The 57,671-nt window shown below is 39.1% G+C and carries 46 protein-coding genes (1 of these 46 running past the window's edge); 17 read left to right on the plus strand and 29 right to left on the minus strand.

Translation table 11 applies throughout. From position 1 onward, the window contains the following. Positions 1–370: 370 nt before the first annotated feature. The 6 genes from H5090_RS13750 to H5090_RS13775 form a co-directional block, all read right to left on the minus strand. Positions 371–808 carry an OsmC family protein gene (locus tag H5090_RS13750; protein ID WP_024593544.1) on the minus strand — a complete coding sequence of 146 codons (438 nt, stop codon included), beginning with the start codon at positions 806–808 and terminating at the stop codon, positions 371–373. Between the two features lie 124 nt (positions 809–932). Further along, the gene (locus H5090_RS13755; protein ID WP_182695980.1) at positions 933–1,073 is read right to left on the minus strand and encodes a DUF2256 domain-containing protein; all 141 of its coding nucleotides are present in this window, start codon (positions 1,071–1,073) and stop codon (positions 933–935) included. A 2-nt stretch (positions 1,074–1,075) separates the two neighbouring features. Continuing rightward, positions 1,076–2,605 (minus strand): cryptochrome/deoxyribodipyrimidine photo-lyase family protein, encoded by a 1,530-nt coding sequence (locus H5090_RS13760; protein ID WP_182695981.1) that lies wholly within the window; start codon positions 2,603–2,605, stop codon positions 1,076–1,078. A gap of 445 nt (positions 2,606–3,050) precedes the next feature. Next, on the minus strand, positions 3,051–4,043 hold the full coding sequence (locus H5090_RS13765; protein WP_024598256.1) for a carbohydrate kinase: 993 nt from the start codon (positions 4,041–4,043) through the stop codon (positions 3,051–3,053). Positions 4,044–4,106: 63 nt separating this feature from the next. Next, on the minus strand, positions 4,107–6,695 hold the full coding sequence (locus H5090_RS13770) for a TonB-dependent receptor (protein ID WP_182695982.1): 2,589 nt from the start codon (positions 6,693–6,695) through the stop codon (positions 4,107–4,109). Between the two features lie 234 nt (positions 6,696–6,929). After that, the gene (locus H5090_RS13775) at positions 6,930–8,147 is read right to left on the minus strand and encodes an ROK family transcriptional regulator (protein ID WP_100218334.1); all 1,218 of its coding nucleotides are present in this window, start codon (positions 8,145–8,147) and stop codon (positions 6,930–6,932) included. A gap of 226 nt (positions 8,148–8,373) precedes the next feature. Here H5090_RS13775 and fucP point away from each other — a divergent pair, with 226 nt between their 5' ends. From fucP to H5090_RS13810, 7 genes are all read left to right on the plus strand, one after another. Continuing rightward, entirely contained in the window at positions 8,374–9,681 is a 1,308-nt protein-coding gene (gene fucP, locus H5090_RS13780; RefSeq protein ID WP_029753314.1) for an L-fucose:H+ symporter permease, read from the plus strand. 131 nt (positions 9,682–9,812) lie between these two features. Then, the gene (locus H5090_RS13785; protein ID WP_182695983.1) at positions 9,813–10,421 is read left to right on the plus strand and encodes a flavin reductase family protein; all 609 of its coding nucleotides are present in this window, start codon (positions 9,813–9,815) and stop codon (positions 10,419–10,421) included. A gap of 43 nt (positions 10,422–10,464) precedes the next feature. Continuing rightward, positions 10,465–12,396, plus strand: coding sequence for a S9 family peptidase (locus H5090_RS13790; RefSeq protein WP_182695984.1), 1,932 nt, complete (start codon positions 10,465–10,467; stop codon positions 12,394–12,396). Positions 12,397–12,472: 76 nt separating this feature from the next. After that, entirely contained in the window at positions 12,473–14,128 is a 1,656-nt protein-coding gene (locus H5090_RS13795) for a YHYH protein (RefSeq protein ID WP_182696016.1), read from the plus strand. A gap of 9 nt (positions 14,129–14,137) precedes the next feature. Further along, positions 14,138–14,668 (plus strand): hypothetical protein, encoded by a 531-nt coding sequence (locus tag H5090_RS13800; protein WP_182695985.1) that lies wholly within the window; start codon positions 14,138–14,140, stop codon positions 14,666–14,668. Beyond that, the gene (locus H5090_RS13805; protein ID WP_182695986.1) at positions 14,668–16,113 is read left to right on the plus strand and encodes an ATP-binding protein; all 1,446 of its coding nucleotides are present in this window, start codon (positions 14,668–14,670) and stop codon (positions 16,111–16,113) included. The genes H5090_RS13800 and H5090_RS13805 overlap by 1 nt, the downstream gene beginning before the upstream one ends. A gap of 38 nt (positions 16,114–16,151) precedes the next feature. After that, complete coding sequence (locus H5090_RS13810; protein WP_182695987.1) at positions 16,152–16,826, plus strand: response regulator; 675 nt, start codon at positions 16,152–16,154, stop codon at positions 16,824–16,826. 24 nt (positions 16,827–16,850) lie between these two features. Here the strand turns inward: H5090_RS13810 and H5090_RS13815 are convergent, their stop codons facing one another. Beyond that, the gene (locus H5090_RS13815; protein WP_182196864.1) at positions 16,851–17,708 is read right to left on the minus strand and encodes a PA4780 family RIO1-like protein kinase; all 858 of its coding nucleotides are present in this window, start codon (positions 17,706–17,708) and stop codon (positions 16,851–16,853) included. Positions 17,709–18,010: 302 nt separating this feature from the next. On the opposite strand from H5090_RS13815, the gene H5090_RS13820 reads away from it, so the two are divergent. Continuing rightward, complete coding sequence (locus H5090_RS13820; RefSeq protein ID WP_007581281.1) at positions 18,011–18,286, plus strand: EF-hand domain-containing protein; 276 nt, start codon at positions 18,011–18,013, stop codon at positions 18,284–18,286. Between the two features lie 12 nt (positions 18,287–18,298). Then, positions 18,299–18,754, plus strand: coding sequence for a hypothetical protein (locus tag H5090_RS13825; RefSeq protein WP_024604676.1), 456 nt, complete (start codon positions 18,299–18,301; stop codon positions 18,752–18,754). A gap of 88 nt (positions 18,755–18,842) precedes the next feature. On the opposite strand, the gene H5090_RS13830 is transcribed toward H5090_RS13825, so the two are convergent. The 5 genes from H5090_RS13830 to H5090_RS13850 form a co-directional block, all read right to left on the minus strand. Continuing rightward, a complete protein-coding gene (locus tag H5090_RS13830; RefSeq protein WP_182695988.1) occupies positions 18,843–20,222 on the minus strand; it encodes a VCBS repeat-containing protein in 1,380 nt (459 codons plus the stop codon). Positions 20,223–20,722: 500 nt separating this feature from the next. Further along, a complete protein-coding gene (locus tag H5090_RS13835) occupies positions 20,723–22,663 on the minus strand; it encodes an EAL domain-containing protein (protein ID WP_182695989.1) in 1,941 nt (646 codons plus the stop codon). A gap of 259 nt (positions 22,664–22,922) precedes the next feature. Then, positions 22,923–23,768, minus strand: a complete 846-nt coding sequence (gene yghU / locus H5090_RS13840) for a glutathione-dependent disulfide-bond oxidoreductase (RefSeq protein WP_024597039.1) — start codon at positions 23,766–23,768, stop codon at positions 22,923–22,925. A gap of 87 nt (positions 23,769–23,855) precedes the next feature. Continuing rightward, a complete protein-coding gene (locus tag H5090_RS13845) occupies positions 23,856–24,437 on the minus strand; it encodes a rhomboid family intramembrane serine protease (protein WP_182692844.1) in 582 nt (193 codons plus the stop codon). A 116-nt stretch (positions 24,438–24,553) separates the two neighbouring features. After that, positions 24,554–25,237 carry a type 1 glutamine amidotransferase domain-containing protein gene (locus H5090_RS13850; RefSeq protein WP_182695990.1) on the minus strand — a complete coding sequence of 228 codons (684 nt, stop codon included), beginning with the start codon at positions 25,235–25,237 and terminating at the stop codon, positions 24,554–24,556. Positions 25,238–25,394: 157 nt separating this feature from the next. On the opposite strand from H5090_RS13850, the gene H5090_RS13855 reads away from it, so the two are divergent. Beyond that, positions 25,395–26,318, plus strand: coding sequence for a LysR family transcriptional regulator (locus H5090_RS13855; protein ID WP_024597041.1), 924 nt, complete (start codon positions 25,395–25,397; stop codon positions 26,316–26,318). A gap of 19 nt (positions 26,319–26,337) precedes the next feature. Here the strand turns inward: H5090_RS13855 and H5090_RS13860 are convergent, their stop codons facing one another. The 5 genes from H5090_RS13860 to H5090_RS13880 all read right to left on the minus strand — a co-directional run bounded on the left by H5090_RS13860 (position 26,338) and on the right by H5090_RS13880 (position 32,500). Continuing rightward, the gene (locus H5090_RS13860) at positions 26,338–27,072 is read right to left on the minus strand and encodes a dienelactone hydrolase family protein (RefSeq protein ID WP_024597042.1); all 735 of its coding nucleotides are present in this window, start codon (positions 27,070–27,072) and stop codon (positions 26,338–26,340) included. A 511-nt stretch (positions 27,073–27,583) separates the two neighbouring features. After that, a complete protein-coding gene (locus H5090_RS13865) occupies positions 27,584–28,909 on the minus strand; it encodes a glycerophosphodiester phosphodiesterase family protein (RefSeq protein ID WP_182695991.1) in 1,326 nt (441 codons plus the stop codon). Positions 28,910–28,979: 70 nt separating this feature from the next. Next, positions 28,980–29,831 carry a carboxylate/amino acid/amine transporter gene (locus H5090_RS13870; RefSeq protein ID WP_024597044.1) on the minus strand — a complete coding sequence of 284 codons (852 nt, stop codon included), beginning with the start codon at positions 29,829–29,831 and terminating at the stop codon, positions 28,980–28,982. A gap of 114 nt (positions 29,832–29,945) precedes the next feature. Further along, positions 29,946–32,081 carry a M3 family metallopeptidase gene (locus H5090_RS13875; RefSeq protein WP_182695992.1) on the minus strand — a complete coding sequence of 712 codons (2,136 nt, stop codon included), beginning with the start codon at positions 32,079–32,081 and terminating at the stop codon, positions 29,946–29,948. Positions 32,082–32,293: 212 nt separating this feature from the next. Then, a complete protein-coding gene (locus tag H5090_RS13880; protein ID WP_002958182.1) occupies positions 32,294–32,500 on the minus strand; it encodes a hypothetical protein in 207 nt (68 codons plus the stop codon). A 196-nt stretch (positions 32,501–32,696) separates the two neighbouring features. Here H5090_RS13880 and H5090_RS13885 point away from each other — a divergent pair, with 196 nt between their 5' ends. The 6 genes from H5090_RS13885 to yegD all read left to right on the plus strand — a co-directional run bounded on the left by H5090_RS13885 (position 32,697) and on the right by yegD (position 39,673). Next, positions 32,697–33,557, plus strand: a complete 861-nt coding sequence (locus H5090_RS13885; RefSeq protein WP_002958183.1) for a mechanosensitive ion channel family protein — start codon at positions 32,697–32,699, stop codon at positions 33,555–33,557. A 414-nt stretch (positions 33,558–33,971) separates the two neighbouring features. Further along, positions 33,972–36,233 (plus strand): TonB-dependent receptor, encoded by a 2,262-nt coding sequence (locus H5090_RS13890; RefSeq protein WP_182695993.1) that lies wholly within the window; start codon positions 33,972–33,974, stop codon positions 36,231–36,233. A gap of 105 nt (positions 36,234–36,338) precedes the next feature. Further along, positions 36,339–36,638 carry a hypothetical protein gene (locus H5090_RS13895; RefSeq protein ID WP_002958185.1) on the plus strand — a complete coding sequence of 100 codons (300 nt, stop codon included), beginning with the start codon at positions 36,339–36,341 and terminating at the stop codon, positions 36,636–36,638. A 75-nt stretch (positions 36,639–36,713) separates the two neighbouring features. After that, complete coding sequence (locus H5090_RS13900; protein WP_182695994.1) at positions 36,714–37,370, plus strand: HAD family phosphatase; 657 nt, start codon at positions 36,714–36,716, stop codon at positions 37,368–37,370. 33 nt (positions 37,371–37,403) lie between these two features. Further along, the gene (locus H5090_RS13905) at positions 37,404–38,246 is read left to right on the plus strand and encodes a DNA ligase (protein WP_182695995.1); all 843 of its coding nucleotides are present in this window, start codon (positions 37,404–37,406) and stop codon (positions 38,244–38,246) included. A 62-nt stretch (positions 38,247–38,308) separates the two neighbouring features. After that, positions 38,309–39,673, plus strand: coding sequence for a molecular chaperone (yegD, locus tag H5090_RS13910; protein ID WP_182695996.1), 1,365 nt, complete (start codon positions 38,309–38,311; stop codon positions 39,671–39,673). Between the two features lie 19 nt (positions 39,674–39,692). Here the strand turns inward: yegD and H5090_RS13915 are convergent, their stop codons facing one another. The 3 genes from H5090_RS13915 to H5090_RS13925 are packed head-to-tail and all read right to left on the minus strand — an operon-like array spanning position 39,693 to position 42,036. Further along, positions 39,693–40,157, minus strand: coding sequence for a methylglyoxal synthase (locus tag H5090_RS13915; protein WP_002958191.1), 465 nt, complete (start codon positions 40,155–40,157; stop codon positions 39,693–39,695). Between the two features lie 38 nt (positions 40,158–40,195). Continuing rightward, positions 40,196–40,840, minus strand: coding sequence for a LysE family translocator (locus H5090_RS13920; protein WP_182695997.1), 645 nt, complete (start codon positions 40,838–40,840; stop codon positions 40,196–40,198). Further along, a complete protein-coding gene (locus H5090_RS13925; protein ID WP_182693549.1) occupies positions 40,837–42,036 on the minus strand; it encodes a multidrug effflux MFS transporter in 1,200 nt (399 codons plus the stop codon). Before H5090_RS13925 ends, H5090_RS13920 begins: the two co-directional genes overlap by 4 nt. A 183-nt stretch (positions 42,037–42,219) precedes the next feature. On the opposite strand from H5090_RS13925, the gene H5090_RS13930 reads away from it, so the two are divergent. Beyond that, a complete protein-coding gene (locus H5090_RS13930; RefSeq protein ID WP_024595671.1) occupies positions 42,220–42,693 on the plus strand; it encodes a hotdog fold domain-containing protein in 474 nt (157 codons plus the stop codon). Positions 42,694–42,714: 21 nt separating this feature from the next. Here the strand turns inward: H5090_RS13930 and H5090_RS13935 are convergent, their stop codons facing one another. From H5090_RS13935 to bcsB, 9 genes are all read right to left on the minus strand, one after another. Further along, positions 42,715–43,197 carry a polymer-forming cytoskeletal protein gene (locus tag H5090_RS13935; protein WP_002958196.1) on the minus strand — a complete coding sequence of 161 codons (483 nt, stop codon included), beginning with the start codon at positions 43,195–43,197 and terminating at the stop codon, positions 42,715–42,717. Beyond that, positions 43,187–44,350: a M23 family metallopeptidase gene (locus H5090_RS13940; protein WP_182695998.1), complete on the minus strand. Its 1,164-nt coding sequence runs from the start codon at positions 44,348–44,350 to the stop codon at positions 43,187–43,189. Before H5090_RS13940 ends, H5090_RS13935 begins: the two co-directional genes overlap by 11 nt. 143 nt (positions 44,351–44,493) lie before the next feature. Then, positions 44,494–45,807, minus strand: a complete 1,314-nt coding sequence (gene fahA, locus H5090_RS13945) for a fumarylacetoacetase (protein WP_182695999.1) — start codon at positions 45,805–45,807, stop codon at positions 44,494–44,496. A 136-nt stretch (positions 45,808–45,943) separates the two neighbouring features. Further along, entirely contained in the window at positions 45,944–46,990 is a 1,047-nt protein-coding gene (hppD, locus tag H5090_RS13950; protein ID WP_002958202.1) for a 4-hydroxyphenylpyruvate dioxygenase, read from the minus strand. A 318-nt stretch (positions 46,991–47,308) separates the two neighbouring features. After that, on the minus strand, positions 47,309–50,038 hold the full coding sequence (locus H5090_RS13955; RefSeq protein WP_182696000.1) for a metallophosphoesterase: 2,730 nt from the start codon (positions 50,036–50,038) through the stop codon (positions 47,309–47,311). 147 nt (positions 50,039–50,185) lie between these two features. Further along, a complete protein-coding gene (locus H5090_RS13960) occupies positions 50,186–51,679 on the minus strand; it encodes a peptide MFS transporter (protein ID WP_182696001.1) in 1,494 nt (497 codons plus the stop codon). A gap of 247 nt (positions 51,680–51,926) precedes the next feature. After that, entirely contained in the window at positions 51,927–55,745 is a 3,819-nt protein-coding gene (locus H5090_RS13965) for a cellulose synthase subunit BcsC-related outer membrane protein (protein ID WP_182696002.1), read from the minus strand. Continuing rightward, positions 55,736–56,866 (minus strand): cellulose synthase complex periplasmic endoglucanase BcsZ, encoded by a 1,131-nt coding sequence (bcsZ, locus tag H5090_RS13970; protein WP_182692900.1) that lies wholly within the window; start codon positions 56,864–56,866, stop codon positions 55,736–55,738. The genes H5090_RS13965 and bcsZ overlap by 10 nt, the downstream gene beginning before the upstream one ends. Further along, positions 56,866–57,671, minus strand: partial view of a cellulose biosynthesis cyclic di-GMP-binding regulatory protein BcsB gene (gene bcsB, locus H5090_RS13975; RefSeq protein ID WP_182696003.1) — the 3' end only. It continues 1,441 nt past the right edge of the window; only the last 806 of its 2,247 coding nucleotides appear in the window; the start codon falls outside the window, past its right edge; its stop codon occupies positions 56,866–56,868. The genes bcsZ and bcsB overlap by 1 nt, the downstream gene beginning before the upstream one ends.

Raw genomic sequence — 57,671 nt, forward strand, 5'->3', positions numbered from 1 at the left:
GGGCTCGATAACTGCTCCTGCGTTATTCTACTGGCTTACATCCATGTAAGAATAAGTAAAAACCGAGCAAAGCTTCCGCGTCCTGCTCACGCCCCTTACCTACATCCATGTAGGCAACAAAGAGTCAATCGTCCCTAGAAAGAACCCAAAGGGCAGCGCATGTTTGGCATCTATGCTGCGTTATCACCTATTAATGGGGAATAACCACACAACATAGGCTCTGCCTAGCCTAAATACCAAGCACACTGCTGTAAATTCAACCACCAAAGAACAACACGCCCTAGAGATACTTCTTTATAATAAAAAAGCCAAGTAAATATTTACTTGGCTTGTTTAGTAAGGGACTGTCTAAATAGTTAAGTCTAAATATTTAAAATGCTGATTGAAGTGTCGCATCTAGTGATATTTCGGTATTTAAGAGTTTTGAAATAGGGCAGCTCTTTTTGGTTTGCTCACATAAAGCTTGAAACTGCTCGTTTTGAATATCATCAATACGCGCTTTTACCTCAAGGGCAATATGCGTCACCGAAAAACCATCATCTACTTCATCAAGGCTTACAGTGGCTTTAGTATCAATTTTATCTGCGGTAAAGCCTGCATCACCTAATGCAAGTGAAAGCGCCATACTAAAACATGCACTGTGCGCTGCACCTACTAATTCTTCAGGGTTTGAGCCCGCCTCATCTTCAAAGCGGGTATTAAAACCATAAGGTTGTTTATTAAGCGCGCCACTTTGAGTTGATATGCTACCTTTGCCTGTTTTAATGTCGCCAGACCATGTTGAACTTGCCGTTTTTTTAATCGTCATCATCTTCTCCTTGCTAGAGTGTAAGCTTTTCAGGTTATCTAAGCGTTATTTACAAAATAAACTTATATAAAGCCTTAAAAGCACTAATTACTGATGATGTTGCAAAATAGGCGCCAGTTAATTGTTACCCCTGTTTATTTCGCTTACAGCGCTCTGAACAGTAAATAACGTTATCCCAGTCGCGCTGCCATTTTTTACGCCACGTAAAAGGTTTACTACAAATAGGACACATTTTTTGAGGTAAGTTTAGTTTTTTGTGCGCCATGCTTACTTAGCCTTACTGTTATTTTTAGTATCCGTTTTACTTTTTGTTCGAGTAACTTTTTGAGTACCCCCAACGTGCTTTTTAAGAATTTTCCCTATGGCACGTTTAACATCGGCTCGCTCACGGTATTGCCATAAGCGTTCGCGTGCTTCTTTTGAGGCCGCTGTTAAATCAAGCATGGGTTCAGGGTAATCCTCCCCTAACTTAAAGTCGTTAAAGAGTGCTTCCATTGGAGTTTGCTCCCAAGGCTGATGTAAATATTCAATAGGGAGTTTTTCAAGCTCGGGGCACCACTTTTTAATAAACGAACCTGTTGGATCTTGATCTTCTGATTGCTTAATTGGGTTGTAGTGCCTAATGGTATTAATACCTGTGACCGAGGCTTGCATTTGAATTTGCGGATAATGAATCCCTGGCTCAAAATCTAAAAAGTAATTAGCGAGCGGAAAGCTTGCTTGCTGCCAACTTATATTTAAATGATGCGTTACAAAGCTTACAAGCATGGCGCGCATTCTAAAGTTTATATAACCGGTGGCTTTTAAGCAGCGCATGCAAGCGTCAATAATTGGAATACCTGTTTGACCTTGCGCCCAGCGTTCAATATCGTTTTTCACACGTTCATCATCACGATACGGAAATACGTGATAACCCGGATTAAGAGCTAAAAACTCCATAGAGCACTCGCTTTCAAACTTTTGCATAAAGTGGCAGTGCCAATGCAAGCGCGATACAAACGCTGCTAGTGGGCGTTTCCAACCTCTTTTGTCAGGGTGTTTTGAATGATATTCATCAATGGTCATTTGATACACTTGCCTAAGGCTAATGTTCCCCCATGCTAGATAGGGCGAAAGCCGAGAGCAGTGGGTTTGGCTTAAACTTGGGCTCGATATTCCCTTTTGATAACCTTTACCGCGCTCGGCAAAAAAACTCTGCATTACAATTCGCGCATGCAGTGGGCCACCTTGTTGAAAGCTGTCGTGATCTTGAGTGTAAGCGCTTGGCAGCTCAGGCGCTTGATAGTTATTAAGGGTAATTGTTTTTATACTCTTCCAATTAGGAACAGCAATAGGTGCTTGCATTGTTTGCTGCCAGCGTTCGTTCCAATTATTACGATTTTTTTTGCCGCGAATTACCGCGCCTGTTTGCGACTCTTGCCAATTAATGTGGTTATGCTGGCACCATGCTTTTATTGCCTTATCGCGCTCAAAGGTGTTGTTTAAGCCTATTTCTTGATGGCTAAAAATATTAACTATTTCAAACTGCGTCTTTATTGACTCAAGTAAATCGTTCATATTTAAATTAAATATATAAACACAGGCGTTAAAACGCGCTAGCTGATTATTTAACTCAACTATCGATTGATACACAAAGCGCCAGTGCCGCTCATTGTAGTGTGCATCTTCGAGCAGTAATGGCTCAAAGTTATAAAATAACAGGGTCGGTAAGCCATTACTAAATGCATTTTTTAATGGTTGATGATCGCTAAGACGTAAATCACGTTTAAACCACACGATGTTTATTTTTTCTTTCATACTGGCAATATTAAAACCGTGGCATTATAAATAATAGGACAAAACCAATACGTATTAAATGTAAAAGAAGACTAGTGTAAAAACGATTTTGATATAGGCAACTCATGTTAAGGTGATACTAAAATGAGTCGCCAATAAAAGAAGTATTATAAATAGGGAGAATTACCGTGATACTTAAGCAATTTTGGCACTTGCAGTCATGTGAGAGTACACCTATTAAAGCTTCACCAATTGCAACTACTTCCATTATCTTTTCCTAAAACTTGCGGGGGTATCGCTTTGTATGACGATACCCTCAGTTAGGGTAAAATTAAAAACGCTTACCAATAGTAAAGCTAAAGACACGAGATATGACAACGCGCGCATTAAATATAATTGATTGATCTGCTACCGTTTCGCCTGAGTGAAACTTCCCTCTGATAAGTTTCCTGAGTTATTTAGGTTTTTAACATCGACACGAAGATTTAAGGGTACTCGCCGAGATATCATGGTATGTAGGTAGGGCATCAAAGGCTCCAAACGTTGCTACTGTTTTGGCTCCGCATTTAGTAGCAAAGTCGATAGCCTTTGAAACGTTAGTAAAGTTATTTGCCCAGTCAGTAAATTCTGTTTTATTACTCACTAGCGAAGATATTTGATATAAAAAACCACCTACAAACGCATCGCCTGCAGCTGTGGTATCCACAACATATGCCTTAGGGCAAGGATAAGTACCACTAAATGAGCTAGATGAAAAAGTAATAGGCTCGCCACCATCGGTCATTAAAACTAAAGCTACGCCACTATCTACCCAACTTCTAATAGTGGTATCAATATGCTCTATTCCATAAAGCGAGATCAGCTCATCTTTACTCGCTTTAATAACATCAACTGTTTTAGCAACATCCTCAATAACAGATTTAGCTGTGAGTGGTTCATCCCAGAAGGCTGAACGAAAGTTAATGTCAAAGCATGTAACCGAGCCTGATTCTTTAAAGTGTTTTAGCGCATGTAAGGTTGTATTTAATACTAAAGGTTTTGCAAAAGAGCCTGAACAAAAACTCACAATTTTAGGTGTTGAAAATAAAGAGGGCTCTAAATCGGTTATTTGTAAATCGTAATGTGCAGCATCTTTATCGTAAAATTCAAATGTACGTTCACCGTTTTCATCCAACGATACGAACGCGAGTGCCGTCTTCCCTTTTTTTGAAAAGCCAACATAAGATGTGTTTACATTATACATTTTGAGTGCATTTATTAAAAAGCGACCAAATTTATCATTGCCTACTTTACCAAGCAAATAACTTGAACCACCAAGCTTTGCTACGGCTACAGCAACATTAGCGGGTGCGCCTCCGGCAAACTGTGTGAAGTCTAGTTCGCTATTTGATGCCTTATTGTGCATGCAGTCATGTGAGAGTATATCTATTAAAGCTTCACCAATTGCAACTACTTCCATTATATTTTCCTAAAAATTGCGAGGGTATCGCTTTGCATGACGATACCCTAGATTAGAGTAAAATTAAAAACGCTTACCAATAGTAAGGCTAAAGGTACGAGGTAAGACAACGCGCGCATTAAATGTAGTTGCTTGACCTGCTACCGTTTCACCTGCGCGAGGATCCCCCTCTGATAAGCCTTCTGAGTTATTTAGGTTTTTAACATCGGCACGAAGGTAATAACCGTCTTCGTTTTCAAGGGATAAACCAAGGTTTAACATGCCATACATAGGCAGTTCTGCTGTGTTGGCGTCGTCGGCATAACGTTTACCGCTCCAAGAGTAGCTACCATGAATAGCTGCCATACCCCACGAAAAATCTTCAAACTGATAGCTACTAGTTAATTGGCCAAAGTGCTTAGGCACACGTACAGGTAAGTTGCCGTTTATATCAATAGAGGCAGAGCTTCCATTAGCATCTAAGTATTGCGCCGCTGGTGTGTTTACAAATTCGGGTGATTGGTACGTTGCAGATACACCAATGCGCCAGTCTTGGGTGATTTGCAGGTTAAATTCGGCTTCTACACCTAAGGTTTCTGTGTTTCTAAAGGCTTGACGTTGCACTACTTGACCATTTTCAACAGTAGGTACATTAAAGAATAAATCATCCGCAGCGGCGAAGTAACCGGTTACAAATGCTGCGACATCACCTTCGTTATATTTAATGCCCACTTCGGCCATTACCGTTGAAGCTGGTTGTGTTTCGCGTCTCTCAGAGTTATTAAATTGATTAATTTCCTCTTGACTAGTTAGGTTGGTAATCGCCATGTATTTATCTACATCAGGCATACGAAAACCATCTGCATATCGAGTGAATACCGCTAAGTCGTCGTTAAATTTGTAGTTAGCTGCAACTGTCCATGCCATTTCGTTGTATTCAACATCAAAGTTTCGGTAAGTCCCATCACCAAAGGGCAGGGTAATATTCCCATTGACGGTATCAGTATCGCTGGCAAAACTGTCAATTGTGTAATTAGCTTGGTTTTGCGCTTCCCCATCTGCTTTGAGGGTTTCGTACCTTAGGCCCAGATTAAACGACACATCTTCAAGCTCGTATTCAAAGTCAGCAAAGGGCGCAAGGGTATTTTCACTATAAACAATATCGGCAAAACCATGTGATCCAGCCTGAATACCTTTGTAAGTACCGCTGGCAATGTCAAGACCTTGTGCATCTGTAAATACAACATCTAAGCGCTGCGGCAGGGGCTCTACTGATTGCAGTGTATTAATTCGATAGTCGGTAACATGGCCATTAATATTAGAGAAGAATAAGCCAAAATTAGCATAAAGAGTCCCTTCGCCTACATCATCAAAGGTGTAGTTGAATCTGGTTTCGTTTTGAAAGTTATCGCCTTCAAAACGTCTATGCCAAAAGCCTGCGTTTATTCCGTATCCATTGGTGTTGTAGGTATTTACGTTGCTTGAATCAGCCAATACAAAGCCGTTTCCTGCATCGCGTATATCGTAACTTAGGTTACCATCAACCATGGCACCTGCAAGGACATCAGTATTTGCAGCATATATAGCTTGTGCTTTACTAGCTAACGATTCGGCGTTACCTACGTTAATGATGCCGGTAAAGGTTGTTAGCATATCGGTATAACGCATTTGATTTGAAAAGACTAAGTTTTCGTTGATTTCAATTTCGGTTGTATTGCCAAAGTAGGTCACATTAGCGTAGTTACCATCTGCAATATCCAAATCAATGTCGCCGCTTGGGGTGTTATTAAGAGTTAATAAACGCGCACCTGCTGAGTTACCGGTGGTGCCATCTCTGATATCCATCCCGCCTGGGATTGTTTTAGCATTGGTGGTTGAGCCTATTAATGGCTGAGGAATAAAAAAGAATGATCTATCGTTTTGTTTATTAAACTCAAAGCGGGTAAAGCCGCTGCCATCTTTAAAAAAGTGCTTAATATTACCATTAAGCTCACCACCTTGGTTAGCTGTATACCCCGGATCGCGTGCGGAGTCATCCTTGCGATACCAAGCGCCAACAGCATAGGTTGTCTGATCGTCTATTGATCCGCTAACCCAACCTTGTCCACCTAGGCGGTTGTTGCTGTTGGTTTCAAAAAACACATCACCTTGGGTATCATCGGAGCCTTCACGAGAAATAAAATTAATAAACCCAGCTGGCGCGCTACCAACAAAAATTGACGAGGCACCACCACGAATAGCTTCAACGCTGCCAACAAAATTAGACAAACGGGTAAAGCGATCATTTTGAGTAAATAAAATATCTTGATTATAAAACACGGTCATACCATCACGAAGTAGTGCTGTAAACTCTGTTTGCGTTGATAACGGAAAGCCTCGTGGGGCTACGTTGTTACCGGTTTCTCCACCGGTGTCTTCGGCATGAAAACCAGGAATACTTCGCACTAATTCAGCAACACTGTGCGGAGCCAATTGCTCTAACTTTGCTTCGTTAAAGGTAGTTATTGCATTAGTTGATTCGATTTTCTCTTTTGGCCGAGATGTTCCCGTTACAATGATGCGCTCAAACCCTAAATCACTTTTTGCTACTTGTTGCTCTTGTGACAAGACGCTAGGGGATATGGATAGACCTACAGCGACTGCAATTAGAGTCATTTTTGCTGATACTTTCATTTTTCTGTTCTCTCTTTGTTGTGTGTGTATACAAATTTGCGGTTTTATTAATCAAACATGTCAGTGTTATCAAATTTGTAAATAGAATGTAGAGAACTTAAAATAATAAATCAACTATTATTACTTATTATTTTTTGTACAGCTTTTTGATTGTTTAAGTGAATTTTTTACCTCTGATAAAAAATAAATAAGCAGCCAACGTTACCGATGGCTGCTTTTTAACTTTAAAGTATATTAGTGGTGTGAAAGGCTTGCGTGATCTTGAGAAAAGTTGATAAGTAACGGAAGGTTAGCGCAGCCTACTGATTGAGCCTTGGCGCCAATAGAGCCACTTTGTACTTCACAGCGATTAATACCGCGATGATCAGCCTGGCTCAATTTTAACTTTGTTGCCAAAACTATTTTTTCTCTGACATTGATAGGAATGGCGCCATCAATGACAATTGCCTCAAAATCAAAAATAGCTAAAGAACACAATGCCGCGTAGGCGAGGCCATCTGCAACTTGGTCTATCCACTTATCGAGTACGGGGCCTAAGTCTCCCCAATACTCTTTTGAACTCCATAGTATGTCAGTATTGTAGCCATCACCTTTGAGCATTTTTTCGAGAATATACAGTGATGATTGCATAATAAGTTGTTGGGAGGTTAGTTGTCCTTCACTATTAAGCATAGGCCTAGGTAATGAACCTATAGCGCCGGCATTACCTTTTTTACCAGTAAATAAGGTTTCGTTTATAACAACTCCACCACCAATAAAAGTACCAATAAAAATATATAAAAAATCGCTAAAACGAGCAGGATTACCAAAGCTTAATTCAGCTGAACAAGCAGCGGTATCATCATTACATACATACACGGGAAGATGTACAATTTGATTTATTTTTTCTTTAAAATCAAAAGACTTCCATTCATTCAATACTGTTTTTGGAGCGCCGGCTTCTTCTGTCCAGTTCCAAATTTCGTAAGGGGTTGCAACACCCACACCTAAGATACGCTTGGCTAATTCGTCACTTAAGCTCATTTTAAGTACGCTGATCCCTTTCTCTAAAAAGGTTAGCAAGCTCTGTACTGTGGGGTAAGCGCAGTTTTCGTGCAAAGTTGCGCGTATATTTCCTACTAAGTCAATCAAGGTTAAATCAAAACTGCGACGACCTACTTTTAAGCCAATTCCAAATGCACCATCTGGATTTAACGCAAATGGGATGGTTGGTTGGCCAACCTTACCACGCTGAGGGTCTTTCCGTATTAATAACGATTCGGCTTCTAAACTATTGATAATTACTGTGACGGCCTGTGCTGAAAGCCCTGTTTTTTGTGCAATTTCAGCTTTTGGAGCACTACCGTGTTGGCGAATTAATGACATAATTCGGCGTTCATTATGAGCACGCAGGCCAGATTGGCTTCGGCCTTCTTGTAAAGAGAGTCGAGGGTTTTTAGATTTGATAATTATTCCTACCTAGTTGTTATTATCTTGAATAACCTGATTAATTGTACACCGAGTGTGTGTAATTGGCGACTATATTAGCTTTATTGCCGGGTTCATTTCTTATTATTAAATTTACGACAGAGTATAAATAAGTCACAGGAGGTTAATAAATAACTATAGTTGATTTATTGACGGAATGATATTTAACTGGTTAAATGCTTTACTTAACATTAACAACTGAGACACGGCAATGACCACACACACACACACACAAACACCTCTTGTCTCCAAGGAGATGGTGGTTCCCTTTATTTTACTTGTTCTGTGCTTTGCTGCATGGGGAGCTGCGGCAAACATGACTGATCCGCTAGTAAAAGTGTTTAGTAAAATTTTTACTATGTCGTCAGTGCAGTCTGCATTGGTACAATTTAGCTACTATGGAGCTTACTTTTGCCTAGCTATTCCGGCGGCATATATCAATAAACGCTTTTCGTATAAAACAGGTGTGTTAACCGGTTTAGGGATGGCTGCAATCGGAGCATTTTTGTTTTATCCCGCCAGCCAAGCAATGACTTATGGTTTTTTTTTAGTGGCTTTGTTTGTGTTAGCTGGAGGCTTATCTATTTTAGAGACATCAGCAAACCCTTATGTAATGGGAATGGGCACCCAACAAGGTGCAACTCGCAGGTTGAATTTGGCGCAATCATTTAACCCTGTCGGTACTAACATTGGTGTTTTTTTAGCCGCTACCCTTATTTTACCAAAGCTCAATACCGCAACCTCTGGTGAGCGCACAAATATGAATAGTGAGCAATTAACTAGCATTATAAGCGCAGAACTTGATGCAGTTATGGTGCCTTATGTTGGTATGGCTTGTGTGTTGGTTTTTATTTGGTTGGCAATTGCGTTTACTAAAACACCTAATTTTTGTAAGCAAAAAAAAGTCTCTAAGCATGTAGAATTTAGTGCAACGTTTAAGCGCTTGTTTAAAAATACCCATTACCGCTTTGGTGTTATCGCCCAGTTTTTTAATGTTGCGGCGCAAACTTGTGTATGGACATTTACCATCCAGTACGTAATGGAGGCACTCGATACAAATGAAGTTACTGGGGGAAGTATTTTACAATACAGTATGATCACCTTTTTAGTTTCTCGATTTGTAATGACCTGGCTTATGGGATTTATTCGTCCTGCCAAACTGTTAATGGCAACCTCTATTATTGCAATGCTGCTGTGTTTTTATATGGTGAAAATGCCAAATATAAGTGGCGTATGGGCGCTGGTAAGTATATCGGCTTGCTTGTCGTTAATGTTTCCAACTATTTACGCGATTTCACTACATGGGTTAGGCGATGATGCAAAACTAGGTGCTGCTGGTTTAGTAATGGCTATTTTAGGTGGAGCGATAGTTCCTGTATTCCAAGCTGTGTTTATTGATACATACAGTGTCGCGTTTTCTTATGTTGTGCCTGCGGGGTGTTTTATTATTGTTGCAGCTTATGCTGCATTTGATTTAAAAACAAAAGTCAGAGTATTCAATAATGTAGCGCCTTGCTAAATGGATTGAAAACCGAGCCTGAAGGCTCGGTTTTACTTTTTAACTTTTCTCATTTGTAAATCTTCTTTAACCCCAACCTTCATCGGATTAAGATATTAGGCATGTTGATATTCTTATTTAGTTGAAAAAATATGTTTTTAGATCTCACCGAAAATACCAACCAAAATGTTTACTCTTACTTAGTAGGCGGTATCAGCCCACGGCCTATCGCATGGATAAGTACATTAAATAGCGAAGGTAGTGCAAATATTGCGCCTTATTCATTTTTTACTGTGGCTAGTTGCAAGCCAGCTGTTTTAAGTGTTACGCAAGTAAACCCTAGTGATAAAACGAATAAAGATACGCTTAGTAATCTAATGGCAACTAAAGAATGTGTGGTTAATATTGTCAGCCAAGAGCTAGTTGAAAAAATGAACCAAAGTTGTGCAAATTATCCTAGTGATATAAGCGAGTTTGATGCAGCTAACATTGCCCAAGCTCCAAGTAAGTTAGTTAACGCGCCAAGCGTTGCCGATTCAAAAGTACGGTTTGAATGTAAGTTACGCGAAGTTATTAGTATTTCAAATGAGCCTGGCGGTGGAAAAATGATGTTGCTGGATGTAGTGGGTATTTGTATAGACGATGAAGTGATGTGTGGTGGCTATATTGACCCTGAATTATTAAATGCAGTGGGCAAAATGGGCGGCGATTACTTTAGTACAACCAAAGATAAGTTTTTGCTTAAAAGGCCACAGTTGTGAAATAATCGTTTACTTAGGAGTACAATAATAAAAGGATTTACGAATGTTTAAGTTCATTTTCACTTTGTTAATTGCTTTGCAAAGTTTTGGCTCTTTTGCCACACAAGATAAAAAACTACCTATAGAGGTTTTTGCAGGCTTAAAAGATTTTAGCCAAGTGAAGCTATCTCCCAATGGTAAGAACCTCGCTTTTATAAGAAACCATCAAGGGACTTTAATCTTAATGGTTAAAAACTTGGACACGGGGGTTACAACACCAATTATAAACTCAAATAACCATACAGTGTTTTTTGATTGGTATAACTGGGCAAATGATGACGTACTGTTACTTGGTGCTCGCTATATAAAATATCAGTTTGGCGGAGTTAAATATACATCAACGCTTATGTATGCGTATAACTTTAAAAATGATAAAGGTCTTAAATTAGCTTTTAAAGCCAACACAGTAAGAGATGAAATCCAGCCACAATATTCAGACCGAATTGTTAGTTTTTTACCTGAAAAAGAAAATAAAATTTTAGTTCAAGGGGATTTTAAAATAGCAAATACCCCAGCAGTTTATGAGTTAGATTTAACCACATTACGTAAGACACAAATACAAAGACCACGCAGTAATGTAGTTACTTGGTTTGCCGACAGGCAAGGTAAAGTTCGTATTGCAAAAAAAATGGACGATACGCAATTTACTTACGATTATTTTGATGAGAATAAACAGTCGTGGGAAACTTTATTTGATTATGAGGTTTTTAGTAAGCAAAGTATTTCCATATTAGGGTTTGATAAAGACTCTAATTTTTTATACATCACTGCGTTACATGAAGGGCGCGATGCATTATTTAAACTCAATTTAACGACTAAAGCTCGCGAGCTAATTTACAGTAATAGTAAATATGATTTTGATGGGTCTATTTTTTATTCACAACAAACTGGCGAAGTTGCAGGCTTTACTGATTCACATTTAGATGATGGTATTAAATATTGGGATAAAGACTTAGATAAATTACATCGTTCTTTGCGCGTATCACTCCCTAAAGATGAATATAAATTAGATATTGTAAGTACCAGTAAAGATCAGCAAAAATATATACTTTATATCAGCTCAGACAAAACGTCTGGTAGTTATTTATTTGGGGATAGAGTAAAAAAACAGGTGAGTGCAATTGCTGATGTTTATCCGCAAATAGATGCCTCTGTATACAGAGGCAAAAAGCGCATTAGCTACAAGGCAAGAGATGGCTTAAAAATAGAAGGCTATCTAACTCTACCAGTAGAATATAAAGAAGGTGATAAGTTACCAACAATTATATTTCCACATGGCGGCCCTATGGCAAGGGATTATGCTAATTTTGATTACTGGACAGCTTTATTAGCCTATAACGGATATGCTGTTTTACAGCCTAATTTCCGTGGTTCGAGTGGTTATGGGCACGACTTTTTAATGCAGTCAATTCAAGGTTTTGGTTTGGCTATGCAAGATGATTTGCAAGACGGTGCAAACTGGTTAATTGACCAAGGAATAGCACAAGCAGATAGCATTTGTATTGGTGGTGCTAGCTATGGTGGCTATGCAGCGTTAATGGCTGTAATTAAGCACCCAGAAACGTTTAAATGTGCAGCTAGTTTTGCTGGGGTAAGTGATTTACAGTATTTAGTGAGTAAAGCACGACACTTTACAAACAAAAATATCGTTAGAAAGCAGTTTGGAACTGATGATGATTTACTAGAAGCTAATTCTCCAGTGAATTTTGCTAAAAAAATAACAAGACCAATATTGCTTGTACATGGAACTGACGACAGTGTGGTACCTGTTTATCATAGTAGAGAAATGCAGGATGAACTTGATGATGAAGCAAAAGATGTTACTTATATTGAGCTTGAGGATGGCGATCATTACTTATCTTATCAAGAACACAGAGTTAAAACTCTTCAGGCATTTTTAGACTTTTTTGATAAACATTTGAAAAAAAATAAATAGCCAGACTCCAGTTAAATAGCAAAAAGACAACTTAGGTTGTCTTTTTTTGATCACAATCTTCCTTTGTTTGTGCACATTGTTTGCACTTTTACTTGTTAACTTTGTTTTATTAAACGTTAAAGTAAAGGTTCAAGCATTGAAAACACTTCTTAAAACAAAAGCTGCTAATGCAACTAAGTTATTTGCGTTAAGTGCGCTTTGTATCGCTTTAAGCGCATGTAATAGCGATTCAACAAGTACTGCAACAGACGGCGATACAGTCAGTAATAGTGTTCCAACGGTTGATGCTGGTATTGACCAAACTGTTAATGCGGGCGATACCGTTTATTTAAGTTCAACGGTTGAAGATGACGGTGAAGTATCGGTTAGTTGGTCGCAAACATCAGGCACTACCGTTAGTTTATCTTCAAGTACTGCAACGTCTACAGAGTTTGTTGCCCCAGAGGTATTAACCGATGAAGCACTTGTATTTGAGATCATTGCAGATGATGGCACAAACGATGTCGTTGTAGATACAGTTATAGTTAATGTGATTGCTTCATCAGACTCAGATACAGTTGATAATAGTGCAAAACTTACCAGCTGGTTAATTAACAACGATACAACTTCTACATACATACAAAATAATGGTGCAGTGGTTGAAGATGTTCAATCAGTTGAGGTTGTTAGCGTTACTGAGGAAGATGCTGACGTTGAATACATGTATGTGCAAACTACTGACATTCCTAAATATGATGTAACGCTTACACAAGACCAAGTAGACGCGTTAAATAACCGCCCGCGTGCAGCTACCGATTTTTATAACGGTGTAACTTCTGCAGCAGTAGGGCAAACCATTTCCTTTGGTGGAGATATTGGCTATAACAGCAGCACTGAAAACTGTGATGACACAGGCGGTGCAGGTTATTGGCCTCCAGGACCGGGTTGCCCAACAGAACAAGCGGTTGAAGCGTATTTTCCGCTAACACCTACCGATTTATCTGACGCTGAAACTTGCGAAACAGGTTTAGGTACAGTTGGCTTAATGGTTAATGGCACCAGTATATTTAACTGGGGCGATGGTATGAGCTACGGAAATAATATTTGGTATACATTAGCGCCCATTGCTGAGCAATATGATGTTGATGTGTGTGGCGGACATGCTGCTAACGGTGAATATCATCACCATTTTTATACTAGTTGCTTAGCTGATTTACTTGAAGATGATGGCGATGCGCATTCACCTATCTATGGGTTTGCAGCTGATGGCTATCCGCTTTATGGTCCTTATGAAAGTAACGGACAACTAGCATTAAGTGGCTGGGAAATGCGAGATTACGGTGCACCTACAAGTGAAGGGGGTTGTGGTACTGAGGGTGAGCGAAGCTGTACCTTAGTTGATCAATACGATGTTAGCCAAGGTACACAAACAAGTGATGCAGGTCCTGCTATTGGTGCACAAGTAACGACGCTCTCTGGTAACACATTAAATGCCGACGATGGTTATTACTTTGAAGATTATTACTACGCACAAAAAACAGTAACAGGTGCTCAATTAGATGAGCATAACGGCCACGATACTAATGATGGTAAGGGTTATCACTACCATATAACACTAACGTTAGACAGTGATGGTAAATTACAGCCTTCTTTTCCTTATCAAATAGGGCCTCGTTTTAAAGGTCAATTAGCCGATAATTCAATTGGTCGCTGTGATACTGGCGAAACAATGGGTCCACCACCGGGAATGTAAGGAGTAACTATGCGTTATTTTAAATACGCATTGATCCTAACTACTGCTGTGCTATCGAGTTTTAAGCTCTTTGCGCAGCAGGAAATGATGGATCATAGCCATATGCCTATAGCAGTGCCAAATGACACGCCAATCCCGGCATTAAGCCTTAAGTTATTAAAAGATAGTATGTCGGGTTATAACTTAATTTTAGATACACAGCGTTATGATTTGTCTGTGCCGCCAGAGGGCACGATGAACATGCAACAAATGATGGGCGTGACAACAAACGATGACACCGGTTTTTTACAAGGTCATGCTCATTTATACATTAATGGGGTTAAAATACAGCGAATTTACGGACAAGCGTTGCATTTACCTGCTAACTTATTTAAAACAGGTATAAATACCGTATCGGTTACTTTAAATAATCATGGTCATATGTATTGGACCGCTCAAGGTAAAAAAATAGTTGCTACGCTGTATGTTAACGACCAAACCAAAGAGTTTATAACATACCGATTTGAAAGCTTTCCTAGCAAGGTTGAAAACACGCATTAATGAAAATTCATAATAAACTTTTTTTAATACTATTTAGTTTTACCTTTAGTGTTATTGCAGGGCTTGTGGTTCTTATACAGTGGAGCATAGGGCAAGGCGTAATTGATTTTGTTAATGCAAAAGAGGTGAAAGCGCTTGAACCACTTGTTGTGCAATTTGCAAAGCAATACGAACAAACACCCTCATGGGAGCATGTTGTCGGCAATGGCGAAAGCTTTAGAAAACGTGTTGAATCGCAATTAGAAAATAGCCAGTTTTTGCCTAGGCCACAAGAAGGCCCAGGTCCGCGTGGGCGAATGATGCGACCACCGCCGCCAGATCATATTCGTTTAGAGGAAGATCGCCGCCCACCGCCAGAAAATATTGCTCACTACGCTTTGCTTGACGAAAATAAACAGCGAGTAGTGGGTAGATACCTCAGCGATTTAAAATATATAACAACCCCAATTATTGTTAACGATAAAATAGTGGGTTACTTAGCAGTTTCTAAAAGAGATAGCTTGGTTGATGGCTATGAGCTTGATTTTTTACAGCAGCAAACTAACTACTTATGGTTTATTGCTTTAGCTGCGGTATTGCTAACATTAATGGTTACTTTTTTATTGTCTCGTCACCTAGTAAGCCCTGTAAAGCAAATTGCTAACGGTATGCATCGCTTAACGCAAGGTAATTACGAGACCAAACTCACGCTTGAGCGAAAAGACGAGCTAGGACAGTTGAGCGAAGATTTTAATACGCTTGCATTTACACTCGCTAAAGATGAGCAAGTACGTAAGCGTTGGCTTGCTAATATTTCTCATGAGCTTAGGACGCCAATGAGTATTTTACTCGGTGAACTTGAAGCTATGCTACTTGGTATACGAGAACCGAACGCAAAAAATATAAGTTCGGCTAACGATGAAGCCCTACATTTAAAACGCTTAATAGACGACTTGCATATGCTCAATAGCGCAGAGTTAGGAGGTATGCACTACACTATGCAACCTACTGATATGGCGTTATTATTAAATACTATTGAGCAAAAATATCAGGTTGTGCTTGAACAACATAATATAAAAATATACCTACTAAATAGCGCTAAACACATAACTGTACAAGCAGATAAAACACGCCTTTTGCAGCTACTCGATAATATTTTAATGAACGCAGTACACTATGCACAATGTACAACTATTTCTTTAACGGCTAATAATATAAGCATTAAAGGGCAAACTTATTTAGAGCTTATAATCGAAGATAATGGCGTAGGTGTAGAGCAGTCGCATTTATCGCATTTATTTGAATATTTATACCGAGTAGATAGTTCGCGTAATCGCCAAGAGGGCGGTTCTGGCTTAGGTTTATCTATTTGCCAGCATATAGTTAAAGGTCATAAAGGTGAAATAGCTGCAGAAAAAGCCAGCTTAGGCGGCCTTGCTATTATTATTAGATTGCCAACTATTTAGTTTATAAAATAAAGTTAAGGTTACTTACAGAGATGCCTATGAGTGAACAAATACTAATTGTGGAAGATGAAGTAAAGCTAGCTAACTTAATGAGTGACTTTTTAAGCAGCCATCACTTTATTACTCATCAAATACATCACGGGAATGAAGTATTACCTTGGCTTGAAATTAACAGGCCGAGTGTAATCTTGCTAGACATAATGTTACCAGGGCAAAGTGGTATTGAACTGTGTAAAGCAATCAGGCGCTTTTCAAACGTGCCTATTATTATGGTATCGGCAAAAGTAGAAGAAATAGATAGGCTGCTTGGGCTGGAATTAGGTGCAGATGATTATATTTGTAAGCCGTTTAGTTATGCTGAGCTGGTGGCACGCGTAAAAGCTATTTTAAGGCGATTAAATAACGCAAGTGACGTTACAGAGTCAACAATGAAGCTTGACGAAAGCAGCTACAGCGTAAAATTTAAATCAAACAGTATAGAATTGACGAACTTTGAATTTCAACTATTTAAACCTTTGTTTAACAACCCAAATCGTATTTATTCGCGCGATAGCTTAATGGACACTATGTACGCCGATCAGCGTATTGTGAGCCACCGTACTATTGATAGCCATATTAAAAAGTTGCGTAAAAAACTAGATGAAGTGACACAAACTGAAAGTGTTATCCAGTCTGTTTATGGGGTTGGCTACCGGTTTGTGCATCCACAGTAAGGTGGAATGAGCTATGACGATGAGTTACTCATCGTCGTCAGCATTTTTAATTCGCTCTAAACGGTCAAACTCTTCGTATTCGGCAGCTTGAATTTCATCAAGAATAGAATCTACATCAGCAAGTTCGTCGCTGTCTTCAAATTCACCTGTAAGCGTTGAATTAGGCGTTAAATTGGCCTCTTCAAATAGTGCCCACATTTCTTTAGCGTATTGAGTTTTTAGTATGCTTGGCGCAAATTCACCATAGTAGCGGCGTATGTTATTTACATCGCGTGCAAACATAGCTTGTGCACTGTTATTTGCTGAAGCGTTAACGGCTTGCGGTAAATCTATAATTACAGGGCCGTTATTATCTACAAGTACATTAAACTCAGATAAATCACCGTGTATTATACCAGCGCAAAGCATTAACTTAATGTAATGTATCATGAGTTTATACTGCTCAATCGCTTGCTCTTCACTAAAAACGACATGTCCTAGTTGAGGGGCTACGTTACCATCTTCATCAGAGACGAGCTCCATAAGCAGCACGCCATCAATACAAAAGTAAGTATCAGGAACGCGTACACCCACGCTAGCTAAACGAGATAACGCATCAACTTCGGCATTTTGCCAAATTTCTTCTTCTAATTGGCGGCCATAGCTAGAGCGTTTACCCATTGCACGCGCTTGGCGTCCACCACGTACTTTTCGGCCTTCTTGATATTGTGCCGCTTTTTTAAAACTACGTTTAACCGCATCTTTATACACTTTCGCACAGCGAATATGTTCACCACAACGCACAATAAATACATCGGCTTCTTTACCGCTCATTAGTCGGCTTATTACTTCGTCAATAAGGCCATCATCAACAAGAGGTTGTAGGCGTTTAGGTATTTTCACAGATTGCCTGCTAAGTAGGGTTGGTTATTAATCATTATTTATGAAAGTGCTCTGTATTTGTTTGTTTAATTGGCTCAAGCAGTATATCAGCTTTGAGAATTAAGGGCAGTAACACTACTGCCAGAGAGTAATTAATCGTATTATTTTATTAGCTTATATATTGATTGCAAAGCAATCAACCAGAACTTTTTTTGAATCATCAGTTTTTATTAAAAATAATTTATTACTTCCTCATTATTTGCACATTGTTTGCGTTTTTAAAGCGTAAGCTTAGTTTAATTCTTAAATACGAGGTTATTACTATGAAGCATTTTTCAACTCTTGCCACTGTGGCAATATTATCTATTGCTTTTTCAGCTAATGTAGCTGCTCGAGGCGGTGACAATCCTCCTGAAAAACCTGACTTTTCAACTATTGATACTGATGGTGATGGCGTAATTAGCTTTGAAGAGTTTAGTGCTAAAAAACCACCGCACGGTGATGCACAAACAATTTTTGATTCTATAGATGCCGATGGTAATGGCGAAATTAGTGAACAAGAGCTTAGCGATCATAAACCACCTCGTCGTGAACGTTGAAAGGATACTAAAATGATTAATAATATTGGCAGCAGCTCTGCGAGTTTTGTGCCGCAACAAAGTAGTCAAGCTGCAAAATTAACAACAGAGCAAAGTGATTTTGTTAAAGAAACGCTTGCACAGTTTGATGCAGAAAACTTAACTAGCGACGATGCGCAAAGTATTCAAGCGGCATTTAAAGAACAAGGTATTGAACCAACAAAAGAGCTTGCTGATTTAATGGGCGAACTCGAGTTTGATGCTAAAAGCATTGGTGATGCAGGAAGAGCAGAAGGTCAAAGACCGCCGCCACCGCCACAAAACTCATTAGAATCAGTCGATACAGACGAGGTAGTGAGCTACTTAGATGAGCTCTTAACTGAGTATTCAAACCAGTTGTCTGATGAAGATAAAGAATCAATCCTTGCATCAGTGCAAGAGAAGTTTGGTTTAAGTGAAGGCGATTCACTGCTAAATGTAACTGCTTAGGTGTTATTACTTAGAGTAAAGCTGACTGTTACTCGAAAGTCTTAAGTCCAAAGCCCAACGGTTAATTCTGTTGGGCTTTTTTATTGGCTTAATTTAATCGTGTTTCTATTTTGCTGGTGCCATCTTCTTCGGTAAATTTAAATACAAAATCTTTTTTACCGTCTTGGTTTATATCTACTAGAAGAATATCTTTATTATTTTTAGGCAGCGTTAGCTTTAATTTTTTGCGTTTATCATTTAGCAGTGAGTCTTGCTCTCCATAATAAATATACAGCGTTTTTTTACTGTATTTGTATACCGCATCAATATAGCTATCGCCGTTAATGTCACCTAAATAGAGAGCCGGTTCTGATTCATCGCCATTCATCCCCACTTCCATTTCTAAATCAAGTTCAATACTCGATTTATTGGCAAATGAGCCGTCGGGTTGCTGCTTATAAAGATTCATTTCTACATCTACATCAGTACTGCCACCGCCTAATGCCATAGAGGCGATAGTACCTAAGCCAATATCTAAGTCCATTTTTTGTAAATCAATTAAGCCATCATTATTAAAGTCAGTTTTGAGCAATAACTCACTAGGGCCCAGTGTTTCAAATAAGGTAATGGGCGTATAAGTAAAACCTTTAGCACTCCCTAGGTACAAAGTATGTGCTATTTTTATATCTAGCGAGTCCATACCTTGTGTAGGCTTAAACTGTCTGGTTGTAAAATCTAGAAATCCGTCGTTATTAATATCAATAATTTGCTTTATTTTGCGAGTCTCGCCATTGCTTAGCTCGCCTAGCTCAATGCTAAAATCAATTGAGGTAAGCTTTTGCTCAAAGCCCTCTGAATTAGCAAGTAGTACATCTGCTCCAAAGTCATTTGAAAAAACCAGGTCGTTTAATCCGTCGTGGTTAAAATCGATAACCACAGGTTTATTGTTAATATTAACTTCTAAAGAAAGCCCTTTTCCTGAAAAGCGGCCTTCATATTTAGGTATTTGCTTAAATTGGTTAGGCTTAAAGCTGCCATCTTTATTTTGAATGTATAAAGTACTGCTTGCTAACCCAGGAATGAAAATATCGCTTAGACCATCGTTGTTAGCATCGAAAACAAAGTCTACTTTTTCAAATTTATCTATTTTTAATTGATTAAGAACCGACTCATAATTAAACAACAATGTTGGTTTACCTGCTTGGGCTTTATATACGCCATCACTTGTTAGTACGAGTGCTTGTTTATCGGTGATGTTAGCAAGTGTTGCCACATCAAACCCGATGGCGTTTTTTGGTAAAGCAAGTTCACTACTAAGTGATGTAAGTAAATTGATGGCTTCTAATTGTTTTAATTCTTTATTATATGCAAATAAAATCTCTGAATCGGTTGATACTAATTCATCCGTTGTTTTTATTGCCATTGTTTGAGCTATAACGCTTATGGGGGTAAGTAAAGTGATGAGTGAATAGCAAAGTGGTTTTATCATGCAAATTCCTTTTTTATATTTAGTTGTATCGTTAAAGTTTTTATTATTTAAGCAGCGTCAGCGCATAATTTTACCTACTATCCAGCGCTGGGGCTTTTTCGTTTAAACGTAATATACATATGTAAGTTGGATTATATTTAGCCTACGCTAATTACTATGTACTGGGTGTAAGCAATTGTAAGATTATGTTTTAGGGAGGGGCTGCTGACCTTTAAGGATTGAAATTTGTTCAATCCAAGGACGATTTAATCGCGGCGCGAGGTTTGTAACCTAGTAACAAAGAGTCAATCTCCCTAGGCAGAACCCTTCGGACAGCGCATGTTTGGCATTTATGCTACGTTATCAACTGGTTATGGGGGCTAACCACACTTCATAGGCTCTGCCTTGCTTAATATCAAACAGTCTGCTGCAAATTCAACCTCGAAAAATATACTGGCCCTAATAAGAAAGGTAGCGCATAACTCATATGGTAGCTAAGCGCTTTTAGAAGTGTTTGGTTATTAACTACATCGCTTATTTTGCTCATTTAAATAAGCATCTACAAAACCTACTTCCATCGGTTTTGAAAAGTAATAACCTTGTAGGTGAGATACACCAATTTTAGTGAGTGTGTTTGCTTGCTCAATAGTTTCAACGCCTTCTGCAACAACAGTAAAATCTAAAGTAGAGGCCATTTGTACAATTGCATGAATAATACTTAACCCTCTTTTATCCATATTTTGAATAAAGCTTCTGTCTATTTTTACTATATCGACACCAATATCAAGCATGCTTGATAGTGATGAGTAGCCTGTACCAAAATCATCAATTGAAATACAAAAGCCTTGTTTTTGTAGTGCTTTAACGGCTGTCAAAAATGTGAGTTTATCCTCGGCAAATACTGACTCAGTAATTTCTATGTGTAGGTTTTTAGGTTCTACCAGGTGGCGATTTACTATTTTTAATACCTTAGATACAAAATCAGGATCTTGTAGCTGAATAACCGATACGTTTACGCTTATAGCAATTTGTGGTTGTAAGTGACTTAATTTTGTTGCTTGTATACATGCCTGTTCTATTACCCAAATACCTAACTCGGTTATTAAACCGTATTGCTCGGCAATAGCTATAAATTCATCAGGGAAAATATTTTCACCATCTAGTTGCCAGCGTAATAATGATTCAAAAGAGGTTACTTTTGAGGTTTTGCTATCAACAATTGGTTGAAATACTAGCCTTAAACTATTTTCTTCTATGGCACTGGCTAGGCGTTGACTCAAAAGATACTCCCTTTCTTGTATTAATTTGAGTGAATCGTTATAAATATTGATATTACCTTTCGCGATGCGTTTTTGGTGATACATTGCAGTATCAGCAGAGCGAATTAAAGTATTAAAATCACTCCCGTGCTCAGGATACATGGCAATACCAATAGTTGCAGATACCCATTTTTGATATTTATATGTTTCATGCTCGGCACCAATGCTTTGAAGTACTTTATCTGCAAACTCGATAAGCTCAGCTTGTTTTTGATACGTTGCTAAAATTAAAAACTCATCCCCGCCCCAACGGCATTTAAATAGCTGTTGATTGCATACATTACTAATTCTTCGTGCTATTTCTTTTAATACTTTATCGCCTACTTTATGACCTAACGAATCATTTATTTGTTTAAACCCATCTAAATCTACAAATAATAAAGCAAAGGGTTCTTGAGGGTTGTCTGCTAGTTGTCTGTTTGCATTTTTTAAAAATGCGGTTCGGTTTAATAGATTTGTAAGTGGATCGGTATTCGATAAACGGTAGATTTCTTCTGTGCGTTGCTCAACCTTGTTTTCCATTTCGTTAAGCAGCTCTCTGTTTTGGTTTTTGAGCTTGATTGCGCTGTGTGTAAATGTGGCTGATTTGTACGATGAAGCTACCATAATAGCAGTAAATGCTAGGCCTAAAATACCGAGGACAGAGTTGTAGTTTTCGTTAGAAAAGGTTAATAAAAAAGAGTAGGGCGCCAGTAAAATAATGCTATAGAGTACAGCGGTTACTCGACTTCCTGAAAGCAGATTTGCAGAGCCTCCTGCAAATGCCGATAAAATAGCAATCGTGGTTGTCGTCTCTATTGCTGATGAGGTGCTATGAAACCAAAGTGCATACCCACACCACGATAGCGCAGTTAAAATACACCCGGTTGAAAATCTTTTTGAGTATGTGTCAGCATTAAATAACGGGCTATCCTTTTTGGTTTTATAAAACCACATTACATCAATAGCGCGAGCTGCTAATAAGACAACCATAATGCTTAGCCAAATACTTTTTTCGTAGGATATTTTCTGGTTATTTAAATCAAAAGCAAACACTAATATAAAACTGACTACAGTCGAAATGGCAATGCCAGAGATGGCATTTGAGTATAAAATTTTAACGGTTTCTCTGCGTTCTTCACTATTTAGATTTTTATATGGCACTAAGTAAAACCTTATACAAAAGTCACTCCAACTAGCGATGGAGAAACGTTCAAGAAATACAGCAAATATTTCAGATGAACAAAAGCGTATTAAACATCGATTAGTTAGGCTCTAATCCTGAGTATAAGAATAAATATAGTTTATGAAAGCAAAAAAAAAAGCTAGCACAGTAAAAAGGCTCATAATAAATAATCATTATGAGCCTTAAAATTATTAAGCAGGTTAAAGTGTTAACGACTTTACTTGCTGTTTAGTAGATTTAACCTTCGAAATCACTATCGTTATGGCGCTCTGCCATTTGATCTTCTTCAGGGCCCCATGTGCGATTTACGCGGCGGCCGCGCTTTACAGCAGGGCGATCAGCAACTTGTTTTGCCCAACGAACAACATGAGTGTATGAGGCAACATCTAAAAATTCAGCTGCATCATATAAGTCGCCTAAAACAAGCGAGCCATACCAAGGCCAAATTGCAATATCGGCAATTGAGTATTCATCACCCGCCATGTATTCATTTTCGCTTAAATGACGATTTAACACGTCAAGTTGGCGTTTAGTTTCCATGGTAAAACGATCAATAGGGTATTGCATTTTACTTGGTGCGTAACTATAAAAGTGACCAAACCCACCACCTAAGTATGGCGCTGATCCCATTTGCCAAAATAGCCAGTTACGACACTGCGTTTTAGCTTTTAAATCCTTAGGGATGAGTACATCAAATTTTTCAGCCAAATATTGTAAAATAGAACCCGATTCAAAAACGCGAGTAGGTGGGGTAGTTGAATGATCCATTAGCGCTGGGATTTTTGAGTTTGGATTAATATCAACAAAGTCAGATCCAAACTGATCGCCATCACCTATGTTTATTAAATATGCGTCATAGTCTGCATCGGTGCAACCAAGCTGTAAAAGCTCTTCAAACATGATTGTAGCTTTTTGGCCATTTGGTGTAGCAAGAGAATAAAGCTGAAATGCGTGCTCACCAATAGGTAGGGTTTTGTCATGAGTCGCGCCTGCAATTGGGCGGTTAATGCTGGCAAATTTACCGCCACTTTCACTTTCCCACGTCCATACTTTTGGTGGCGTGTATTCGTTTTGATCACTCATAAATAACCTCAATGTTAAATGGAAATGTTTAATACTTACTCATAAATGTGGCCATAAAAAATTAATTAAAGGCCCTAAATATTTAATTTACCGACCTTTTAATTTATCGGCTTTTGCTAATCTATAACCTAAAAACAACCCGCTTAGCGCTCCAAATAAATGGCTTTCAAACGATACATGATAGCGCTGAGGTAAAACACCCCATATAAAACCGCTATAAAGTATAGCCACTACAACTGCAATTATAATTGATTTTAATGAGCGTCTTACTAAGCCGTAGCATAGAATAAAGCCCCATAAACCATATATAACACCGCTTAAACCAACATGTATGTTACTGCGCCCAAATGCCCAAACTAAAAGTCCACCGATTAGAGCGGTAAAAATAAATACGTTATAAAAACGTTTTACGCTGTACTGGCAAATTAGCCAACTTAATACTACAAATGGGATCATATTACTGGCAAAGTGCCACCAGCTACCATGTAAAAAAGGTGCGCATAGTATGCCAATTAATCCTTGGATACTGCGTGGATATATACCTAAACCATTAATATTTATGCCAGGTAGACTATTGATCACCTGTAGTACGAAGCAAATAACAACAATACTAAATATTGCGAAACGGGTACTTGTTAGTAATGACAGTGTGGTTGGCTTGGTTGCCATATAATCGCCCTAATTGACTTTAAGAGTTGCCAGTATAGGAATTGTATTTGCTAATGAAAAGCAATTAAAAAAGCACAGCATTAAATGCTGTGCTTAATTTTAATTATTACTCACTATTAACCTAATTTAGTTAATAGTTTTTTTGCAGTTAGTTCAGAGCTTGCTGGGTTTTGGCCGGTAATTACTAAACCGTCTTCTAGTGCTAATACACCCCAGTCGTCAGTTTTTTGATAATCGCCACCTTTTTTAATTAGCTCGTCTTCAACTAAAAATGGCACGATATCGGTAAGTTGCACTGCAGCTTCTTCAGAGTTAGTAAAACCAGTTACTTTTTTACCCGCTACTAGTGCATTGCCATCGGCATCTTTAACATTTAAAAATGCAGCACTTGCATGACATACCGCAGCAACAGGTTTTTGCTCTTTTACAAAGCTTTCGATAAGAGAGATTGAATCTGTGTTATCAACTAAGTCCCATAATGGACCGTGACCGCCTGGGTAAAATACAGCGTCAAAATCGCTAGATTTTACTTCACTCAACACTTTAGTGTTTGCCATTAATGTTTGCGCCGCGCTATCGGCGTCGTAACGTTTTGTTGCATCTGTTTGAAAATCGGCAAGTGTACTTGTCGGATCAATGGGTGGTTGGCCGCCAGCTGGAGACGCTAATGTTACTTCAACGCCTGCATCAACGAAGGCGTAATAAGGGGCTGCAAATTCTTCTACCCAAAAACCTGTTTTTTCGCCAGTGTTACCAAGTTCTGCGTGAGATGTAAGAACCATAAGTACTTTTTTAGACATTGAATATATTCCTTCTGATGATTTGAATTAGTTTATCTTGCTTACCAATTACTATATGCACTAACACTGCTTTAAACAACGATGATAAATTTAACTTTATTGGTTTAATAATTGATACAATAAAAAGGTTGAATGTAAAACACACTACGGAGCATTTATGAAAGTGTCGTTTGAGCAGTTAAAGAGCATGGTTGTATTTGCACAAATTGTAGAGCAGGGCAGCTTAACCGCTGCTGCCAAACAGCTAGGGCTTACGCGAGCAGTTGCAAGTTATCATTTAAAAAAATTAGAAACGCAGCTTGAAGTTACTTTACTAAATCGCTCAACCCGTACCATGGCGCTCACTGAAGCAGGCATCGCTTATTATGAGCGTTGTAGAATAATTACCGAACAAGCTAATGCGGCTAATCAGCAAATAGAAAATATAAAGAGCGAGCCACAAGGTTTACTTAAAATTAGTTGCCCAGTAAATGTGGGAATGCAGTTAATTGTGCCTGCAATAAATACGTTTAAGCGCCAATACCCTAAAATTCAAATAGACTTACAGCTTACTGACGATGTGGTTGATATTATTAAAAATGGGTTTGATTTTGCAATTAGGGGCGTGGCACTGAGTGACTCCAACTTGCAGGCAACCAAGCTGACTACAATGAGCACTTGTATTTGTGGCGCGCCGGAATACTTTGCACATTTTGGTAAACCTAAAACGCCTTTAGAGCTAGCAGAGCACCAATGGGTCGTTTATCAATTGGGCAGTAAAACATTAACACTTCAAAAAGATGGCAAAAAACACGATATTACAATGCAAGGCGCCTTAAGCACCAATAATGCCGCTGCTCGTACTGCTTTTGTTGAAGCAGGGCATGGCATTGGGCGTATTCCGCTTTACGATGCGTGGCCAAAAGTGCAAGCTGGACTGCTTGAAATAATATTAGATGATTATAAAAGCAAAGATATTGAGCTTTACGGGGTATTTCCGCCAGGGGCTGCGGGCTCTAAAAAGCTACGATTGTTTATTGATTACTTAAAAGCATACTTTGTAAAACAGCATACCGCTTTAGGTATGCTGAAAAGTACTTAATGAGTAGTTTTTACAGCATTTATAAAGTTCGGCTAAATAATGCCACCGCTTGTTGATACATATTTATCGCAAGGGCTGCATCGTATCGCTCACCTTCATCACGCATAAAGGCATGCTGTGCGTTAACTTCCTGCCACTGGTAATTGATGCCTGTGCTTACGCATTGCTGGTATATTTTAGCGCGGCCTTCTTTTGGCACATGCGGGTCTTGTTTGCCCCATATAAAGTGAATTTCGCCTTGTATATCAGCCATACGCTCGAATGAGTTATTTCCAGGTTGCGCAGGTAATGTATTGCTGTGAATATCAGTTGCGTATAAACAAAAAGCCGCATTAATTTCAGGATTTAGTGCCGCTCTGTAAGCTAAGTGACCGCCAATACATACGCCCATTGCGCCGACGGAGCCTGTGCAATAGCTTTGTAATCTAATGAAGTCGATCATAGTTTGTGTGTCACTGTCGTGGTGCTCAAGTGGCTTTGCCCACTTGTCGGCATTGCCTTTGTCTTTACCTGTATCATCATAAGCAAGCACAGTGCCTATAGGGTTTAACTCATGAAACACTTCAGGCACTAACACTACAAAGCCATGGCTTGCTAAAATAGCTGCGCTGCGTGCGATGGGGGCAGTTTGCTGAAATATTTCAGAATAAAAAATGATAGCAGGGAACTGTCCTTGCGCTTGAGGGCGATATACAGTTGTTCGCATTAAACCTGTCGGTGTTGGCAAGTCAGCATTATGTTGTTGGATTATCATAAAAAGCGCTCAGTAAAATAAAATTATATATGCTGATATGGTAACTGAGCGCGATAAAATATACGACTTTTGTCGTTGAGTATTTATACCAACCTGCATAAATCTTTGATCAATTTAACGAATTAAATTTCACTACAACGTCGTTAAAAATTTTTTGTTTAGAACAACTAGATAAAAAAATTTTTGCCTAGTTCTAGGGCCTATTGACCTTTCAGGATTAAAATTTGTTCAATCTAGGGGGCATTTAATCGCGGCGCGAGGTTTGTAACCTAGTGGGCTAAGTAAAAACCGAGTAACAAAGAGTAAATAGCCCCTAGGCAGAACCCTTTGGGCAGCGCCTGTTTGGCATTTATGCTACGTTATCGCCTATTTATGGGGAATAACCACACTACATAGGCTCTGCCTTGCCTAAATACCAAACAGTCTGATGCAAATTTAACCTCGAAAGATAAACAGGCCCTAGCGTAATTTTCTTAACGTTAAATAGACCCCATATATAAGCAGATTGGTATTAAATACTTGCAGGCATTTTATTACAACTGGCGTAGTAACTTACCGTAGCCGGCCAATCTGAAAAAATACCCATTACCCCCACGTCCTTTGCGAGTACGTCGACTACTGTCATCATGTCGCCATCGTTATCTATAACATCAGCAATTGATTGATAGTAATAACCTCCACCTTCATTAAGCGGGCCCGAGCGCTCAAGGCTCCATGCAATAAGCTTTAAACCTGCTGCTTTTGCGTCAATAGCGTATTGCGATGGCACAATATTACTTTCGTTATCTATTGTTAGCATCATCCAAATTGGAGGAGCTAAAATTTTCACCCCATCAGCCACTAACTCATCCATACCCGGTTGCCATGTTTGTGGGTTACTTGGATCAAATCCGGCTTCACTGTCACGTCCATCTAGGTATACGCTTTTATCTGCAAAGTCAGGGTTATTGTTAATCCAGTATTTTACGTCTTCAAGGTTAAATGATTGCGGATAAACTTTTGAGGCTGGCACACCCATTTGCGTGTACTCGTCTAGCATTTTTTGCGCATATTGTTCTTGTGTCATTCCATCAAATGGCATACTTACTTGTGGCGATTTTAGCTCTGGTGTCATTTTTACACCTAGCTCATTAAACAGTGCAATGCTTTGTTTATGGGTCATCAATGTGCCGTTGGTGGCATATAAATCAGTGCGCCAACTTGGTGTGCCATCCATGTAATCGGCTACGGTCGTTGCATTAGTGTTTGCACCATCCATTTTACCTTCAAGGGTTAAAAACTCCGCTAAGCTTATATCGCTGGTACAACATTTTGCAGAAGCGGCAATACCATTAGCAGGGTCGGCTGGTGTAAATGGCACACTGCATTTAGCTGCAAGTTCAGGAATGGCTAAAATATTAGTTGTGGTATGCAAATCGCATTGAGAGTGGCGACAAACAAGCTCTTTGTCGTTTGTAAATGTAACATCGCATTCAACAATACCAGCGCCCATTCTCGCTGCCGCAATGTAGGCTTCTTTAGTGTGTTCGGGGTATTGCATTGATGCACCGCGATGACCAATGGAAAAATCGGTGCGGTAAAAAGGACCTTCGCTGCATGACTCTAATTTTGTTTTTAGTGTGCTTTGAGCCATATCGTTAATTAAATAGTCAGGGCGAGTCCCTAGCTGAATATTTACTCCTTCAGCAACCTCTACAACAATGGGCGTAGGTACTTCAACAATTTCCACTTCGGTGTTGGTAACAACCACTTCTTTTTCTACTATTTCTACATCGTCGTCGCAGCCTGCAAGTGTGGCTAACAATATACAGCTTGTAAGTAAGGTAATACGTTTCATTGTTTATCCTTAAAAAAGTAAAATTTGTACTACCTTAATGATTATTAATGACAATTTTGCTACAAGCTTATTAATTTACTTTTTTATTAAGCATTTGATTGACCAATAATGCACCTAACATTATAGCAGCCCCAATACTTAACCGAACTATATCGGCATCTCTGTTCCAGATCAGCACGTTAATTATAATCCCAGCTGGAATAAGCAAGTTATTCATAACTGCCAAAGCACCTACGTTGACAAGGGTTGCGCCTTTATTCCACATAAAGTAACCAAGTCCTGATGCAACCAACCCTAAATAAATTAGTATGCCCCACTGTGTGAAAGTGGTTGGTAATTTGTTTGAGTTACCAAATAATGCATAGCAAATTGTGGCAATAATAAGTGCGCCTATAAAAAACCATCCAAATACGGCTTTGTCATCAAGCTGATTGTTATTCATTAAGCGTTTGTAGGTAACTTGGCCTACAGCAAAACTTATATTCGCCCCTTGAACGATTAATAAGCCGATTATGAAATCGCTATTTAGGTTTTCGTAACGAATAGTAATTGCACCGATTACAGCAATAAGTGCGACTATAAAAAAGCGTGGGTTAAAGCGTCTGTTCAATACATCATTTAGCAGGGTAATGTACAAAGGAGTCATTACAGTAAATAGCAGCACTTCGGGAACGGTTAAAAATAAAAATGAGTGGTAGTAAAAGCTATACATAACACCAAGTTGTATAGCGCCAATCAGCATAAGCTTTAAGGCTAAAGGTTTAGGCGTTTGTTTGAGCTTTAAAAAAGGTAAAAAAATCAGTGTTGCCAGTGCTATGCGTATTAATACGCTAAACCAAGCGTCAACTTGGCCTGCTAAATACACACCAATTAAACTAAACGAAAACGCCCAAAGCAAAGTGACTGCAAATAAGTACTGCATAACCATCATCTTTTAATAAATATTGAGCTAAGTTTATCTGTTATATGTGAGGGTATAAACAATAAAAGCCCGCAAGCGGGCTTTTATAAAAGTGAGCTTAATAAATTAAGTTATTTACTCAACTAAACCACGGCGCTTAAGTAATGCGTCGGTAGTTGGTTTTTGACCTCTAAACTCAATGTAGCTTTGCATTAAGTCGCGGCTGTTACCTTTAGATAGGATTTCTTTACGGAACTTATCACCATTTTTACGTGTTAAGCCGCCGTTGTTTTCCATGTGTGCAAAGGCATCGGCTGCAAATACTTCAGTCCATAGGTATGCGTAGTAACCCGCAGAGTAACCACCGGCAAATGTATGGCTAAAGTAGTTTGATTTATAGCGCGGTGGTACAGGGTAGTAATCAATACCGTGTGCTTTTAGCGCATCGCTTTCAAACTTTTGAACATCAGTAATTTTTTTATCTGAGCCAAACGAGTGCCATTCCATATCAAGTAAAGCAGCTGCTAAATATTCAGTGGTACCAAAACCTTGGTTGAATTTTTGCGATGCAAGTACTTTATCAAGTAAAGCTTGTGGAATTGGCTCACCTGTTTTGTAGTGTTTGGCGTAGTTAGCAAGTACCGTAGGTTCAATCATCCAATCTTCATTCGCTTGCGACGGAAACTCAACAAAGTCACGCGCTGTAGCAGTACCTGCTAAGCTTGGGTATTTAACGTCAGAGAATAAACCGTGCGCCGCATGACCAAACTCATGGAACATAGTTGACACTTCGTCAAACGTCATTAACGTTGGCTCGCCTGCAGCAGGTTTTGGAATGTTTTGGGCATTGTAAATTACAGGTTTAGTGCCTTTTAAGCCGCTTTGACTTACGTAAGCGCTCATCCATGCACCGCCACGCTTACCTTCACGTGCGTATGGGTCTAGGTAAAATAAACCGATGGCGCTGCCGTCAGCGTTGAATACTTCGTAGGCTGTAACATCTTCATGATAAACCGGTAAATCTTTACGCTCTTTAAATGTAATACCGTATAGCTTGTTCATTGCAAAGAATAAACCATCGTGAATTACAGAATCCATTTCAAAGTAAGGCTTAACAAGGGCAGGATCTAAGTCGTACTTTTCAGCACGTACTTTTTCTGCGTAAAAAGCCCAATCCCATGGCTTAAGCTCAAAGCTTTCACCTGAATCGCTAATTACTTTTTGAATAGCAGCTGCTTCAATTTTAGCTTTTTCAACTGCTTTTGGTGCTAGGTCATCTAAAATGCCGTACACGTTGTCAGTTGTTTGTGCCATACGCGAAGTCATTACATACGATGCCCAATCTTTAAACCCTAGTAGCTCTGCTTTTTGAGCGCGGAGGTTTGTTTCTTCAATAATAATTGGGCCGTTAGTTTTTGCTGCACGGTTAGCAGAGGCTTTAAATATTTGCTCACGAAGGTCGCGGTTTTCAAGGCTTGATAAAATTGGCTGTTGGGTCGTATTTACCAGCGTGATCATGTAGCCGTCTTTACCTGCTTTTTTAGCAGCGGCCGCAAGACCTGCAATTTCACCTTCAGAAAGGCCAGCAAGTTTAGATTTATCGGTAACGACAATGACATCTTCTTTAAACGATTTTAAAATGTTTTGAGAAAACGCAGTAGAAAGCTCTGCAAGTTGTGAGTTGATTTCACGCATTTTTGCTTTTTCAGCGTCATTTAATTTAGCGCCTGCTTTTACAAATTGCTTATAGTAAAAATCCACAAGGCGTTGATCTTCAGCATTAAGCGAGTCTTTGTTGTCGTAAATAGTTTGTACGCGCTTGAATAATGCACCATTTAAGTAAATGTCGTCAGAGTGAGCAGATAATACCGGCGCCATTTTTTTACTTATACGTTGGTATTCGTCATCAGAAATCAAACCTGAAAGGTTATAAAAAGCAGCTGATACACGGTTTAGTAGCTCGCCAGACATTTCCATTTCAACTAATGTATTTTTAAAAGTTGCAGGAGCTGGGTTGTTAGCAATAGCTTGTATTTGCGCAGTATGCTGAGCAATACCAGCATCAAAGCCGGCTTCGTAGTCTTTTGTACCAAACTTATCAAACTCAGGTGCCATGTATTGTAATGGGCTTGGTTTGAATAAAACATTGTTTGCGTTCATGTCTTGCACTTGTGCTGCGCTCTCTTTTGCCATGTCTTGAGGTTCGTTTGAAGAACAAGCCGATAGGATTAGGGCACTAGCAATAGTAGTGGCGATCAGGGTTTTACGCATAATAACTCCATAAAAAGATTAGCCGAAATAGGCTTTGCGAGTCGAAAACCTAGTTAACTTATCAAATTTGTGGGTTTATACAATAAAGTTTATCGGTATTAAGGGGGATTTGAACGCAAATTAGCTAATAATTAGTATTAAGGTGGGTAAAAGTAGCTCTAAAATCAAACGTTAAAGCTACTTAAACATACGATTGTGTGTTTAATAGAGGGTTAGTTATAACCTAAAACAAATTTTTTCTCTGAGCCAAAGCTATTAGATTGCTGCCCAAACTCTTTATTAATAGTTGCTAGAGTTTGCTCTTGTTCGGCGAGCAAGCACAAAACCTTATTTCGGTAATCTAGGCTGCTTTCAAACAATTTTAAATCTACCTGCGGCTGCAAAGTAGCGAGTCTTTGATTTAGAGTAAGTTGTGTCATATGTGATCTCCAGTGCTTGTACACTATTTATATAGCACTCGGTGCAATAAAGAGTTAATAAATTGTTTATAAAATTCATATTGAACTTATTAACTTGGCGTTTTAGTTATATTATGACGTGCTAAGCTTAGCGAAAACTGAACCACACTTATTTTTAGTGAACAAATAACAATCAAAAAAGATATTGGGAACACTTATGACCCTCGAACAAATTAATCAATACTTAGCCTTTGTAATATTCACTTATAACGATGTGAATATTACGGTAGCAAAAGTAATTCAAGTGCCACTTATATTGTTTGCTATGTGGTTTGTAGTCACACGTATTGGCAAGCTTATTAAAAAAACATTACTCGCTAAAAAAATAAGCCAAGACGCAGTGCATTTGTTTACTCGAATTTACTTTATTTTAAGTATCGCAATTTTAATTTTTACATCGCTTGAAGTGCTCAGCATCCCGCTTACGGCATTTGCTTTTGTATCCGGTGCGATTGCTATTGGTGTAGGTTTTGGTGCACAAAACATTATTAATAACTTTATCAGCGGTTGGATATTGATGTGGGAACGTCCAATTCGCATTGGTGACTTTTTAGAGGTAGGTAACGCAAAGGGCGTAGTTGAAACTATTAATACGCGTTCTACACGTATTCGCCGAAATGACGGCGTACATATGCTTATACCTAATTCTCAATTGCTCGAAAATACAGTAACAAACTGGACGCTGATAGATGGTAATGCACGCTCATCGGTCAGTGTCGGCGTTGCGTATGGTTCAGACGTTATACTGGTTAAAAAGCTTATCCAGCAAGTGCTTGATGATCATGATGCAATATTGGTTAATCCAAAGTCATCAGTGTTATTTGATGACTTTGCAGATAGCTCGCTTGTATTTAATGCTATTTTTTGGGTATGCGCCGAGTCTGAAACCATGCTTAGAAAAGTGCGCAGTGATATTCGTTTTAGTATTTATGCTGTATTTGAAGAGCATGATGTAGTGATTGCGTTTCCACAGCGCGATATTCATATAGATGGTGAAATTGCTTTTAAAAGGTCGTAGTTCTAATAAAAAAAGTCGCTTGCGGGTGACTTTTTTATGAGTAACCACAACGTTTCTATTTTGGGTTAATATGTAAAGCAATCCATTTTTCCTACTTTACTTCGCGATCTTCAATAAAGGACATATGTCCTCATTATTAGGTTTTTGCATCTAAATATTGATAAAAACACGTAATCTTGTAGTTAAATGTTGCAAAAAAGTTTCCATTTATGTTCATATTTATGCAGTAAAATTATTACACAATGGTATAATCTTAATCGTTCGTTCAGCCTTGTTACTCCGTTTTGTACTCTCGGTGATGAGGTCCGCGCGCCATATAGCAAGTCGCGAAAAATTGTACGAGCCCGCAATGAATACATTGCGCAACACAAAAAACCGTTGAACAAGAGTGCATACTAAAGGTTAATACCCGACATGAAATCATTAAAGAAATCTGCAATAGCGACAATTATTAACGCTGCACTACTATCTGCTGCTGGCACATCTATTTCAGCATTCGCCGCTGAAGAAGAAACGGCTAAAAAAAGCAATCAACTAGAAGTTATTCAAGTTACCGCCCGTAAACGCGTAGAAAATGCACAAGAAGTACCTGTAGCTGTATCTGCATTACAAGGTGATAACCTTGATGCATATAGCTCTGCAGGTATGGATATTCGCTTTTTAAATGCGAAAATTCCAAGTTTATCTATTGAGTCTTCATTTGGTCGTTCATTCCCACGCTTTTACGTTCGTGGTTTAGGTAATACCGATTTCGATTTGAATGCATCACAACCAGTATCACTTGTTGTTGATGAAGTAGTTCAAGAAAATGCAATTTTAAAAGGTTTCCCAGTATTTGATGTTGAACGCGTAGAAGTATTACGTGGTCCTCAAGGAACGCTATTTGGCCGTAACACGCCAGCTGGCCTTGTTAAGTTTGATACTGTTAAACCAAGCCAAGAATTTGATGGTTATGGCTCTGTTTCATACGGTAGCCGTGGTGCTGTAGATACAAGTGGTGCTGTAGGTGGTGCTTTAACTGACCGTTTATCTGCTCGTGTTTCATTATTATGGCAAGACAAAGACGATTACATTGATAACCAAGCTCCAGGCTTTGAAGCTAAAGATGAGCAAGGTGGTTACACTGAAAAAGCGGCACGCGTTCAGTTTTTATATGAAGGCGATGATTTTACTGCTTTATTAAACTATCACACACGTGACTTAGATGGCTCACCAATTGCCTTTCGTGCAAATGTAATTAAAGCGGGTACTAATGAGCTAGTAGATAACTACGAAAATGATGTTGTTTATCAAGATGCGGCATCTCGCTCTACTCAACAAGTAGAATCGGAAGGTGCAAGCTTAAAGCTTGAGTGGGAACTTGAAAACCACACAATCACTTCTATTTCTGCATGGGAAAGTGCTGAAATTTATTCTCGCGCTGACGTCGACGGCGGTTATGGTTGTGGTTTTTGTGGACAAGATAATGGTCCAGGTTTTGTCCCATTTGAGGCTGAAAGTGCCGATGGTATTCCAGATCACGACCAGTTAACGCAAGAACTACGTTTATCTAGTAACTTTGATGGTGATTTAAATTATCAAGTAGGTGTATTTTACTTTGATGAAGAGCTGACAATTGAAAACTTTAATTACAACACCGCTGATAATGGTGTATTAAACGGTTATGTTGAGCAGCAACAAGATACAACAGCATGGGCAGTATTTGGCTCTGTAGATTATGTCGTATCTGATGATTTAAAAGTAACAGCGGGACTTCGTTATTCAGATGATGACAAAGATTTTGTAGCTGATCGTACACTTAGCCCAATTGGCGCTGGTCCAAAAAGTATTCCTGAAAGCGTAAGCGATAGCCATGTAAGTTGGGATTTCTCTGCAAACTACAAAGTAAACGATGAAGTTAACTGGTACGGACGTGTAGCAAACACATTCCGTGCACCAAGCTTACAAGGGCGTATTTTGTTCAGTGAAGAAGTAACAACAGCTGAATCAGAAACAGTAACATCGTACGAAACGGGTATTAAATCAGACGTGTTAGACGGACAAGGTCGCGTTAATGCAACTGTGTTCTACTACACAATGAGCGATCAACAATTGACTGCTGTAGGTGGTGAAACTAATTCTAGTCGCTTAATCAATGCAGACAAAACAACGGGCTACGGCTTCGAGCTAGACACACAGTGGGTACTAAGTGATGAGTTTAATGCAACATTTAACTTAAGCTACAATAAAACCGAAATAAAAGATGACAGTATATCAATACCAGTACCTGATCGTGACACATTAAACGTGACTGATCCAATTAATAATTTAGGCTTTGCAATACTTGATGGTAATAGCTTACCGCATGCTCCTGAGTGGATCTCTAACTTTACGCTTCGCTACACTAAAGAACTTGCCGATGGTAATTTCTTCGCAAGCGGTGATATTTCTTATCGTAGCAAAATCAATATGTTCCTTTACGAATCAGTAGAGTTTGAAGGTAAAGAGCTTATTGAAACAGGTCTTCGTACAGGTTACACATGGTCTGAAGGCGATTACGAATACGAAGTTGCTGCGTTTGTTCGTAACTTATTTGACGAGCAACAAGTTATTGGCGCTGTAGATTTCAATAACAATACAGGTATTGTTAACGAAGAGCGTTATGTTGGTGCTGAATTTAAAGTTAACTTCTTCTAGAGATAACCTTAAATTATATTAATTTTTAAAAGCCTGCCTTGTGCAGGCTTTTATGTTTTTATAAAGCTGGTAAAGTAGCGTTAATTAATTTAAAGAGATAAAAAGATGGCTGGATTTTGGAATTACCGTGTAATTTTTTGTGAAGCAACGAAAGACGAAGCAGCGCAATATCAAATACATGAAGTAGAATATAACCTAAATGGTAAAGTAACTAACTGGTCAGAAACTGGCGCAGCCCCTTTTGGAACAACCTTAGATGAGTTGAAAGATGACTCTGAGCGTTTAAAAACTGCATTTGATAAACCAGTACTTAAAGTTGTACGTAAAACGCGTGGCTACGAGCTTGTTGATGTTGAAACGGGTGAGGAAGCAACGGGTGAGCCGCCAGCAGGCTTAACGCAATAACTGTATTTATATAAAAGGTGCTTAAGGCGCCTTTTTTATTGTCAAAATTTAGCTCAAGTTAAATAAGGAATGAGGATGACTTTAAAAGCAATATTATTTGATATGGATGGCACATTAGTTGATTCAGAAAGCATGCACTTTGTATCCTGGAGTAAATTACTTAAACCCTACGGTGTTAGTTATTTAGAAAATGATTTTTGTCAGCGCTTTTCGGGACGGCCAACTTTAGAAGCCGCAATTGAAATTAAGCAAGAGCATAACTTATCGGTAAGTGCACAGTTTTTAGCAGATGAAAAATACCGTTTATTTGGTGAATATGTAGTAACACATTTACCTCCACTGATGCCATTTACAGAGCAAACATTGAAAGCTGTAAAAGCGAGTGGCTTAAAAATGGCGCTAGTAACAGGCAGTGCTAAAAGTGAAGCTATGCCCATACTGAAAGGCTTAGGGTTTTATGAGCTGTTTGATACGGTGGTTACAAAAGATGATGTAACTAATCCTAAACCTGCAGGGGATCCGTATTTACTGGCACTTGAGCAGATAAATATACAACCTGGCAATGCAATTGCTGTTGAGGATACTTACACAGGGGTAACAGCTGCTAATAATGCTTTGTTACGTGTGATAGCCATTGCCAATAGCCATACTAAAGATCACGACTTTAGCCAAGCTACCTATCAAATGAGCAACTTAGATGAGTTTTGGCAATGGGCGCAATCTCAACTATAGTTTAAGCCAACTTTTACGTGCTTGGATGCGCCAATGTTTACTATTAAACACCTGCTTTTAATTGTTATTGTACTTTTTACGCAATGCATAAGTGCAGCACAACCGTCTGTTTTACTTGCTAAAGTATATGACGAAACGAAGCATTATGATGTAAGTAAATATTTAGTCAGTGAAAAATATGATGGCGTAAGAGCTATCTGGACCGGCACGGAGTTTGTCACTCGTAAGGGTAATATTATCAATGCGCCAAGTTGGTTTACAGCGCCATTGCCAAATGTATGGCTTGATGGTGAGCTGTGGACTAAACGTGAGCACTTTTCTGCGCTTAGTGGCATAGTCAGAACTAAAAAACCTAATAATCATGATTGGCAAACTATTACTTATAAAGTATTTGATATGCCAGATAAAAATCTGCCTTTTAGCACTCGCTATAAAAACTATAATGAGCTTATTACTAGCCTAAACTCGCCGCACATTAGTGCTGTAGTTCAATATAGCTTTACAAATAATGAGCAACTTACAGAGTATTTTGAGAACATAACTAAGCAGGGCGGCGAGGGCGTAATGCTTCATTTGGCTAGCGTGAAGCACAGCAATGGAAGAAGTAATGCATTACTAAAATTAAAACCTTATTTAGATGCAGAAGCGGTTGTAATTGCGCACTTACCAGGCAAAGGTAAATATCAAGGTATGTTAGGGGCATTAAGGGTAAAAACAGCGCAGGGGCAGGTATTTTCTATTGGTACTGGGTTTAATGATGCACAGCGCTCCATACCACCGGAGATTGGTAGTACTGTAACGTACCGATTTCATGGCTTAACAAAAAATGGGTTACCGCGTTTTGCCAGTTTTTTACGGGTCAGAGATAGTTTATAACATTTATAAATTTTACAAAGTGTGCTAAATTGCGCGGCCTTTTTGGTAATGTGTGGTGAAGTATGTTTGTAGGTTTTGATTACGGTAGTTCTAATTGTGCTATGGGTGTAATGAGCGAGGGTAATGTTCAATTAGTACCGCTAGAGCAAGGAAAACATTACTTACCGTCTACACTTTACACTCATCACAGCGCGTTGGTTGTTGATTTTGTTGCTAAGCATTTACATGGCACAGCCCATGAGCATGACTTTTTAACGCAGCGCCAAGCATTATTAAATATCTTACCTCGTATTAAGTCAGACCTTGATTTACAACCTTCAGATGAAACCCTATTTATTGGTCGTGAAGCGATTAGCGAGTACGTGCAGTTTCCTGAAGAAGGCTATTTTGTTAAGTCTCCTAAATCATTTTTTGGTGCAACAGGTTTAAAGCAAGGTCAAATTAACTTTTTTGAAGATATCGCAACCGCGATGATCTTAAAAATTAAGCAACGCGCTGAGCTCTCTTTAGGTAAAACACTTACACAAACAGTAATTGGTCGCCCAGTAAACTTTCAAGCTGTGGGTGGTGAGCAATCAAATCAACAAGCGGTCGGTATTTTAGAGCGTGCTGCTAAACGTGCTGGTTTTAAAGACGTAGAGTTTTTATATGAGCCACTTGCTGCGGGTATCGATTACGAGAGTGATTTAACTCAGGATCAAAAAGTACTCGTTATTGATATTGGTGGTGGTACAAGTGACTGCTCATTTGTACAAATGGGCCCAAGCTTTAGAGGAAATAGCCAGCGCGATAGCGATTTTTTATCTCACAGTGGTAAACGTGTTGGCGGAAACGATTTAGATATTGCTTTGAGCTTTCATGGTTTAATGCCGTTATTGGGTTTAGGTAGTACGTTTAAATCGGGTTTGCCTTTGCCTAATCAAGCGTTTTGGCAAGCGTGTAAAATTAACGATGTAAACTTACAAAGCCAATTTTATAGTGAAAGCCATACCCGAGAGCTAAACGCACAATTACGTGATGTAAGTGCACCTGAGCTTTATAAACGTTTAATACATTTACAGCAAAACAAGCAAGGCCATCAGTTAGTGCAACAAGGTGAAGCGGCTAAAATAGCACTTTCGTCTGCTAGTGTGTTTGATTGTGATTTAAGTTTTTTAGATAGTGGGCTGAATAAAAATGTATCTGTAAGAGATTTAGCTGTTGCCGTTGAGAGTAGTATTAGCCAAATAGTTACTTTAGCAAAACAAGCAATCAGCGACGCTGCGACCACGCCAGACATTATTTACTTAACAGGCGGTAGTGCACAGTCACCATTGATTAAAGCGGCTTTAAGTGAGCACTTAGGCGATATAAAGATGGTTAACGGAGATCACTTTGGTAGTGTAACCGCTGGCCTGACTAAATGGGCCAGCATGCTTTATAAATAACCTAGATTACAATTGAGGTTTAAAGATCTATTTGTCGGGTTGCGAGGTATTTTTCGTAATCTGGCAATGTGCGTTCAAGCTCTACGTCCATAAGCGGTGAGCTTAATAACATATCTGCACTCACTTCATTACACGCCACCGGAATATTCCAAACAGCTGCTAAACGCAGCAGCGCTTTAACATCAGGGTCATGAGGCTGTGATGCTAATGGGTCCCAAAAAAATATTAAAACATGTATCTCATGTTCTGCTATTTTAGCGCCAAGTTGTTGATCGCCGCCCATAGGACCACTTAAAAGCTGAACTACATCAAGCCCCGTAGTTTTTTGAATTAAATGCCCCGTAGTACCTGTGCCATATAAAGTGTGCTTACTTAGTATTTCTTTGTGCTTTTCACACCATAATTTTAGTGCTGCTTTTTTACCATCGTGTGCCACTAAAGCAATATTTTTTTGTGCGGGAAGAGATTGTGTTTTTTGTTCCATGCTAATTCTTTTTATTAGTTAACCACTGTTTTGGTTAGTTAAAATAATAGATTGATAGCAAGGGCAATAAATACAATGCCGGTGATTCTATCAATCCAAAGTTGGCTATTTGGGTTACGTCTAAAAAACTGTGCAATTTTGTCGCCAAAATAAATATACGTGCAGTCAATCGGAAAAGCAAAAAGAGGGTAAAGTAAGCCAAAAAAAGCGAGCTGAAAAGTAGCCGATGAAAGCGTTGGATCAACAAATTGCGGAATAAATGCAATAAAGAATAATGCTACTTTAGGGTTTAGTACTTCAGTCATCATGGCCTGAAACATGACATTACTTTTTTTACTGGTACTTATATGCGGTTTATCGGTTTGCTTGTCATCAGATGTCGGCTCTGGCTGATTTAGCGTGCCTTTAATCATCATAAACCCTAAATAGCATAAGTATGCTGCGCCTGCGTATTGCACTGCTGCATAGGCACTAGGGGAAGCTTTTAGGACTGCGCTTAGGCCTACAACAGCAAATAGCGTATGAACAACCCCACCTAATGCAAAACCAAAAGCACTTTGCATACCAGCACTTCGACCATTAGCAAATGTTTGCGCCATCAAAAATGCATTTGATGGCCCAGGCGCTACTGCCATTAAAAAGCTGGCTAATAAAAATGAGACTAGAAAGTCAGGATTGATCATTGAGTACTTTTAGCCGGGTGTAAAGTATGTGCTTTTTTGCTCATTAAAATAAGCCAAAGCGGAACTAGCAATAATAAGTGAAAAGCAATCAACCACGGTGTGCTTAGCCCTAAATATTGGGTTAAAACAACAAGTATACTCGCGCCACTCATTTGCATAGCACCGAGTAATGCAGAGGCTGTGCCTGCTTGTTTAGGAAAGCTAGACAGAGACATTCCTGCAGCAGAGCCTAAACTTAAAGCAAACCCTAATGCAGCAATTAAGATAGGTAGCATAAGCGCAAATGCCGTTTCTATACCGCTAAGGGCTAGCATTAAAATGCCTGAGAAAACCAGTACACTCACACCGACACGCAAAGCACGTTGGCTATTTCGTTTAATGTAGGTAGGTAAAATAAAACTTGCGACAATACTTATTACGGCATTTAACGTAAACCAAAAAGTAAAGTCGGCTACGGTACCCCCTAAATGTGTAATAAGCCAGCCTGGTGCGAGCGTTACATACACTAATATGGCCGACATTGAGACCATACAAATTAGGCTATTAAACAAAAATACCGGTGTTTTAATAATCGGTGTAAAGCGACGTAAATCTAAAATATGGCCCTGATAATGGCTATCAGCAGGACGAGTTTCTCTAAAAAAGAATAGGGTAACAATAAGGCCCAAAATAGCAAACGCGGTTAAAAACATAAAGTTCATACGCCAGCCAAACTGTACGGTAAGCCAAGCCCCTAAAATAGGTGCCATTGCCGGAATAAAGCACACAATCCCGTTAAGGTAGGTAATCATTTGTCCGCTTCGTTCACTGCCATATTTATCACGCACTATCGCAAATGCGACAACAAATGTGGCACAGGCTCCAAATCCCTGAAAAGCACGTGCTATTAGTAATATCTCAAAAGAAGGCGAGTAGTATGCGAGTAATGCAGAGCTTGCATATAAACTAATGCCCACTATAGCCACTGGCTTTCGGCCAAATTTATCAGCTAAAGGACCTGCAATTAATTGGCCTAAACCCACTGTTAGCATAAAAATAGCAACGGTTTGCTGTACTTGCTGTTCAGTAACTGCAAATTGTTCTGCAATAGTTGGAAAAGCAGGTAGGTAAATATCGATTGCCATAGGGCAAAATATAACGAGTAACGCTAAGATAAGTAACAAAGTCATATTAGGTTTAGCGGGCTGTGTTTGCATTGAGTCTCCTTTTGTCGCGTATTTTAGGTGGGCACTCATAAAAAAGAAAGGGCTTATGACCCCTGCATAGGTCGTCATTCTTACTTTTTGATTGGATTAAGCGAAAAAGCCAGCATAAATGCACTTTTTAAAACTGGTCTGATGTGTTAATTTTAAAAAAGTAACTGTTGATGGAAAATAATAATGAGTAATAAATCTGCACTTGTACAAACATGGCATAAATTTAAGCGCCTACCTTTTGGGAATTGGCTTTTTACTAAAGCTGTTTGCTTTAAAGCGCCATATTTTGGTTCGATGAAACCTTACGTACTCGATTTGAGAGAGGGCCATTGTAGTGCGGTGGTTAAAAACCGCCGAAGCGTTCATAATCATATTGGAACTATTCATGCTATTGCGCAGTGTAACTTAGCTGAATTGTGTGCAGGTGTAATGGTTGATGCAACAGTGCCAGTTAAAACGCATCGTTGGATCCCAAAAGGGATGACAGTTAGGTATTTGGCTAAAGTAGATACAGATGTACGAGCAGTCGCTGAAATTGATTTACCACATAAGTGGATTGATAAAGAAGACTTAGTAGTACCGGTTAAACTGTATAATACCCGCAATGAGCTTGTTTTCACTGCAGATATTACTATGTACATTACTGAGAAAAATTAATTTACGTAAAGCTAATTTGACTTAGCTTTTATCAGCGGCTTGTTTATTTACAAATGATAAGTCGCTGCCATCTTCTTTCAATAATGCTTTAACTTCTTTTGCGGGTTTTAGTTCTTTCGAAATTAGTTCCGGCTCTTCTTTTTCAAAGCGTTGCTTTAAACTGCCTTCAATTACTGCGCCTGCATCAATACTCAATGTATCGTGAAATACATCGCCATGAACATGAGCGCCACTTTGTACTTTTACTTCACTGGCATTAATTGACCCAATAACTTTACCTTTAACAATAACGCTTTTAGCTTCAACAATACCTTCAACAACTCCCGCTGAGCCAATAACTAAATGCTCCACTTTTATGTCACCATCAATACGGCCATCAAGCTGTACTTCACCTTGGCTAACTAAAGTGCCTGTAAGGCGTACGTCTTCAGAAATAATAGACGGTGTGTGATTCACTCTTTTTAAATTAGAGCTAACTGTTTTTTGTTTTTTTCTACCAAACACGAGAAAGCGCCTTTGTTATTTTTAGAGGATTGACTTGTTTACCATTAAGTAATACTTCGTAGTGTAAATGCGTGCCTGTGCTTCGGCCGGTGCTGCCCATTAGGCCGATTACATCATGTTTAGTGATTGATTGACCTTTCTTTACTTTAATTTTATTTAAGTGTCCAAATCGAGTCACTAAGCCATTTTTATGTTCAAGCTCAATAAAGTTACCATAACCACCATTACGACCGGCACGAAGCACTACAGCGTCTGCTGGAGCGAATATTTCGGTTTTATGCCAACCGGCTAAATCAATTCCTTTATGAAAGGCATGATTACTATTCATGGGATCTTTTCTAAGGCCAAAATTACTCGAAATATAGTATTTAGCTTTAGCTAAAGGCAGGGTATTTGGTAGCTCAGTTAAAAAGTTTTCTAAATTATTTAATATTAATAACTTATCAACGATGGCTAAAAAGTGGCTCGGAATTTTTGTTTCGTTAAATGTATCAAGTGGGCCACCTTGTGCGGTTGTTTGGTCGCTTAATATTAAATGTTGCTCAAGCGCAGACTCAATTCCTGCGCCTTTAACCATAGCTAAAATGGCTTGGTGACGTTCACTAATTTGGTTATCTAAATAGGTAAAGCTTTGCTCATATTGATTATTTAAGTTGGCCACTCTTGTTGCGAATGTGATTGGAGCGATTAACTGTGCTTGTTTACCTTTTTGATTTTCATCGACTAATGGCTCATGAAATTCATTGCCATTTTCATTAATAGGTACATCAAGTTCTGTATCAAGCTTAATAACGTCTTTGCTAATTGAAGCAGGAAGGGATTCTATCATGCTTTGCAGTAGCGCCTGCTTTTGCTCAAGAATTGCAAGTTGCTCTAACTGCGTTGCTTGAAGGGCTTGTTGCTCACTGACTTTTTGTTGCCACAGCGTTTGCTCGGTTATTTGATTTTGTTTTATGTCAGAGATTTTATTTGTTTGTGTATAAACACGAAAGCTCGAAATACTCAGCCAAGTAAAAGTGACTAAAATAAGCAACGCTACAAGAAGTTGAAACCAAGAGGCTAAAACAACATGCTTAACTTCGCCATTTTGACGAATAAGTAGCTGACGAGCAGGGAAAAATTTATGATAAAAAGACTTTATAAATACTGACATGGCATATAAACACTGGCTATTAACCGAATTAAGATAGCAATTTGAGTTAAAAAAGCTAGAAAAAAATTGTAACTGTTCAAAAATTAATAAAAAAGGGCTGCTTTTAGTAAGCAGCCCTTTTAATAAATTTTTTAATATGCGTATTATTTTGCCGGCAGTACAGTACTCTCTACAGAGCCAAAACCTATACGTGCATAGCCTTCTTTTTCACACCAGCCACGCATAATAACGTTATCGCCATCTTCTAAAAAGCTGCGTTGTTCGCCATTACTTAGCGTAATTTTTTCTTTACCGCCACGAGAAAGCTCAAGTAATGAACCTGCTTCTTCGTGCGTTGGACCTGACTGAGTGCCCGAACCTAGCATGTCACCTGGCATAAAGTTACAGCCATTTACTGTGTGATGAGTAACCATTTGTGCCACAGTCCAGTAAGAGTGCTTAAAGCTCGATGTTGATACGCGCGTTGGGTTATGGCCTTCGCTACGCATTTTTTGCGTTTGAATTCTAACATCCATTTGAATATCAAAAGCACCTTGGTCGCGATTCGCTTTTGATTCTAAATAGTCCATAGGCTGTGGATCGTTTTCATCACGTGTCCAGCTTGTTCTATAAGGTGCTAATGCTTCGGTTGTTACAATCCAAGGCGATACAGTTGAGGCAAAGTTTTTAGCTAAAAATGGACCAAGCGGTTGATATTCCCACGCTTGCAAGTCACGTGCTGACCAATCGTTAAATACACAAAAGCCAAATACGTGGTTTTCAGCATTTTCGATAGCGATTGCATCGCCCAGTGCATTGCCTTTACCTAAGTAAATACCCAGCTCTAGTTCGTAATCAAGGCGTTTACAAGGACCGAATGATGGCACTTCTGCGTCTGGCGCTTTGGTTTGACCTTTAGGGCGATGAAATGTTTGACCCGATACGTCAATAGATGAAGAGCGACCATGATAACCAATAGGTACCCATTTATAGTTAGGTAATAATGGGTTGTCAGGGCGAAATAAACTACCCACAGCTGTAGCGTGATAAATAGAAGTGTAAAAGTCGGTGTAATCACCGATGCGACAAGGCAAAGAAAACTCTATATCGGATTGTGCAACAAGCGTATCGCTAAGCGCTTGTTGGTGCTCAGAGCCTGCTCGTAGTGCTTTTGAAAGCGCTAAACGAAGTGCTGACCAATACTGCCCCCCTAAACCCATAAATGTATTTAGAGTTGCTTCACTTGCTGCATCTGCGGCTGTTTTAGCGTCACCTGTTAAAACGTTTAATTTATTTAGTTTTGCTAAATCGATTACTTGGTCACCAATTGCAACACCACCACGAAAGGCCTCATCAGACCCTTTACGACGAAATTCTGCAAACGGTAAGTTTTGAATCGGGAAGTCGCAATTATCAACATTAGCTGATTCTACCCAGCTGGTTAAATTAATATCGTGGGTTTCGTTAATTAGGCTCATTACATTTCCTTTGGATTTTACTGTATGGCGACAAGGTATAGTTTATTTAATCATACTTGTACTTGGCGCCATACTTTTTAAATATTAAAACGACAAAAAGCAGCGAAGTTCGCTGCTTTTAATTTACTCAAATATTTTATAAAACGCCGCGACGCTCTTGGTCACGTTCGATTGATTCAAATAATGCTTGGAAGTTACCTTCACCAAAGCCACCATCATCAACGCGTTGGATCATTTCTATAAAGATTGGACCAAATAAGTTTTTAGAGAAAATTTGTAATAAATAACAATTTTCACTTTGGCTATCTACGAGTATCTGATGCTCACGAATTTTTTCTTTATCTTCAGCAACCCAAGGTACACGGTCAAAAATAGTATCGTAGTACTCTGGGATAATATCTAAAGTGGCAATTGTTGATTTATCAAGCTTATCAAGAGAGCTTACTAAGTCATCTGTTAAAAACGCTAAATGTTGAACGCCTGGGCCGTTGTACTCACCAAGGTATTCATCAATTTGGTTGTTATCGTTACCTTTACCTTCGTTTATTGGAATAGAGAAGGTGCCGCATGGCGATTTAAGTGCATACGAAATAAGCGCTGTTTTTTGACCTTTAATGTCAAAGTAGCGTACTTCAGTAAAACCAAATACGTCTTTATAAAAGTTAGCCCATTTTTCCATGGTGCCTTTATAAACGTTATTGGTTAAATGATCGATTCGGATAAAGCCTTTATCTTCTACAACATTTTGCGTTTCTAAGTCTTCAAAATCACTTTCGTAAATAGTGCCTTTGTCGCCAAATTGTTCAATAAAGTAAATTAGGCTGTCGCCAATACCATAGATCGCAGGGTAAGGCATATTTTTATGCGTTGAGTCGGTCGCTGGTTTTGCACCACGTTCTACAGCTGTTTCAAATGCTTTTTGCGCATTCTCAACACGCCAACCCATTGAACAAATAGCAGGGCCATGGCTTTTAGCAAATTCTGCAGAAAAACCTTCACGCTCGTTATTCAGTAAAAAGTGAATGTCGTTTTGGTTGTAATAAACAATGTCTTTACCTTTGAATTTTTTAAGCTTAGAGAAGCCAAAATCAGTAAATACTTTATCCATATAATCAGCATCAGGTGTTGCGTACTCGGTAAACTCAATACCGACTAAACCCAAATAGTTATTTACTTCACTCATTATTATTACTCCCGCAATTAAGCACTGCGATTATGTGTTGTTGTCATATTGCAGTAGATAATCAACCAGATTTTTAATTTGGGGAAGAGGGGGGCACTATTTAGTAAATGTGGTATGTGTAAATTTAATAGGACGGTTATTATAAAGTTACGCGTTTGTAATACAGTTAAATAAAATGAAGTTATATGGTACAAATTAAAGTGGAAGCACTTGTTTTTAAGTTGTTGTATTTAAATACTAAAAAGGAGGTTTAACCTGCGTCAACCCCCCTTTTATAATGAACAAGCCAAAGCCTGTTTGTATTTAATTGTTTACACTTTAAGAGCCATTACCAAAGAACTTGTTTCGCTGCTCTATCCACACGTTAGTTTTAATTGCTGGAGCTGCTTGGTAATGGCGCTCAATGGTTTGATTTAGCACTCGTGTCGATTGCTCAAAAGAGAGCTTTTGTTGTGCGCCGCCCATACTTTTAATTTCATCTCTGGTCATAGCACGTCCTGCATAAAGCAGCGAATTTAAGTACCCTGGTACTGTTTCATAATTGTTATCTGTAAAAAGCAATACAGATTGATTGAGTGCCCAGCGACTATCGATTTCGCCATCCTCTTTTACGCCAGCAAGTTCTCCATCTATATAGACTTCAAACACCCCGTTGGTTGGTGCTGTATAAAATACAAAAGCTATACGATGCCAAGAGTCAGGTTGTGTATTGCCAAAATAGCCGCTATCGCTAGTTGCTTGTCCATAGCCGCCGCTTGGGTCAATAAACATATCGGCATCATCATTAAGATAATCAGTTGTATTGGCTTGCATAATTGCACGGTAAATATCTTTACCTTCTGCGGGCCAGTATAAATCCATCACTAAGGTGTAGTCAGACACCATTCCTTCATTTGCAAAGTCACCATTTGCTGGTGTGTTTAAATCAATAAGTAAGCCTTCTGTTGGAGCGTGGCGAGAAAACGCCATAACACCTGAAGGACCATCACTTAAATCATCAATATTTAATTGAGTAGTGGTGCTATATTGTGTCTCTGCAGTGCCCCAATTTGTTTCATCTGGATCAAAGTAGCTAAGTATTGAAGGTCCAAAATCAGCTGCTAACGGGTTGTTAGTATCGTCAAAGTTCCATACGGTTACATTTGCTAAGTTGTTGCATGAATAAAGTTCGGTGTCTGTGTCAAGGTGTAGGCACTGACTTGTTCTAGCACGTGCATATTTATCAAGTAGCCACCAAGCTTCAGCTATCGGTTCTACGTTTGAGAATGTAACACTATTAAAAAATAAATCAGGATTCAAAGCTGCTCCTTTAAATAGTGCAACTTCGTAATTATTAGTGGGTTGTATATCCTCAGGTTTAAGTAAAAACCAATCTGGTTGACTTGCAAACATCGTTGTTAAGTCGCTTCCCGATACAGTTACTTTATAAATAGAGTTAAACCCTGGCGTATTTGATGGCTGTCTTTCTACGTAAAAAGCTTTATGGAAGTCTTCTTGAGTAAGTGTGCCGGGTGTCCAGCGCTTTTGTACTAGTTCAGGATTAAGTAATGCTGCGCTAATTGTGCTTGAATGTTTTGCGGCTAAGGCGGTTATTTCGGCTAGCTGCGCATCAGTTGGATAGTTTTCAGAAATAGCGATTTCAGTTTCTGCATCGGGAGCATAACGCCCCATTATCTCATCTATAGCTAGTTTTGTTGCCTCATCGCGTTCATCAATTGTATCGGTTTCAATCGTTTTGTAATCAACAACTGGGGATGATTTATCAGCTAAATTAAAATTAAGCGTTAAGTCCGTAATACCTTTAGCGTAAAAGTCCGGTTGTAAAACAATAGCGCCGTTATCAAGGGTTGTGTAGCTTTCCCCACCGTGTGTATGGCCGCCAAGTACTAAGTCGATACCGGGTACGTTTGTTGCCATATCAGTATCTTGGCCTACACCTAAATGGCTCAACATAATCATGTAATCTACATCATCACTGTATTGGTTTACGATGCTTTGTGCGATTTGTTGCCATTGCCAGCTCATTTTAAACTGTTTAATAAAATCAGGGATCGGATCATCTTGAATAGGTTCATCTAGCTCATTCCATGGCACTGAGGTCATGCCAAACACACCAAGTGTAATACATCCTACTTGAACTTTTGCAAATCCTACGCCTTCAAAATCTTGTAGTTGCTCTGCTTCATAACGAGTATTACTAGCAAGTACGATTGCATTCTCGTCTTGGGAATAACTTAGTAATTTTTCAGGGCCCCAAGCATAATCATGATTTCCAACGACTCGTAGGTCAAACTGCATTGCTTTAATAGCTTCTTCTGTCGCGGTACCTTGTGATAATTGCTCAGCAACGGTGCCTTTTTCATAGTCGTCACCACCGTTTGTAAATAAGGTGTGCGGAGTTTGGCTTGCTACTTGGTTGTAGTAGGCTTTGATCCGGCTGAAATATTGCTCTTCATAGCCAAAGCGAGCATGTAAATCTGCAACGTGAACAAACCTTACCGATTGCTCTGTTGCATTAGCGTCGCAAGTTGGGCCGATATTTGCGAAAGCTTCATTGCGCTGCATTTGTATTGCATATGTGCCCAGTGTTGTTACTTGAGCGCTAACAAATCCATCTAAAACTATTGAATTTGTAACAGTATCCCAATTAGCGCCTGATAGTTTTGCGATAAACAGTTGTCCGCCTAATGCATAGTCATCAGGGATTTTTATTGTAATGGTAATAGGTTTTTCAAGAGTAAGCGTGGAGGGCGTAAGCGCATGTAAATCAGAAATTATATTTTGTTGTATATTCGTCTCATCTAATAATGTTTTCTCGTAGGTAAGCTCTACATCACTAGAAATAGCACTGGAAGGTGCATTAAATATAAAATTGCCTTCGTCTAATGTAGCCTCTAAACCATTAGCGCTTGATAGTGTTAATTTGCTAGGTTCAGGCTCAACAGGATCGTTTGGATTAACCGTCACTTCATCACCGCTACCACAGGCAGTTAGAATAAAGCTAAGAAATATAAATATAATAACACGTGATATCGTTAACGATTGCATCTACGGATGTCCCTGAGTCTATTCAATAACCAATCAGGATATAATATCAGTTAACGGGGGAAGGGCAAAGTTGAATAAAAAATTCCCCCATAGAAGCTATGGAGGAATTGTCTTAGGTTATATTGCTACATTTGAAATAAACAATAATTAAGAGACTTTCTCTTCTAAACCTTGTTTTTCCCATACTTTAGCTTTAAAAGTCATTAGTACTAAAACAACACCAACACCAATGCTAAATAATGCAATTTGTAAGTATAAGTTAGGAATTTCATCAACATTATTCGGATCGAAATTACCAGCAAGTAAACCTGCGATGATGTTACCGATTGAGTAAGTTAATACAAACACACCCATCATTTGGCCAGTGTAACGTTTAGGCGATAACTTACTTACAGCACTTAATGCTACAGGGCTTAAACAAAGCTCACCCACTGTATGTAAAAAGTACGTAGTAACAAGCCAGTAAGGCGCAACTTTTAAGCCTTCAGCTGCGTAATGAGCCGCCATAAACATAACTAAAAAGCCTGATGCCATGATAATTAAGCCAATTGCACATTTAACGCTGTAGCTAGGTGATACTAAGCTTTTAGATAAGTTAATCCAAAGCGCTGCAAAAAATGGCGATAAAGCAATAATAAACAGTGAGTTTAATGATTGAAACCACGTTGTAGGGATTTCAAAAGTACCAATAAGACGGTCAGTATAGTCGCGAGCAAATAAGTTTAATGATGAACCAGCTTGTTCAAAGCCAGACCAAAAACATGCAGATGCAATACATACTAAAAATAGTGCCCACATTCTTTGTTTTTCGGCATCTGTTAAATTACCTGTAAAGTAAATAACTCCAAAATAAACAAAAAAGATAATAGTAAATACAATGGCTGTGTAACCTGCAACTACAGTTGGATTAATAACAATAGTGCCGGTCATTGCAGCCGTAGTAACTGCAGCAGCTGCAATTATAAATGCAGCAATACCGCCCCATGCACGTGAAGTACCTTTAGAGCCTAATGGATTAGCCGGTAAAGCACTGTGCTTTGGTAAGTTATTAAGTGTGAGTTTGTACTGCACTAAACCAATGGCCATACCTACAGCTGCCGCACCAAATGCCCAGTGCCAGCCTACGTTCTCCATAAAGTAACCACATACGTAGTAACCTATTAAAGAACCCATGTTAATACCCATGTAATAAATAGCGTAACCGCCATCACGACGCTCATCAGCATCGCTATATAATTGGCCTACCATTGCACTGATATTTGGTTTTAGTAAACCAGTACCTGTTGCTACAAATATTAAGCCAATAAAGAAAGAATAATCATGTGGAATAGCCAAAATAATATGGCCAATCATAATAATTATGCCGCCATACCAAACTGCTTTTTGACCACCAAGCAATCTATCAGCTAGCCAACCACCTGGTAAGCCTAAAAAGTATACTGCGCCTGTGTACAAACCATAGATTGCAGCAGCTGATGCAACAGTAAAGGCAAGGCCTTCTTCTTGTAAGCTTGCTGTCATGAATAATACGAGCATAGCTCGCATACCGTAATAACTCATTCGTTCCCACATTTCAGTGAAGAACAATGTCGAAAGTCCTTTAGGGTGGCCAAACCAACCACTATCTGGAGCTGAACTCATATTTACTTCCTAACTTTAAGAATTGTTGTAATGGCCTTATAATTTTTTGCTTTAGCTATCTTAGTATTTAGTCATACTAAAATGCTCGACCATCAGTTTATTATTTGTAGCTAAGATAATGATTTGCTATATGGTAGTAACACCAGAAGGTAAGAGACACACCCTTATCCTAGTTACAATTGGGCACAAGTATACATATACCTTAGTGCTAGGGGAAGTATTGCGCGGTGTATCACCTTATGCCAAGTTAGAACTCAGCATAAGGAACAATAGGGGTACCTGGGAACTCAAGCGTTCCATAAACAGGGTTAAAATAGTAACGTATGTAAAGTTGACCAAAGTTTGGTTCGTAAAAGTCAGAGCGATCGATGGCTAAGTAGCCACCAAAGAACCAATTCGGCGTTATTCTATACTCAAAACTACCTTCAAGATTATATGAAACACCAGAACTTGTTTCACCTTCAAATACAGGGTCAACACCTGTTATTGATTCTCTATCATACGCAGCTATTTGCAAATCGCTATCGTTAGGGAAGAAATCAATAGATTGAGTTTTTGTTTGCGAGTACGAAACACCGGTTTTTAATCGATAAACAAAATCATCGCCCCAACGCGCGTCATAAGTGAGTGGCACGGATAGACCTACATAGTTTTGCGGACTGTAATAACCGCCGTGGCCCCAGGTTTCTTCACTTAAATTAAATTTATAGGCCCAATGCAATAAACTTGCACCCACTGTAAATTCGCGGTCTTGATTGCTTATCACACGATAATAGGTGCCGCCCATCAAGCGGTAGCGTTGGTTATCTTTTACGTTTTGACCTTTGTACAATGTAAAGTCAGCACTAGACCAAAATCCCCAATTGCCGCCTAAATCATGAGAAACATTAGCGGTTAAACCAGTTGAGCGAACCCCCCCCCAAATTTTACCAGTATTAACGTCTTCAAGGCCTGCATAGGCGAGTACTGAGCTGGTTACTGGTCGTTTTTCTAACTCAAGGCTATAGCCAAAGTCACCAAAGTCGTCCGAATAGTTAACACCCCATACAATGTCTTCGATTAAAAAGCCCAGTGGTGTTGTGCCAATATCTACGCGCCAGTTTTCGTTCTGCCAACCAATGCCAATATCAACGCCATCTTGCTCAGGACTTACCTCGTCAATACCACAGGTAAATATACACAAAGCGCCTTGACCGTATCGACTGCCAGCAAATTGCTCGTCAAATCGTGTTGTTTGCGCGCTAATACTTGTAGGATCTATTTTTACAAAGCCTTGCCCCTGCCAAAGCGGAAAGTACGCTTCAATAGGGACTAAACCAGCGCCCAATGTGGCCTCACTTTCAGTACTTACTTGTCCGCTAAAATTTACACCAACGGCAATGTAGGCTTGGTTTTTGTTTTGTTGGCTGAGTAGTTCTCGTTTGGCACCGTTTATATACCACTCGTCGTTTTCGTTGATGCGCGAAAGGGATGTGTAGAGTTCTTTCTCATTCAGTTGACGATTAGGTGAAAGCGTTTGTGCGTACCACGTTTGTGCTTGCTCTGTTTCATTAAAATTAGAGGCAACTTGCGCGCCTAAATAACGAAGCTCTAAATCATTAGGTGCTTTTTGAATAAGCTGTTCAGCTAAGTAAAGGGCATCACCTGCGTAGTTAAAATCGTTTAACGACTCCATAATTTGACGCTGAAAATAACTTTCTTGCGTTGTACTTTGTTCAATCGCGAGTTGTGTGACTTCTTTCGATTGGAAATCATCACCAAGCGCTCTGTAGGCTTTGGATATTGCCATTAAAGCTTGAGGTTCAATTAGCTGATTATTTTTTACTTTTTGTTCGTATAAAATAATCGCAGATTGGTTTTGATCAAGTGCTAAGTTTGCATTTATTAGCGCAGTTGTTGTTGCTGATGAACTTGGGTATTTTTGATCAAGCTGATTTAGCTTCGCAATAAGATCACTGCCACTAAAATACTCAGAATAATAGGCATTTTGTAATTGCACAAACTGATCTATTTCACTCTCAGAGGCATTTTCAGGAAGCCGATAACGATTAAACCAATCCGTAGTCTGAGCTTTATTACCCTGTGCTAAAAGCCATTCTCCATACAACATATGCCAATAGGCTGATAATGAGGGGTCTTCAGCTAATGCGTCACGCATGAGTTTTAAAGCGTGGTTTTGTTCTTCTATGCTAAACCAGCTTCGTGCTAGCTCAGCTTTCATTGGTGGCGTTAAATTTTGTGCTTCTAACGCACTTAAGTGATAAATAGCAGCCGCTTTATTTTGAGAATTAATAAAACGTTCGCTTTGTGCTAAAGACTCATTAAGTTGTAACTGATGTTCAAGAGATACAATGTCAGCATCGCGAGATTTAAATGGAATATACTGAAGCGTAGCAAGCGCACCTTGGTAATCGTCTAAAGCACGCAAAAACAGTGCATGGCTATACCTAAGCTGTGAATTTAGCGGAAATTGCCACAATACATTATTAAACAATGAGCGAGCTTTGTCGGTGAGTCCTTTTTGTTGATATATAAACGCTAAGTCGTAATATAACCAAGGCTCTTCTGGTGTTGCTTGAATAGCCTCTTTTAATATTTTTTCAGCCTCTTCTAATTCACCAGCTTCAGTTAGCTTTGTTGCCTTAGCTCTATACACGCTACTTAATGAGCTTAAATATGACGCTCTTAATATTTCTTTTTGTGAAAATGAAAGTCGATTAAAAAAAGATGTGAGCGTTTTTTCACTTTGTTCAAGCTTTGCAATTTCAAGTAAGCCAAATAGGGCGCCTTCGTTTAAAGGCTCGCTTTTAAGCACCACTTGGTAGGTAAGCGCAGCTTGTGAATATAGCCCTTGGGTAAATTGTAAGGTGCCACGATTCGCCAATACGGTATTAGGTTCTTCTTCTAATGCGGCGGCTAAATCGAGTTTTAGCTTAGCAACTCTAAATTCACTGCTATCTATAGCGTCTCTTACTTGGCGAATATACAGCCAAAACTTAGCTGTTTTAGCCATGCTTTTAAGGGTATTTCGCTCTGCAAAGTCGGCAGTGTATTTTTGTGCACGTGTAAAATAATTATAGGCTTTACCATTTTCACCTAGTTGTAGGTAAAGTATGCCTAAGCTGTTCATGATTTCGCCGTCAGTAGGGCGGCCTTTTAAGGCTTTTAACAGAAGAGGTTCTGCTGCTTTTAACTTTTCTTGTTCGAGTAGATTATTGCCTTTTAACCAGAGCTGATAAGCAGGGTCGGCTAATAATTTTTGGCGTGCTTTTAATTGCTTTTTAAAGTCTTGATACTGTAACTCTCCCTTATTACTAAACGGGTAAAGTATAAAGTATTGCTGAAATTGCTTGTCAGTATTACTGTTTATTGGCATATTTTTTAATGCAGAGAGCCAAATACTTTCAACTTCATCACTAAAACCCGATGTAGATCCATACTTACTTAAAATACGCATAGCTGCTTTATCGCGTGGGTTACGTCTTAGTAAATGTCTGGCATAAGCAACTTCTATAGTGCCTAGGTTGTCATAGCGTTTTAATAATTGTTTGTAACCATTTTTAACCCCTTGCCATTGAGCGCTGTCCTGGGCATACCAGCTTAAATGCTCAAGCTCAAAGTTTAAAGTAGGATAAACATCATTAAATATTTTATTGTAAATTTGACGTGCTTGTTCATACCTGCCGGCACGAGCAAGCAGCTTTGCTTCTTGAATTACTGCCTTGTCTTTACCTTGAATACGAGACATAACCTTGAGTTTTTTTACGCAAGGTGTTTGTTGTGTTAGTTGGTTATCAAGCTTACTTAATAACAAGTTTGCCTGGTCTGTATTGCCATTCGTAAAGTCGTAATGTGCAAGCGCACATTGCGTTTCTATTCGGGTAGGGGCAATTGCAACCAACTTCTGCAGGCTATCTTCAACAAGTCTTTTGTTTTGTTGTGCTTCACCAATACTAATTTGGTTTAATAACCAATCAACCGATTGTGTATCAATATCATTTATTGTTGCGGCATTTAAATTTGTGCTTAGTGCCAATGTACAAGCTAAGGCCAACCTTAACGACATTCAGTGCTCCAAGTAGGTAGTAGCGTTCCATCAGCCGTTATTTTAAAGCGCTTGTTTACAGCACTTTCACCAAATAAATGCAATACACTGTCGTAATAACGTGTTTGTGTAAAAGACTTATCAATCATTAGCTTTTGCTGAATGGCCATTACCAGCTCATCATTACCTTGCTCTGCTAACAAAGGCAGCAGGGCAGCGTTAAAGCCCAAAGGCCCTCTTTTTTCAGATTTACCTGATTGAGCGTACGTATTTAAAGGAACATGGCCGCGCTCTTCAATAGTGTCCACAAACGGTGCAAACTGAGTAAGAAGCTCTTGTTTGTAGGGTGCATCTTTTGCCATCATACTCGCCCAAAGGTAAACACGAATTGCATTATAACTACCTAAATCTGTATTTTTTCTGTCGTAGTAAAAACCGCGGTTTGAATCAAACATAACCCAATCAGGGCTGACGCCTTGCTGTGCGGTATCTAAAATTAGCTTAGCTGATCCTTCGTGCAGTTGATGCCACGGTGAATGTGGATAAAGCTTTTTAAATTGCTGGTAAATAAATAACGGCGAGTAGCTAGGATTTAGCTTATAGCGCTCATTGTCAAACTCAAAACCGGCAGGTGCGGGGAGTAAAGACAGGCCAAGGCCCGTTATGTAGGCGGTTTCTTCTCTGATTATACGTTGAGCAAGCACTGCGGCTAAAATACTATAGCGGCGTTCATCCCATAAAATTGCCGCTTGCGATAAACTGTAGGCAATCCATAGGTCTGAATCTGACGCAGGGTTTGAATCTAAAATTCCCCCTACGCGATTTTTATCTAGTCCCCATTTCCATGCTGGTAAACGCGTACTTAAATCGCCCTCTGATAAATGCTCTTGGGTCCAATTTAAAACAGAATCAAAAGCGGCTTTATCGTTGGCAATAAGCGCAAAAAATAGTGCATATGATTGGCCTTCAGAGGTTGTGATACTTTGATCACTGCCCAAGTCAATAACGCGGCCGTCTTGGCTTATAAAATGATTTTTAAACACTTGCCACGACTGCCAAGGTTCGCACTGTTCAACTTGTGCGTTGGCATTGAAAGCAAATAGTGCCATCACAGTAAAAAACATATTAACGAGTGATTTCATTATTCGTCTCCTTCAGCTAAACGCTTGTAAGTTAGTGCTTGTAATAATCGCCATAAGATAAATGAGATCAGCAATAGCGTTAAAATAGACAGTAATGCCAAAATAAATGGATGATCAGATAAGTGAAACCACACTAATGTATGGACTGGGATATGGCCTACAAAGTATTGCTCATCTACTTGAATGGTTTTAATACCCTGTGAGTTGATAATGGCTGCACTACCTTTTACTTGAGCTAATTTTTCTGAGTTCATTAGAACATCGTCAAGTATAGAAAATGCATTTTGCGTCGTAGCACTCAACGAGACAATAGAGCGGTCTGAGTCAAACGGTGATTGAAACCCTGTTATAACTGCCATATCGCCACTACTTTTAATACTAACCTCTACTTTATCGGTCGTTTGTTCGTCGTATGCACCATTATAAATTGCTTGTTTAATTGCGCGCTGATTATTGTTAAGCAAAACATTTGTTTGTGCATCTTCATCTAAGTCATTAGCAATACTGTTAGGTTTAGCTATAACGAGTATGTCTTTATCATCTAAATCAGCGTCCTCATTTAAATGAGCAACACTCATTCTGTGGGTTGGGTAGCCGGTGATTGCGCCAAAGTGCCCCGTTAAGTTAAATAAAACGGTTAAAGCATTAGGTGTTGGGTTTTCATCAATAAGTACAAGTGTTTTTTGTAAATCAGCATATTTGGTAAAAGGAAAGCCACTATTAGCAAATACGTTCAGATCTGGTAATGCGATGTAGTGATCAAATTCACTTACGTCAATGCTTGAATCGCCATCAATAACACCAA

Source organism: Pseudoalteromonas sp. SR43-5 (genome assembly GCF_014163835.1).
Classification (GTDB): Bacteria; Pseudomonadota; Gammaproteobacteria; order Enterobacterales; family Alteromonadaceae; genus Pseudoalteromonas; species Pseudoalteromonas distincta.

Bases quoted from the DNA above. Each gene is read 5' to 3' on its own strand.
- H5090_RS13750 (WP_024593544.1), bottom strand. From the start codon at position 808: ATGACGATTAAAAAAACGGCAAGTTCAACATGGTCTGGCGACATTAAA.
- H5090_RS13755 (WP_182695980.1), bottom strand. From the start codon at position 1,073: ATGGCGCACAAAAAACTAAACTTACCTCAAAAAATGTGTCCTATTTGT.
- H5090_RS13760 (WP_182695981.1), bottom strand. From the start codon at position 2,605: ATGAAAGAAAAAATAAACATCGTGTGGTTTAAACGTGATTTACGTCTT.
- H5090_RS13765 (WP_024598256.1), bottom strand. From the start codon at position 4,043: ATGGAAGTAGTTGCAATTGGTGAAGCTTTAATAGATATACTCTCACAT.
- H5090_RS13770 (WP_182695982.1), bottom strand. From the start codon at position 6,695: ATGAAAGTATCAGCAAAAATGACTCTAATTGCAGTCGCTGTAGGTCTA.
- fucP (WP_029753314.1), top strand. From the start codon at position 8,374: ATGACCACACACACACACACACAAACACCTCTTGTCTCCAAGGAGATG.
- H5090_RS13785 (WP_182695983.1), top strand. From the start codon at position 9,813: ATGTTTTTAGATCTCACCGAAAATACCAACCAAAATGTTTACTCTTAC.
- H5090_RS13790 (WP_182695984.1), top strand. From the start codon at position 10,465: ATGTTTAAGTTCATTTTCACTTTGTTAATTGCTTTGCAAAGTTTTGGC.
- H5090_RS13800 (WP_182695985.1), top strand. From the start codon at position 14,138: ATGCGTTATTTTAAATACGCATTGATCCTAACTACTGCTGTGCTATCG.
- H5090_RS13805 (WP_182695986.1), top strand. From the start codon at position 14,668: ATGAAAATTCATAATAAACTTTTTTTAATACTATTTAGTTTTACCTTT.
- H5090_RS13810 (WP_182695987.1), top strand. From the start codon at position 16,152: ATGAGTGAACAAATACTAATTGTGGAAGATGAAGTAAAGCTAGCTAAC.
- H5090_RS13820 (WP_007581281.1), top strand. From the start codon at position 18,011: ATGAAGCATTTTTCAACTCTTGCCACTGTGGCAATATTATCTATTGCT.
- H5090_RS13825 (WP_024604676.1), top strand. From the start codon at position 18,299: ATGATTAATAATATTGGCAGCAGCTCTGCGAGTTTTGTGCCGCAACAA.
- H5090_RS13830 (WP_182695988.1), bottom strand. From the start codon at position 20,222: ATGATAAAACCACTTTGCTATTCACTCATCACTTTACTTACCCCCATA.
- yghU (WP_024597039.1), bottom strand. From the start codon at position 23,768: ATGAGTGATCAAAACGAATACACGCCACCAAAAGTATGGACGTGGGAA.
- H5090_RS13845 (WP_182692844.1), bottom strand. From the start codon at position 24,437: ATGGCAACCAAGCCAACCACACTGTCATTACTAACAAGTACCCGTTTC.
- H5090_RS13850 (WP_182695990.1), bottom strand. From the start codon at position 25,237: ATGTCTAAAAAAGTACTTATGGTTCTTACATCTCACGCAGAACTTGGT.
- H5090_RS13855 (WP_024597041.1), top strand. From the start codon at position 25,395: ATGAAAGTGTCGTTTGAGCAGTTAAAGAGCATGGTTGTATTTGCACAA.
- H5090_RS13860 (WP_024597042.1), bottom strand. From the start codon at position 27,072: ATGATAATCCAACAACATAATGCTGACTTGCCAACACCGACAGGTTTA.
- H5090_RS13865 (WP_182695991.1), bottom strand. From the start codon at position 28,909: ATGAAACGTATTACCTTACTTACAAGCTGTATATTGTTAGCCACACTT.
- H5090_RS13870 (WP_024597044.1), bottom strand. From the start codon at position 29,831: ATGCAGTACTTATTTGCAGTCACTTTGCTTTGGGCGTTTTCGTTTAGT.
- H5090_RS13875 (WP_182695992.1), bottom strand. From the start codon at position 32,081: ATGCGTAAAACCCTGATCGCCACTACTATTGCTAGTGCCCTAATCCTA.
- H5090_RS13880 (WP_002958182.1), bottom strand. From the start codon at position 32,500: ATGACACAACTTACTCTAAATCAAAGACTCGCTACTTTGCAGCCGCAG.
- H5090_RS13885 (WP_002958183.1), top strand. From the start codon at position 32,697: ATGACCCTCGAACAAATTAATCAATACTTAGCCTTTGTAATATTCACT.
- H5090_RS13890 (WP_182695993.1), top strand. From the start codon at position 33,972: ATGAAATCATTAAAGAAATCTGCAATAGCGACAATTATTAACGCTGCA.
- H5090_RS13895 (WP_002958185.1), top strand. From the start codon at position 36,339: ATGGCTGGATTTTGGAATTACCGTGTAATTTTTTGTGAAGCAACGAAA.
- H5090_RS13900 (WP_182695994.1), top strand. From the start codon at position 36,714: ATGACTTTAAAAGCAATATTATTTGATATGGATGGCACATTAGTTGAT.
- H5090_RS13905 (WP_182695995.1), top strand. From the start codon at position 37,404: ATGTTTACTATTAAACACCTGCTTTTAATTGTTATTGTACTTTTTACG.
- yegD (WP_182695996.1), top strand. From the start codon at position 38,309: ATGTTTGTAGGTTTTGATTACGGTAGTTCTAATTGTGCTATGGGTGTA.
- H5090_RS13915 (WP_002958191.1), bottom strand. From the start codon at position 40,157: ATGGAACAAAAAACACAATCTCTTCCCGCACAAAAAAATATTGCTTTA.
- H5090_RS13920 (WP_182695997.1), bottom strand. From the start codon at position 40,840: ATGATCAATCCTGACTTTCTAGTCTCATTTTTATTAGCCAGCTTTTTA.
- H5090_RS13925 (WP_182693549.1), bottom strand. From the start codon at position 42,036: ATGCAAACACAGCCCGCTAAACCTAATATGACTTTGTTACTTATCTTA.
- H5090_RS13930 (WP_024595671.1), top strand. From the start codon at position 42,220: ATGAGTAATAAATCTGCACTTGTACAAACATGGCATAAATTTAAGCGC.
- H5090_RS13940 (WP_182695998.1), bottom strand. From the start codon at position 44,350: ATGTCAGTATTTATAAAGTCTTTTTATCATAAATTTTTCCCTGCTCGT.
- fahA (WP_182695999.1), bottom strand. From the start codon at position 45,807: ATGAGCCTAATTAACGAAACCCACGATATTAATTTAACCAGCTGGGTA.
- hppD (WP_002958202.1), bottom strand. From the start codon at position 46,990: ATGAGTGAAGTAAATAACTATTTGGGTTTAGTCGGTATTGAGTTTACC.
- H5090_RS13955 (WP_182696000.1), bottom strand. From the start codon at position 50,038: ATGCAATCGTTAACGATATCACGTGTTATTATATTTATATTTCTTAGC.
- H5090_RS13960 (WP_182696001.1), bottom strand. From the start codon at position 51,679: ATGAGTTCAGCTCCAGATAGTGGTTGGTTTGGCCACCCTAAAGGACTT.
- H5090_RS13965 (WP_182696002.1), bottom strand. From the start codon at position 55,745: ATGTCGTTAAGGTTGGCCTTAGCTTGTACATTGGCACTAAGCACAAAT.
- bcsZ (WP_182692900.1), bottom strand. From the start codon at position 56,866: ATGAAATCACTCGTTAATATGTTTTTTACTGTGATGGCACTATTTGCT.